This window comes from Yersinia antarctica (assembly GCF_056636475.1).
Genome location: NZ_JBSJQF010000001.1, coordinates 3801863 through 3859533 on the forward strand (window position 1 = coordinate 3801863; position 57671 = coordinate 3859533).

A 57671-nucleotide genomic window follows, 5' to 3' on the forward strand; every position below is an offset into this window, starting at 1 on the left:
GTGTGCACCATAGCGATTTAGTAACGTTATTGGCCGAACAGGGCATCGCACTGCGCGCCGGGCAACATTGCGCACAACCACTCATGGCAGCATTAGGGGTGAGTGGCAGCCTGCGTGCCTCATTCGCACCGTACAATACCGCGAACGATGTTGATATATTGTGTAACGCGATAGCTAAGGCTCTGGAACTATTGCAAGATTAAGAACTAACAGATAATAATTTCGCCCAATAACCACCGGTCTAATTGAGAAGATGATGATTGCCCCACACCCTTTTGGTCACGATATTACTGCTGCTAAACTGCTGGAGACATTCAGCGTTCATAAACAGTGGGAAGATCGTTATCGTCAGTTGATTTTGCTGGCAAAACAGCTTCCGTCATTGCCGGAGCCACTAAAACAGAATGAACTGGAGCTAACTGGATGTGAAAATCGAGTGTGGCTGGGGCATCAACGCCTGCCGGATGGTAGCTTACATTTTTATGGTGATAGCGAAGGCCGCATTGTTCGTGGATTACTGGCGGTTATTTTAACTGCGGTGGAGGGGAAAACCCCACAGCAGGTATTAGCAGAAGACCCATTGGCGCTGTTTGAGCAGTTAGGGCTACGCCAGCAGCTAAGCACCTCGCGCGCCAGCGGTTTACTGGCGCTGGCACAAGGTGTAAAGGCTATCGCCGCCCAATATATAGAGTAGGGGTTATTTCACCTGACGGGCTGCTTTCGCCATCATTTTTTTCAATGCATGGGACACAGCAACAAAACCAAAGGTCGCAGTAACCATGGTTACCGAGCCAAAACCTGAAGTACAGTCCATTTTTTTAGGTCCTTCCGCTGTACTGCGCGAAGCACAAACTGATCCATCAGCCTGGGGATAAACCAGTGGTTCGCTGGAAAAAACACAGTCGATCCCCAGTTTACCTTTGCTGTTTTTCACCACATTAAAGTCACTTTTCAACCTTTCACGTAGCTTAGCCGCCAGCGGATCCTGAATAGTTTTTGCCAGATCGACTACCTCAATACGTGTTGGATCGAACTGCCCACCTGCACCACCGGTGGTGACTACTGGGATTTTATAGCGGCGACAATAAGAGAGTAGTGCCGCCTTAGGCCGTACACTATCAATTGCATCAATGACATAGCTAAAATTGTTATTTAAAAGCTCCGCGACATTATCCGCAGTAATAAAATCATCAATACACGTCACGCGGCATTCAGGATTGATAGCCAGAATACGTTCCGCCATCACTTCGGTTTTAGCTTGGCCGACATTGTGCCGTAAGGCATGGATCTGACGATTAGTATTGGTTACGCAAACATCATCCATATCAATCAACGTAATCGCGCCGATACCAGTGCGCGCCAGCGCTTCCGCTGCCCAAGAGCCGACACCGCCAATACCAATGACACAGATATGCGCCTGCGAAAACAGTTCCAGCGCCTGCTGACCATATAGACGCGCTATGCCACCAAACCGCTGTTGGTAAGCTTCGGAAAAGGCTATGTTCATCAATGTGTTACCTTAATTGCTTCGAAATGACGTTAATAATATCGATGATATGAAGACAAAAGCGGCCAATTGGCCGCCTGATAAAGAGTGAAACCGACCGTATACCGGCAATTGCAGGTAATAAGGAAGCTTACTGACCCTGATTATTTACCAGTAATGATGAACCATTACCCGCTGGCGCGACTGTTTTGCCACCTTGATAAGCGGTAAATAGCGGTCCGCTGCTTTGGGCATTTTTCAGTACCCAAACCCGACCATAATGATTGTAGTACCCAGCAGCCTGCCCAGCTTCATGGCCAATCCCCTGATAGATATCAAAATGCTGACCTTTAATCGCACCACCAACATCCAATGCCACCATCAGGCGCATCTGATATTGACCCGTGAATTTGCCCTGATTATCCAGCAAAGGCACTTCAGCTAGTAATGTGGTGCCTGGCGGAATCAAGGAACGATCAGATGCAACTGACGCTTTGGCAATCAATGGAACCGCACTGGCCCCTTTCACCGGCGCGTACATTTCTGGTTTAAAGAACACAAAGGACGGATTCTGCTCTAAAAGCTCTCTGACCTCAGCTTCACTATGGGTTTCAGCCCAGTGGCGGATGGCTTGCATCGACATATCTGCTTTAGCGACTTCGCCACGATCAATCAGCACTTTGCCAATACTACGGTAAGCATGGCCATTTTTACCTGCATAACCGAAGAAGGTCAGTGGTCGCCCATCGCCATAATCAACATAGCCGCTGCCCTGCACTTCCATCATAAAGTTATCCACCAGCGAATTGGTGTATGCGATAACTAAACTGCGGTTATCCAATGCACCTGCATAGATAGCAGCGCGATCGGGTAAACGGCGCTTTCCTTTAGCAGGCATCCGATAAAGTGGGTGGCGGAATTCACCTTGTGGCGTATAACGGGCCTGAAGCACCGGAGTGTAGTAGCCAGTAAACTGTACGTTACCGAAATTATCGACCCCCTCCATCTGATAGGCATTCAAACCAAATAAACTTAGCTTGCTGGTATCGGCCCCAGCCAACATCCAGTTTTCGACCGCATTGAATGTATTACTATTGCGGTTATAGAGACCCGGTGAAGATTGGTTAATCACTTTCACCTGATCAGAATAATCTTTTGCGTTAACTGGCTTACCTGTTGCATTTGGTTCATTCACCAGTTCCAGTGATTGCTCCAGACGCCCATCCTTATATTGCTGCCCACGATCGGTTGGCCGCGATTGGCACCCCGCCAGAACAGCAATCATTATTCCACTTAGTAGGTATTTGCCCCAACGACTTGTCATTTCACGCCTTCTTTTACTCATTTTATCTACTGGCGAACGATAACAAACGCCTATAGATAAAGGAATCGGCAGGTGGAAAAAAATCCTCCTGACCCCGTTATGGGGAAAAAGGAAACAGATAGTTGATAAATTAATCGAAAAAACCTATTTACCCTAATTAAGTGGCAAAAATACTTGCAACAGATCTCATCCAGAGTATAGTGCGCTCAATCGGACGCGGGGTGGAGCAGCCTGGTAGCTCGTCGGGCTCATAACCCGAAGGTCGTCGGTTCAAATCCGGCCCCCGCAACCAACCGATACTGGCTACCAGCAGTATCAAATGTCGTTCGATAGTCTTGAAAGTTAAGACGAATTAGGTAGAATAGTAGTGAGAAGCAAATAAAGTGTAGTGACGGACGCGGGGTGGAGCAGCCTGGTAGCTCGTCGGGCTCATAACCCGAAGGTCGTCGGTTCAAATCCGGCCCCCGCAACCAATTACACGACTAAGTAGTAAGATAGAAAATAGTATTAAGACGGACGCGGGGTGGAGCAGCCTGGTAGCTCGTCGGGCTCATAACCCGAAGGTCGTCGGTTCAAATCCGGCCCCCGCAACCAATTCTTAATCATTTTCATATCAACATCAGACACCCTCAAGGGTGTTTTTTTGTTTCTGGCTTTATACCCGTCATATTTCAAACCGCATGTGTGTTGGTTGCTTTCGTTCACCCGAATAATTGACTAACGTCAACTCAGCGGGATTATCTCAGTTGCCGCCTTCCTGCAACTCGAATTATTTAGGGTATATATCTCAATCAATAACAATGCCCTACGCGTTAAAGTCGGGCCATCGCCCCACCATTAGCAAAATAGGCTTTGATGCCAGCAAAAATAGATTCTGCGACTTGTTGCTGAAAACGGCTGGTACGTAGTTTGCGCTCTTCTTCCAGATTACTGATAAATGCTGTTTCAACCAAAATTGAAGGAATATCAGGTGCTTTCAATACAGCAAACCCCGCCTGATCGACACGGTTCTTATGCAGCGTATTAATCTTCCCCATGCGATTCAGCACTTCTTTACCAAACTTCAGGCTGTCATTAATCGTCGCCGTTTGCAGTAAATCAATCATGGTATGGTCCAGATAGCGATCACCACTTTTGCTAACCCCCCCAATCTGGTCGGCCTCATTCTGTGTCTGGGCCAGGAAACGCGCGGCGGTACTGGTTGCGCCCTTGGTTGATAGCGCAAAAACGGAGGAACCTCTGGCCGCCTGACTGGTAAATGCATCCGCATGAATTGAAATGAATAAATCTGCCCGCAGTTTGCGCGCCTTCGCTACCCGCACTTTCAACGGGATAAAAACATCTTCATTACGGGTCATAAACACCCGCATATTGGCTTCTTTTTGAATTAACGCCCGTAACCGACGGGCAATTTGTAGCACGATGTCTTTTTCACGGGTTTTATTTCTACCAATAGCACCGGGATCTTCTCCGCCGTGACCAGGATCCAGCATGATAACTATCGGTCTATCGCGCCCTGCTTTGCCTGCTTTTGGTGTCTCTGCGGGTAAGCTACGCTCCACGTCGCCTTTATTATAATCTTCCAATAATGCCAACAATGGATCGTCCTCAGCAGAGCTGTTGCCCTGAGCGGGATATAAATCCACTACTAAACGATTTCGAAATTCAGCAAAAGGTTTTAGAGTAAATAGCTGGGGGCTGATGCTCTGCTTCAACTCCAAAACCAAACGGACGGTATTTTTATCAAACTGCCCTACTCGGGCTTGCTTCAGATAAGGGTCACCGGACTGAACCTGATTAGTTATCTGTTTCAGGACGCTATTTAAATGTACCCCTTCAATATCAACCACAATACGATCAGGATTGGTAAGAGCGAACTGACGATACTTCAGCGGAGTATTGGATTCCAGCGTGACTCGGGTATAGGTTGAAGAGGGCCAAACCCGGACTGCAATAATATGTGAGGAAGCAGCAAATCCAACTCGACTAACACTCAGCATCCAGGCGCTCGCAGCACCTTGTAACAGACGACGACGCCCAGGATTATGATTTGAATCTGCCATGTAACTCCAAAGTAACTACCAAAATATGAATAAAAAGCGCACAAAAAAATTTATGTGCAAAAACTTTAACGAATCAATCCCACGCTGTCATTAGAAAAACATTTTTATGTTATTCAATTTATTAATACAGATACGCCATACATATGCATTTGATAGTAATTTGGTGCTTGCCATCTTGGTCAAAAAAGAATAAAAATACAAAAATACCGAATAAAAATTCAAAGAGGGTCTGCCGTGAAGGAACGTAGTACTGAACTGGTCCAGGGATTTCGCCACTCAGTTCCCTATATCAACGCGCACCGTGGCAAGACATTCGTTGTCATGTTGGGTGGCGAGGCGATTGAGCATGAAAACTTCGCGAATATCGTCAATGATATCGGTTTGTTGCATAGCCTTGGGATCAGGTTGGTCGTGGTATACGGTGCGCGCCCACAGATCGACAGCAATTTGGCACAGCATCATTACGAACCTATTTATCACAAGCATACCAGGGTAACAGATGCCCGAACTCTGGAAATGGTGAAACAAGCAGCCGGCCTATTGCAGTTGGATATCACTGCAAGACTATCAATGAGTCTCAATAATACCCCGCTACAAGGCGCGCATATTAATGTAGTCAGTGGCAACTTCATTATTGCTCAGCCGCTGGGGGTGGATGATGGTGTGGATTATTGTCATAGCGGGCGTATTCGTCGTATCGATGAAGAGGCAATTCACCGTCAATTAGATAATGGCGCAATCGTGTTACTAGGCCCGGTTGCTGTATCGGTGACCGGCGAGAGCTTTAATCTCACATCAGAAGAAGTTGCCACCCAGTTAGCTATCAAACTGAAAGCAGAAAAGATGATCGGTTTCTGTTCATCCCAAGGGGTGACTGACAGTGAAGGTGACATTATTTCAGAGCTGTTCCCAAATGATGCTCAAAAACGGATTGAAGATCTGGAACAAGAGGGTGATTACAACTCCGGTACGGTACGCTTCCTACGTGGTGCAGTGAAAGCTTGCCGTAGCGGTGTGCGCCGGAGCCATTTACTGAGTTATCAGGAGGATGGAGCGCTAGTCCAAGAGCTATTCTCCCGCGATGGTATCGGTACACAGATTGTTATGGAGAGTGCTGAACAAGTGCGCCGCGCTACCATCAATGATATTGGTGGCATACTTGAATTGATTCGCCCGCTGGAACAACAAGGCATTCTGGTGCGTCGTTCGCGGGAACAGCTTGAAATGGAAATCGACAAATTCACGATTATTGAACGGGATAATTTGACGATTGCCTGTGCAGCGCTCTATCCGTTCCCTGAAGAACAAATAGGTGAGATGGCCTGCGTGGCAGTACATCCTGACTATCGCAGCTCTTCTCGGGGAGAAATGCTATTAAAGCGCGTTGCTAATCAAGCGCGACAGATGGGGCTTAAAAAATTGTTTGTACTCACCACCCGCAGTATTCACTGGTTCCAAGAACGCGGTTTTACACCTGCCGAAGTAGAGGTTTTACCGATTCAGAAGCAGGAACTGTATAACTATCAGCGGCGCTCAAAGATTCTGTTGGCTGATTTGTAGCCGTATTGATTATAAATATTGCGACCAAATGCTTTATCAGGGTTTTATTTAATTTATTCCCAACATAATTAGCGTTATAGGGAGGCCGCAAGCAGCGGCCCCCCTTGCCAGACCAAGGGATGGTCCGTGTAACGTGTTCCTTGTGGCTTCAAGCAGCAGCGTATAACTCACGTCAATGCATTCAAACGATCCACTAACCCACTCAGACGAAGAGTCGGTGTGCGTATCGCATTGCCCAATATCGTATCGCTACAATACAGAGTTAAACGCTGGCGGGCGCGAGTGATCGCGGTATAAACCAATTCGCGCGTTAATACCGGCATAAAAGTATTCGGTAATACCAGGGCGGTATGTTCAAACTCTGATCCTTGCGACTTATGAACTGTCATGGCATAAGCCGTTTCATGGCTGGGAAGACGGCTGGGTTGCACCGATTTTATGTTGCCATCCGGCAACTGGAAATGCACCCGTAGCTCTCCTTCATCGTCATATAACGCGATACCAATATCGCCATTAAAGAGACCTAACGCACTGTCATTAAGCCCAATCATCACCGGCCGACCGGCATACCAACGCCCAGATGGGCCAGGTGCGCGCTCAATTAACCTCTTGCGATGCAACAACTGCTCAATCCGTTCATTCAAGCCACTGACACCAAATGGCCCACTTCGCAATGCACACAACAATTGATAACGACCAAATGCCGCCAGCACATCCACAGCATGCGCACCTGTAGCTGCCAATTGGAGGTAATGCTGATAGCCCGCAACGCAATCCTCCAGCAACCGTTGGTAGTCATCTGAATCCGTCAGAGAAAAATGTTCAACATCTGAATAGGCCCCCTTTAATACTGATAATGCATCCCGATACTTGCCTGCATTAACCGCTAAAGCGAGCTGCCCGATACCCGATTTCTCATCAAACCGATAGCTCTTACGCAATAAACACAGGCTATCACGCACATTGACCGTATCCGTAGAGACTGATCCAATCGGTATATTTCCGGCCAATGTGCATCCTGTCAGCCGTGCTAACTGTTCTGCACGAGCCTTGCTATAACCCAACTCAGCAAAGCGACAAATATCCCCTAATACCGCCCCGGCCTCAACCGAAGCTAACTGATCTCGGTCCCCGAGGAAAATGACTTGAGCTTTAGCGGGCAAAGCGGCAATTAGCCGCGCCATCATGGGTAAATCCACCATAGACGCTTCATCTACCACCAGCACATCAAGATTTAGTGGATTACCTCGGTGATAACGCAAACGTTGACTGTTTGGTTGAGCACCTAATAAACGGTGCAGAGTGGATGCTTGATCTGGGAATAACTTGCGCTCGGCGTCTGTAAGTGTAAGTTGGCGGATGGCATTCCCCAATGACTCAGTCAGCCGCGCAGCGGCTTTACCCGTTGGGGCAGCAAGCTGGATACGTAAACGCTGCCCTTGGCTAAGCTGTATCAGCGCAGTTAATAGCTTGGCTACTGTGGTGGTTTTCCCCGTTCCCGGCCCACCAGAAATCACCGAGATACGGCGAGTAGCGGCTACTGCGGCGGCCACCTTTTGCCAGTCAATCTCCGTGTCTGATCGACCAAATAGGCGGTCCAGTGTCTCTGTTAATAGGCTTTCGTTAATCCCCCTGGCCTCATTAACGAATAAAGCGGTATTGTCACTGGCAATAAACCGCACCACATCACCCTCGTACTGCCACATCCGTTGGAGATACAAACGTTCATTTTGCAACACCAACGGCGTTGGTAATGAGCCATCACTGACCGCTGGAGAATTATTTAATCCTTGTATCCAACGCGACAGCTCTGGAGCACCAGCAGCCAGCCATAATGCTTGAGATAACCCAACCTGCCGCCCACCAAACAGTTGTTCTGGTTGCAGATAACTTAATGGCAGGCACACATGCCCGGCTCCCGCCTCGGCGCTGAGAATAGCCGCCGCCAATTGCAGCATAGGCTCATCATCCCCTGCAATCATGCGAGAAAATTGAACATCCAGAGGGCGTAGTAAGTGGTCACGAACCGCTTGGTCCAGTAGAACCATCATCTTGATGAATCCTCATCTGCCTGAGCTGTACCACTTTCATGACCTGAAAGTAGAACGACCTCATTGCCACTGAATAAACAATCCATTCCTTCAATCAGCTCCTGTTCAGGGCGACAACTAAAGATACCATTACCCGGATGTTGTTTATCGACACCACGCAAGAAGAGATAAATGACACCCCCGAAGTCCCGTTGATAGTCATAATCGCCCAAGCGATGACGTAAATAACGGTGTAAAGCCAAGGTATAAAGCTGATATTGCAGATCATAACGATGCTCAGCCATCGCTTGGGCCATCAATTGTACGGTATAAGCACTACTGTCTTCTCCCAGCCAGTTAGATTTGTAATCTAATAAGTAATACTTACCCTGCCAGCAGAAAACCAAGTCAATAAAGCCCTTAAGCATCCCTCTGACTTGCTGAAAATCTAACACCGGACACTGACGTGAGAGCGGGTCATAATGCTTGATTAAGGCATCTAATTGATTAGCGCGTAACAAAGTATCGATAGGCAAATAAAACTGTAGTTCCGCCTGCTTACTCTCCGGCGTCAATCCCGCCAGAGTTACGCCCGCATCGTTAAGGGGGACTTGCATAATGTCACTTAGCCATTGATACAACATTGGCGACCATTGTTCACCAAAGCCCTGTTGCTGTAGTTGCTGCGCCAGCCAGTCTGGCTCAATAGGTTGGCTAAAATCTAATGGCTCAAGTAAATCATGCAGGAAAGTCCCCGGTGCCGCCCCCCGCGGGAAGGTATGGGGCGTTAAATCAGCTGCGGTGATGAGTGCCTGCTCACCGACGGCATCACTATCTAGCCGTGGCAATAGCTCCTGTAAAGGGAGATTCAGAACCTGCGATTTGGCACCATGCTGCTGTAGGCCGGAATAACTGGTAACCCGCCAAAAGTCGTGCATTTGTCGGTTAAACTGGCGCGCGGCGAGTTCTGGCAAAACTTCAGGCCGTGGCTGCCAAGCTGTAGCGTCAGGACGTTCCGCCAGTGAGACCGAAATATCACCGCCCGAAAATGTGGTTAGCTCCGCCAACTTATCCGCCAGATATTGCGCGTCGCCAGCTTGTCCATGTTGAACCAAATAGCCTAAAGCGCTAAGGTGCATGTCGCTTTCGCCCTGTTTTTTCCGCCCGCCTTTAATCAGCGGCGCAATACCGATACTGCAATGATAAACCGCGCGGGTCAGCGCAACGTAGAGTAACCGTAAGTCTTCTGCCAACCGCTCTTCTTCCGCCAAAGCCTGGCTCTCTTCATCAGCATTCAGATCAAGCAGAGCCTCAAAGCTATGACGATCGTGATATAGCACGTCCTGCTGCTGACGGAAATTGCCGACAAAAGGGAGCCAAACCAACGGATACTCCAACCCTTTTGATTTATGAATTGTAATCACCTGAACCAAATGGCGATCACTTTCCAAACGCAATTGTTGATTATCTGACTGATGATTTGGTTGTGCTATTTGTTGTGCCAGCCAACGGATTAGTGCGTGCTCACTATCAAGCTGTGATGCGGCCTCTTGTAATAACTCTCCCAAATGCAGTAAGTCTGTCAGCCGACGCTCCCCACCAGGGGTCGCCAACAAGTTTTCAGCTAAATGACGCTGTGCCATTATTTCTCGCAGCATAGGAAGCACACCACGGCGCTGCCAATGTTGGCGATAGCCATCGAATTCATCGACCAGAGAATCCCAAGCCCGTTCATCGTGATTCAATGCATCCAGCATCTGTGCATCCAACCCTAGCATCCCGGTAGCCATCGCACTGCGTAAGGCTCTTTCCTGCTCAGGGGCCAATGCAGCTTGCAATAACCACAATAGATCTTTGGCTTCTGCAGTATCAAAAACACTGTCGCGATTGGATAAGTAAACCGATGGAATAGCTAAGGCACTCAGTGCATCTCGAACCAGCGCAGCCTCTGCCCGGCTACGAACCAAAATAGTAATATCAGATGCCTGAACCGGCCTTGAGCCTGTCGTTGTCACTAATTGCGCCAGCCCATTCTGCCCATCCACCAGCCAGTCACGGATTTGACTGGCGCACTGCCTGGCCATCAATTGCTGGTATTCACTAACCCCAACCCCTTCACCCGGTTGCAGCCAAAAAGAGATGGCTGGCTGTTTTTTCCCTTTAATTTCAAAAGATAGACAGCTATTTTTTTCAGCCGCCGCCACCTTGACAAAAGGGATTTGTTCAAACAGAAAGGGAACCTCAACCGAACTAAAAAGCCTGTTTACTGATTGAACCATCGGGAAAGAGGAACGCCAATTGGTCTCTAACGTGTAGTGGGCACTTACTTCTGAACGAGCACGAATATAGGTAAAGATATCTGCGCCACGGAAAGCATAAATAGCCTGTTTAGGGTCGCCAATCAGTAATAAACCACACTCACCTTGGTTACCATAAAGCGTGTGGAAAATACGGTATTGCTGAGGATCGGTATCCTGAAACTCATCAATCATTGCAACTGGATAACGGGTACGAATAGATTGAGCTAACAACTCACCACCTGGCTGCTGTAATGCCACATCCAATTTACTGAGCAAGTCATCAAAACCCAATTCTGCCCGCTGCCGTTTCTCCTGCTGGACGGAAGTTCGTATCTCGCTAATTGCGCGGGCTAAAATCAAATCTCTTAGTGTCAAAGGTTGTTCGAAGATGCGGTCTATCGCACTGAACACCGAGTGTTGGGGGATCGCACCTTTTTTGGTTTTCTCAGATAATATCGATTGGCGAAACTTTTCTAGCTCTTTAGGTAACTGATAATCACCGGTTTCCTGCTCTGCCCATATAGCGACCTTTTCTAGCCAGTTAGGTAAATATCGGCTGCTATAGCTGCGCTTATCAACGCCAGATGCACTAATTAAAGCTTCCAACTCATGAGCCACCGCACGCCATTGCGCTTTGACAGCATCAATTTGCACAACTATTTGCTGATGCCGGCTGAGTATCGTTTCATCATCACCTGGTGCTTGCCGAAATTTTGGTGTTTCACCTTGTAAATAAGCAGCAAGGTCTTTGAGCAATGCCTCCGGCCCGCTCCATTCCTGGCTGACTGCGCGTGCAACAGCCAACGGAAGCGGATAGCAATGACGCCGCCAAAAATCGGCACAGGCCTGTCTGCGTAAGGGCTGTTCATCCTGAACCAATGTTTGTTCAAACAAGATGCCAGATTCAAAAGCATTGTTCGTCAGCATTCTCTGACAAAAACCGTGAATAGTATAAATTGCGGCTTCATCCATCTGACGCTCAGCAGTAAGTAACTGTGCTGCGGCCTCGCCCAGATCACTAATTTCAGTTAATAAAGCCTTATGCATTAGGTCATCACTGACTCCCCGTACGCAAGCAATACGCAACCCATGGATATTGTCGCGAATTCGCCCCCTCAACTCTTCAGTTGCCGCCTCAGTAAAGGTCACCACCAGGATTTCCTCTACTTTCAGGGGACGACTGAATGCTGCCTCCCCTCCCAAACCAAGCAGCAATCGCAGATAAAGAACCCCAATGGTAAAGGTCTTACCAGTACCGGCAGAGGCTTCAATCAGCCTCTCACCGTATAAGGGGAGCGTCAGCGGCTCCAGCCGCTGGGGAGTCATTGATGTCATGGAGCTAATACCTTCTGCGGCAGGGTAGCCTGCAAGGCAGATGTTGTCGGATAGGTCGTCCATCCTTTAAGCACCGCATATCCGCCAGCCGTTTGCCCCTGACCTTTAACTTGAGAAAGCAGTGCCAGACCTTGCGGTTTAATAACCGCTTGCTGGAAGAAATCAGCTAATACAGTGCTATTAAGTTGCTTCACCTGAGCAATCATTTTTTCGCGACTATCAAACGCAAAATTATTACGATTGAAATCATTACTGTAACGACTAGCCTCTTCATCCAGAGTTTGTGGTCGTTGCAGTAATTGGTTAATTAGCCCTTGTTTATATTGTTCAAAATCAGCAGGTTTCATTTCACGCAGGCGCTTTTCTGCCTGTGGATAGAAGGCAAGATAGCGTTGATAAAGGTAATCAGGTTGCTTGCTGTTACTTTGCAGCAAGAACCCCAAGCCCCACTGTCGGCCAACCGACATCGGGAAGGCAAATACTGCATAGCCGAGTTGCTCTTCGGTTCGTAATTGATCATAGAACCACGGTTGAACAATTTGCCCCAGCAAAGCACTACGCGCCATACCATCAATTTCCGTATAGCCGGTTGGAACATAGACTGCCGCCAGCGCAGCATCAGAACTGCTGCCAAGCCGCTCCATATTGGCCAGTTGTGCCTTATCAACAACAACATCCTCGCCGGTCCACCAAGTAGTTCCCGTCAAAGCCAATTGTTTTTTCAACGATTCCGCCAGAGTGGTAACTTGCTGGGTAGTCATATTACCCACTGCCAATACTTCCAGCGCAGATTGCTTCAGCAAGCTATCACGATAAGTCAGCACATCTTGCACGCTGATAGTATCAAGCAATTTGCGCCGTTCGCTGCGTTCAGAATAAGGAACATGAGACAGCAATTTCGCTGGCTGAATCGCCAGTTCATAAGCTTTGCCTTTCTCAGCCACGTCCAACTGCTCGCGATACCAAGATTTAGCCTGCACTAATTGATCTTCTGTTGGCGTAAAACTGGAATAACCTTCAACCAGCGTGGTTAGCAATTGTGGCATCCGCTGTGTGAAGCCATTAGCACTGACATATAAACCGTTGTTAGGGGCGGTTGAGAAGCTGATTCCGCCGATCGAAGCCTGATAGCTCAGTTCATCCAGTGAAAGGCCGGCCAGATAATCAGTCAGGGCGAATAGTACCTGATGGCGGGCGGTATCCAACGCATGAGGATTGCGGAAAGCCAGCGCGATATCGGCTTTCGGTTCATCAGCAAAATACTGACTTGGCATGTAAAACACCCGTAACCCCGGTTGTTCCGCAACATTCTGTGGCCGGGTGATATTTTTATCTGCTTTGATCAGCGTAAAGTCATCTGGGATATAGGGGTTAAGTGCCGGTAGGCTCAGAGTGATATTCTCCCCAAGTTGTTGCCAGTCTTTCATCTCTTGTGGGCTAATTTTATTGACCTGATAAGGGGCATCAACAAAATAGGCCACTTTATTGTGAGGCTCTTCAGGGCTGACAAACCAGATCCGCGCATTCTCTGGCGTCATTTCAGCCAACCGGGCAGCAATGGCCTTGGGATCATAATGATCCGCCAGATAGGGCGCATCAAGCACATGTGCGACAGGTACTCGCAACATCATATCCACCAGCCACTCGATGTAATCCATATCTCGCGTGATTGAGGGATAACGGAAATCCAGATTTAAAACATGGGCTATCTCATCGAAATAGCTCTGTTTAATGCCGTCTTTTTGCAACATTTTGATGTAATCAAAGATAGCGGCCACCACGACGTCACGTTTGGCCAAACCTTTATCCGTAAGTGATACCGAAATAGAGAACACCCCACCATTACGGTCTACCATTGGATCGGCACCGGCATTAATAGCATCTGCCAGCCCCTGTTTTTGTAGCCAGTCGGACAACGTATCTTTACTGCGATTACCAATCAAATAGCTAACATAGGTATCTGTTTTGCTGCGAAATTCTTCGCTATTGTTCTCAATGCGAAAGTCTATTTTTAACTGTTTACGCGGTTGGGCTGGAACATAATGAATAATAATACCGGTTTGGTCCGGTGTTACAGCAGGTACCGTAATTGGAGGGACTTTTGCCTCCCGATTCGGAATCCGGCCAAAGGTATCAGCCGCTAATTGTGCCAACTGCTCCAGAGACTGATTGCTATACAGCACCCCCACCATCAAATTGGCAGAATAGTAACGATGATAAAAACTCAGCAGCTCATCATGTAATTTGCCATCAGGCTTGTCTTTCAGCGTATCAAGATTACCCCCCGAAAAACGCGCACTAGGGTGTGCTGGATTAAGCGTTTCAGCATTAACCTGCGCCATGCGCATCCCATCGCGCGAGCGGGCCATCGTCAATTCAGCATTGACCGCATTACGTTCACGATCAGCATTGATAGGGTCTAACAAAGGCTGTGCAATAGCATCGGCTAAACGCTCAACTGCCGGAGCTAATGCATCATTTTCAATTTCAAAATAAAAAGCGGTTCGATAAGAAGCCGTACTCGCATTATGGCTACCGCCATGCTTTTTCAGAAACTCGGCAAAACTGCCTGGTTCAGGAAAACGCGTAGAACCCATCAATAACATGTGTTCCAGATAATGAGCTAAACCCAACTGGTTATTGGGATCTTCCAATGATCCGACAGGCAACGCCAGTGCTGCCAAGGATTTAGGTGCTTGCGCATCAGAAACTAGCAATACCGTCATACCATTAGGCAACTTTATTGCCTGGTATTTACGCAGGTCATGTTCACTTTTGTGAATGGCTTCTGCCAGAGGTTGCCACGCAGGCGCAGCAGCCCAACTGAGAGGTGCCAGCAAACCTAATAAGAAAAATATACCCATGATGCGAGCAAACTGTTTATGCATTCCGTTTCTCCCCTAACCCCTTAAAAATTACCGCTTAAAGCCGCAGCCAACTTTCTGGTATTGATATGTATGAAAGCCTGGTTTGGCCATCAGCAGTTCTCACGCCTTATTATGGCGGGCAATCGGTAATAAATAACGTTCCGTTTCATGTAATATCTTGTCGAGATGTGGATTATCCATCAGGCGGAACACCCTTTGCACATAGCTATCCTCACCTTCACCTGCAACTCGCTGATCACCCTGCCAAACTTGTAAAAGTTTCATGCGGGCTTTAGTTTGTGTTTCTTCATCCCACAAAATCTGACCTGACTCGCGTTCAAAGCACTGGCTCAGCCATGCCCAACCATTTTTGCTCAGCAATAACAGTGGTTCACACATTCCTTGCTGATACCCACTGATTAACTGTTGTAAATAGTGATGAGCCTCATCACGGCCCAAAGAATCATAGCGCCATGCAGTTCCTTTGCGACCATACATCCGGCTTTGCCCATCACCTCCACCAGCACAATAGACCAGATGTTCAATCCATAATAAAAGCCCGTCTATCGCCGTTAATGCCGCGGGACGCCAACGAATTAATCCATCTTCCTGAACCTGATGAATCCAACCTGTAAGGGTGATGTCACCCAATTCGATATTTAGCTCAATGCTATGATGCTCAAGGCGCTCGCTACGAATCTGTTCAGCTAATGGCACCATTTCCTCTTGCTGGCTTTCCCAATAAAGCTCACCGAACGATCCATAAGGCAGGCTACCGGCCGCTCGAGCTCGGGTAAACACGCTATTGATGTCTCCCTCATCTATCAATGCATTCAGTAACTGAGTATTAAACTGATAGCGGTTGAGGTTATCTAAAGTAAATGGCTCTTCATCAGGTAATTCTGTTTCTTCAATAACAAAATTCACTCCTAGCCGGAGTTGGAAGAATGCCCTCACAGGGTGGCGATAGAAGCGGATTAACTCATCCAATGTAATTTCAGATAAAGGTTCAGGCGATAATGGCTGATTAAACTCTGGATGCGGTCGCCCTTTGGACTCAGCAGAGGGTAGCCATTCAGCAGCGTAACTCTGTAACTCGCTATGCTGAATAAAATTTTCTGCCGCAAACGGCATCCGCGCATGCCAGCAGAGTAAGTGCTGAATCACCCGCTGAGCGCTCTCATCAGCATTGAGCATTTCGTCACCCGGTAAATGATAACTTTGTGAGATATATTCAATCAGTTCACTGACCAACACTGATGGATAACGCTTACTGTTATCCTGGATAGAGCGCCCGATATAGCTGATATAGAGCTGTTGCTGAGCCGAAAGTAGCGCTTCGAGGAACAGATAGCGGTCATCGTCACGGCGGCTACGGTCACCACGGCGAACCTGCTTTGCCATCAAATCAAATCCCAGCGGCGGCAGCGTTCGTGGGTAAACGCCATCGTTCATCCCCAATAAGCAAACAACTTTAAATGGGATCGAGCGCATAGGCATTAGAGTACAGAAGTTGATTGGCCCGGCAAGGAAACGCTGGCTGATGCGCTCATTATCCAAGCGCGAAGCCAGTTCATCCCGTAACAGATTAAGTGGCACCACATCGGGATATTGGGCAGCAATACCATAGCTGATAACCTTCTGCCACTGTTGTTCAATCAGCACCAACACCGCTTCAGTGTCATTATCGGGTTCAAAGAAGGTATCCAATAATTGGCGGCACAGGGGTAACCATTCGCTGAGTGCTCGGGGTTCACTTAATTGCTGCCGCCATTGGCTTAGTTGCATCAACATATCTGCCAATTGCCCAGCGAGTTCAGCAGCTAAGCCACTCGACTCATCATATGGCAGAACACCCTGCCAATCTCCGGCGGTGCTATCCATGGCATAACCCAGCAACATGCGGGTGATACCAAAGTGCCAGGTATGCTGACCCGTCGCGGGTAAGGAGAGTTCCCGTACATTGTCATCATCCAGCCCCCAACGAATACCCGATTCCCCCACCCATTGCCGTAAGCGGCGCAAGCCATCTTCAGTAATACCAAACTTACTGGCTAAAGCAGGTACCTCCAACAGCGCCAACACTTGTTCAGAGGTGAAACGGCTTTGGGGGAGATCAAGTAAGGTAATAAAAGCCTGTAGCGCCGGATGGGCCTGACTGGCTTTACGGTCAGAAATCGCAAACGGCAGATAGCGCTCCCCTGTCGCATTACCAAATGTGGCCTGAATATAAGGGGTATAGCTGTCAATATCGGCAACCATCACAATGACATCGCGTGGAGTAAGTTCAGGATTAGTTGAGAATAAATTCAATAGGTTATCTTGCAAAACCTCAACTTCTCGCTGAGGACTATGGCAAACATGCAGGCTAAGAGATCGATCACTGAGATCTAATCGACGCTTTTGGTCGCTACGCGCTAAGGATTCCGCCGTGATGCCAATAATTGCGTGGTCTTCCAGCTCCAACATATCGTGCTGAATACCATGTAGTAGATTGTCAGGGTCAATATCAACAAAAGCGTGGACCTCTTGAATATCATCAACCTGAGATAATAAATACATATGATCCCGCCCGAGCCGCCCCCACGAGGCTAATAATGGGTTACTGAGTTCTTGTTCACCATTCGCATTAAAGAGCTGTTCAGCCTGCTCTGGCTGGCGGAACAGATTGACTTCAATTGATTCGCGATAATGTCTACGTTTGCGGCTTTGCAATTTAGCCAAAAAAGCATAATCCTGAATATCGCCCCAAAAATAGCGGCAAGGATTCGTAAACATCAGATGAATATCAATATGTTTACCCAGCGCTTGTAGAGCTTGTAAATAGATAGGAGGTAATGCCGATATGCCGCAAATAAATACCCGCTTGGGTAACCCAACGGGGCAGACATTCGCTTCAAGCAGGGTGCGGATAAACCGCTGGTAGAGATTGGCACGGTGCCATTCGGGCTGTTCCAATTGGCGGGTATAATTGGTCAGTTCCACCCACAACTTGGCTTGCCACAGTTGAGCATCGTCCAGATTGTCAATGAGTTGGCCCCGTTCCCAACTGGCAAGCCATTCAGGACGATACACTAAATATTGGTCGAAAAGGTCAGCAACCCGTGCTGCAAGTTGATGGATTTTGCGCTTATCATTATCGTCACTTAAATAGCGTTTCATGGGAGAAAATACCGGGCTTTCCAGTAAATCTGGCAGCAACCACATAAGTTTCCATGTCATGGCGTCTTTGCTAAATGCGCTTTCTTTTGGGATTCCGGGCAAAACACGGGTAAACATATCCCAGATAAAGGTTGCGGGCAGCGGAAACTCAATATTAGCTGCAATACTAAATTGTTGTGCCAGTTGCATTTGTAACCATTGTGCCATTCCTGGGCTTTGAACTAGCACCACTTCTTGCTGGAAAGGGTTATCCAACGGCTCTCGTTCTATCAGCGCAGTCGTTAGCGCTTTGAGTAAATCTAATTGATTAGAATGATAAACCGTGAACATGATTACTCCCTTAAGGCACTATGGAAAATAGCCATAAGTGATTAAACCAGTTTATTATCACTTGTGGGTAAATCCTGAGGCTTAATACTCTAACTTGATAATGAATGAGCGCAATAGGTTATCTCTATTATAAGACCGATATAGTCGCTCATCTGTATACCTCGGCGGTTCATCAATCAGGGTCCCCTTGTTTGCCGCCTCAGCAACGTCGTATCTATGGGGGATAACTATGCCGTTAGCCACTTCCATTCGTAGAGCAAAACCAACGGGTTAACTCTGCTGACAGGTTTTTCCGTACCGCAAGAGTGAAATTAAGCTCGGCGCATTCCCCTTCAATTCGGCTAATGGACTGACGATATAACCAGTTAGGTTTCATTCCCGATATGAATCCCCTATCAGGTCTAGCCTCCCCTGCACTGTCAATATGTTGATGAAGCAGAAACCAAGCCTGACGCTGTTGCCACACAGAAGAGAAACTCTGTAAAAGAGTCTGATGGTATTGCAACAACCCCAGTAACGAGACAGAGAAAAACAGTGCCGCAATTAAGGCTTCAGGCAGGCTAAACCCTCGTTGGTTGCGAGGATCGCATTGGTCACTCCGTTTCATCAACAAGCACCTATTGCAGCATTTTAGTAATCGCAAAACTGTGCATCCTTATCAGGACAGAAATCCAACCAGCCATGAGCTGCCTTAACCAGTTGATAGTGACCCACAGACCCTTTGCCAATATTCAGCATGACCCGTTGATATAGCATCAAGGGTGGCTGTGAACCGAGGAGGTAACTCTCCCCTCTGAGAATAAAAAAACCGCTTAGTGATGCTGGTTTAACACAGGCCTTTAAGCCATATTGCTGCTGCTGAATGCAATACCATGTTGAACCTGTCCGCCATGGCAAACTGAACGACCAATCCTGACGTATCCCCCAGTTCAGTGATGATGTTGCCTGATTAAAAGCACGTAAATAGTGCTGTTCTTCAGATGTAATCTGTTGAATATTATCCAATTGACGGTGTAGTGCTGACAGCAGAAATAAACCAAGAGCGAAAAGTGTAGCGACGGCTGCCAATGTACTGGTCCCCCGTTGATGATTCAGCTTCATAGATTGTTCCCGCGTATCGTATAAGTAAGCTGATGATGGATTACCTGATTACCTGTTTTTTGCCCCGCTAATTGCACCCGATAAACCTGATTTGATGTTTGCTGAGGTAACCGACTAATAGAAAAATGGGTTATCGTTATCTCTTGTGGATCAAGCAGCTTTTCCCACCCACTGCCAGCGCAATTCAGTTCACCACGTTGGCCCTCTAATGCTTTATTACGCAGGCGGTAGCCAAAGTATTCGGACTCCTGATGTTTCTCCCCTTCCCATCGACCATTTCGATTGAGATCGTAAGCAACTATCAGACACGAATTTGTCGCTTCTGCGGGATAATGATGGGTTGTAACCGCTTTTCCCTGACACTCGCCATGGCAAAATCCTGCACGCCGCAGATCTTTTTCTAGCACAACCATAACCTGACTCAGTGCCAACTCCAGATAATAGCGCTGCTGCAAAATTGATATTTGTTTGCGTAGCTTAGGGAAAACCTCTGCGGCACCAAGCATAATCAAACTACCAATGCTCAATGCCAACATCATTTCCGGTAGCGTAAAACCTGTTATACGTTTCCGCCCAGAACAGGCCGATGCTGGCATACTTTTGACCATTATTAGCATATATGAATACCTGACATTGGCTGGCCCTCACTACACAGTCTTAAGCGCCCTCGACTGGAAATAACTAACCGGATAGACCCTGCCGGGTTACTGAGCATGATATTTCCTGCCTGTGCCGTATTCCTCACACCAAAGAAGCCCATCTCTTTTTGCAATGAAGTCGCAATAGCGACATCTGGGTAAGGTGGAATAAACACGCCGTCGGTAAGTGCCGAACAGCGAGCCGTAGGTTTATCACCACTTCCCAGGCACCCCTGGCCATTCTGCTGTATCCACAGCAATTCTGTGTCATTGCGACGATTAGCCTGTGCTTGTAAGTGTGTTAAGAAGGCGAGTAACTGACGAGCACTGTCTGCGAGCCGTTCCCGCTGCCGGTAATGATGCCAACTTTGCGCCCCCCAAAGTGCTGTTATACCCACTAATACAATCACCAGCAGCAATTCAATCAGGCTGATACCTTTTTGTTTTTTAAGAGAATTCCTACGAGCCAGGTAAGTTTTCGTTAATCTTATATTGGTGTCCATGGCGTAAGTTTACGTGGCTGAAATTTGAGGTCGAGTGACGAATTATCAGGGCTGGAAACGGTGCGCAAAATTTTATCTACGACGACATAAATGCAGAAAAGAGTGCGGCGCAGCTCGCATTTTTATTGCAGGAAGGATGCTGGTAGCAAAGAAAAGGGTTTGACGAAAATATACCCAATAGCTTTCCAGATGCAGGGAGGCAACAAGCAGAGGCCAGAGCTAGATATGGGAATGGACCGAGTAAACAGGAGCAGCCCCCTGAAACTTGAAAGGTGACGGGTATAAAACCGGAGCCATTGCGGCTCCGGTCTAAAGATTAGATAGCAATCGGCGCTTTAATTCCTGGGTGAGGATCGTACCCCTCAATTTCAAAATCCTCAAAACGGTAATCAAACAAAGAGTCAGGTTTCCGTTTGATAATCAGTTTCGGCAATGCACGTGGCTCACGGCTTAATTGCAGATTTGTCTGCTCAATATGGTTGCTGTACAAGTGTGTATCCCCCCCTGTCCAGACAAAATCACCCACTTCCAAATCGCATTGCTGCGCCATCATATGTACCAGTAAAGCATAGCTGGCAATGTTAAATGGCAAGCCGAGGAATACATCACAAGAACGCTGATACAGTTGACAAGAAAGCTTGCCATCTGCCACGTAGAACTGGAAGAAAGCATGGCACGGCGCCAGTGCCATTTGCTCCAGTTCACCCACATTCCATGCTGAGACGATGATACGGCGTGAATCGGGATCCTGCTTAAGCTGTTTTACCACGTTGCTGAGTTGGTCAATCTTACGACCATCTGCAGCCCCCCAAGCCCGCCATTGCTTGCCGTAAACCGGGCCAAGGTCGCCGTTTTCGTCAGCCCATTCATCCCAGATTGAGACATTATTTTCCTTCAAATAGCCAATATTAGTATCACCATTGAGGAACCATAACAGCTCATGGATGATGGAGCGCAAATGGCAGCGCTTAGTGGTTACCAGTGGGAAACCGTCTTGTAAATTGAAACGCATCTGATGCCCGAAAATCGACACAGTACCGGTACCGGTACGGTCAGCTTTTGGAGTGCCTTCTTCCAGCACTTTTTTCATCAAATCCAGATACTGTTTCATGTTACCTCACGAAAGTTGTTGCGCAGGACGGCGATACGCCCAAATCATCATAATGATACCGGCCAGAATCATAGGTACAGAGAGTATCTGCCCCATGCTGATCACGCCATCGAACAAGCCGAGTTGAGCATCTGGCTGGCGGAAACACTCCACAATAATACGGAACGCACCATAACCAATCAGGAATAGGCCAGAAACACTGCCCATAGGACGCGGCTTACGGATAAATAGGTTCAGGATGATAAATAACACCACCCCTTCAAGAATCATTTCATACAGTTGCGAAGGATGACGCGGCAGTACACCGTATTGATTGAATATCGCCTGCCATTTCGCCGGGTCAGCAGCAACGATGGCGATATCTTCGCCACGAGAGGTTGGGAATAACATCGCCCACGGGGTATCGGTAGTCACACGGCCCCACAACTCGCCGTTGATAAAATTACCGAGCCGGCCCGCGCCTAAACCAAATGGAATAAGGGGAGCAATAAAGTCAGCGACCTGGAAGAAATTGCGTTTAGTGCGGCGGGCAAACCACAACATCACGCAGATGACACCAATCAAACCGCCATGGAATGACATACCGCCATCCCATACCTTAAACAGGTACAGTGGATTATCGAGGAACATCGGCAGGTTATAAAACAGCACATAACCGACACGGCCACCGACAAATACCCCGAGGAACCCCGCATACAGCAGGTTTTCGACTTCTTCTTTGGTCCAGCCACTACCCGGTTTATTTGCCCGACGAACCGCCAACCACATGGCGAAGACAAAACCCACCAGATACATTAAACCGTACCAATGAAGGGAAACCGGGCCAATGGAAAAAATGACCGGATCAAATTTAGGAAACGCCAGATAGCTATTGCTCATCTATCACCACGAAATGTCTCATATTTTGAGAAAATTAATGTACTTGCCCGGTTAGGGCTACAGGTTGCGCATAATAGCATAGGCTTAGGCCGGTCTGGGCTGCACCAAACAGAAAAGTTCTGTAAACAGCGCAACCCCAGAAAGTGAATGTCACTCGCAAACAAACCAAAAAGCCTTGGAATAGTCGCCAGTGACTGGCACTAACAACGCTATAGCGCCAAGAGCCAACGGGATACGCTTACTTCCCGCCGCGGATCAAGCCGCCTAAGCCCCTGCGTTCCATAAACGCGGCTGTTAAATGACGCACATCAGTGGTCATTTGGGCGCTCAATACTCGTTCGGCCAATGCTGCCGCATCTGCTAAATCGATATTGCGCAGCAGGTATTTAATTCGTGCCACACTGCGACCGTTCATACTGAGATTGCGATAACCCAGCCCGACCAGCAACAATGCGCCCATCGGGTCACCCGCCATTTCACCACAAAGGCTCACCTGCAAACCCGCTTGTGTCGCCTGCGTCAAAATATGGCTAAGCACCTGTAGCATCGCCGGATGCAGGCTGTCATACAGCGACGCAACGCGAGTATTATTGCGATCTACTGCCAGCAAATATTGGGTCAGATCATTGGTGCCAACTGAGATAAAATCTACTCGCGACTTGAGGTAGGGCAGCATAAAGATCATCGCGGGTACTTCTATCATTACCCCCAATTTAGGCTGTGGCAATTTATAGCCCAAGACTTCTTGAACCTCACGCCCAGCACGATCGATCAGGCGTTTAGCTTCATCGACTTCTTCCAGGCTGGTAATCATTGGCAATAGAATACCCAAATTACCGGTTCCGGCATTGGCACGCAGCATCGCTCGAACCTGGATCAAGAAGATCTCTGGCTGATCGAGCGTTACACGGATCCCGCGCCAACCCAGGCATGGGTTTTCTTCGCTGATGGGCATGTAGGGCAACTGTTTATCGGCACCGATATCCAAGGTACGTAACGTGACGGGTTTGTTGGGATAAAGCTGTAACATGCCTTGATATTGCGCAACTTGTTCCTCTTCCGATGGGAAGCCGCTTTGCAACATAAAAGGGATTTCAGTGCGGTATAGACCAACACCATCAACCCGCCCACCCAGCAATTGCTCATGTTCCGGGCTAAGACCCGCATTCAGCATCACCTGAATCCGCTCACCACTTTTCAGGGCCGCAGGTTGTTCGACATCGTCTTCAGCCAGCTTGCTGAGCTCAATCTCTTCAGTAACCAGCCGCTGATACTCTTTGACCAGTACCGGTTCGGGATCAACCAGCACCTCACCACGGTAGCCATCAACAATCAATAGCCGCTGGTTCAGCAAAGCAGGCTGGATATCAGCGCCCATCACCGTTGGGATGCCCATGGCGCGCACTAAAATCGCGGCATGCGAGTTAGCGGCACCATCACGCACCACCACCCCCGCCAGACGATCTTGTGGCACCTCGGCTAATAGAGTGGCGGTTAACTCATCGGCAACCAGGATAAAACGCTCAGGCCATTGGCTGGCCCCAGAGGTGCTATCATCGAGGTGGAACAACAAGCGCTGACCTAATGCCCGCAGGTCACTGGCTCGCTCACGCATATAGGTGTCTTGCAGGCTGGCAAATTGGGCGGCAAATTGTTCAACCACTTGTTTAACGGCCCATTCAGCCACCGAACCGGCGTCAATTTGCGCGAAAAGCTCACGCTTCAGGCGAGCATCATTTAACAGGTGCGAATAGAGATCGAAAATTGCCGCGCTCTCTTTTTGTGAGCTGGCAGCAAAACGCTTACTGAAGCGACGGAATTCTGCCGCAGCCTCTTCCAATGCCTGAGTCAGGCGTTCACGCTCCTGAACAGTATCGAGCGTTGAGGCCTCATAAACCAAATCAAGGGACGGTTGTGAAGTATCCTGCCAACCTTCCGCCACTGCCACGCCAGGAGCCGCCGCCAGCGCGCGGATTCGTGTTTGACGATATTGGCCAAAAATCGCATTCAGTTGCGATTGGGAGAGGATCCCCGCCAGTTGTGTGGCCAGCGTAACCATGAACGACTCTTCGCTCTCATCAAACTGGCGATGCTCGCGCTGCTGTACCACCAATACACCCAGCAACTGTCGACGATAAATAATAGGTACCCCGAGAAACGCCCGGAAGCGATCCTCTTTAACTTGTGGTACATATTTAAAACTGGGATGACTCTGAGCATCGGCCAGGTTAATGGGTTCGGCCAAACGCCCCACCAGCCCGACGATACCTTCGTCAAAAGCCAGCGTAATGGTGCGACCACGGGGCTTTTTCAAACCCCGTGTCGCCATCAGGTAGTAACAACGGCGGTCATTATCTGCCAGATATATCGAGCAGACTTCCGTGTCCATCGCCAGACAGGTTTCATTGACCAACAGCTCTAACGCATCCGTCAGGCTGGTTGCCATCGCCACTTTCTCAACTATTTCTCGCAAACGCATGAGCATGATCGGCTTAACTTAACCTCTTTTACGGCGATAAGCGGGCGGTACCCGTGGTGGAATAACCTCCTGCACAGGCATTACGGTTGCAGCAAATTCTTTCATCACACGACGATAAACATCACGTTTAAAAGAGACCACCTGACGCACCGGATACCAATAACTGACCCAGCGCCAGCCATCAAACTCCGGGGTACTGCTACGTTGCATGTTGATATCGGCTTCATTACACATTAACTGTAGTAGAAACCATCGTTGTTTTTGGCCGATGCACACCGGCTTTGTATCCCAACGCACCAAACGCTTTGGTAATTTGTAACGTAACCAGTTACGGGTTGAAGCCAGAATTCGGACATCCTTTTTGTTAAGTCCTACCTCTTCAAAAAGTTCGCGATACATTGCCTGCTCTGGTGTTTCACCGGGGTTTATTCCCCCTTGTGGGAACTGCCAAGAGTGCTGACCGTAACGCCTGGCCCACAACACTTCTCCCTGCCGATTACAAATTACGATACCCACGTTCGGGCGGTAGCCATCATCATCGATCACCGGACTACCTCGATAAGCTTAAAACTCAAAGATGCTCTGATTGTTTCACACTAGCAACAGGCGGTAAACCACTGCTTATCAGCCAGCTAAACCTGATAACTCGGGGATAACTCACAGATATAAGCAAAGTTATGAACACCCTCAGGGCTACGCACGACATTTTATTCACTTTTTCTGTGGATATAGGTGTGTAGAACTCTAGGGAAAAGTAGGTACAACTCATTTTAACGCAATTATACGACAAAAATATCTAAAAAAATAAATGATTAATTTCAACAAAATAACAGGTTTCCCACAGGTTTTCACGGCAGTAATATGTGATCTATCTCCGTTTTGGATCTGTAGCTGGCTAAAGATCCATCAATGTAGTTTTTATCCACAGATAATGCGTCAAAGTTATGCAAAAAAGAGTAAAACTCGCAAAAAAAGACGTCGTCAAGGCTGTAAATTGAACCAGTGATCGGGATTTATTGGGGTTATCCCATAAATCTGTGGATAAATAGGTGTAAGATCCTGTTCATTATCGCTGTCAGTAGGTGCACAAGATAATTAGAATAAAAGTATTTCATCCATGAGAGGAAAGAAAACTTCCGTTAAATCATGCTATTATTCATTCCATCCACAATGCATAACAATACATCTAGCGTCACTTTTAATTCAGCTTGTTTTTTAACCGACTTTAGCAGGTTTATCCCCATGTCTGTTTATTCACTGCCACCGGCACCACCCACTGATGAACATCAACTTTTTCAACGTGCTCAAGCTTTGTCAGGTTTTACCCTTGGCGAATTGGCAGCGCGTGCTCAATGGGTTATTCCGGCGGACTTAAAGCGGGTAAAAGGTTGGGTTGGTATGTTGCTGGAGTTTTATTTGGGGGCCAGTGCTGGCAGTAAACCTGAACAGGACTTTGCCGACATCGGCATTGAGCTGAAAACCATACCTATCAGCGCTCAGGGCAAACCATTGGAGACCACCTTTGTTTGTGTCGCCCCCCTGACCGGCAACAGTGGCATCACTTGGGAAAGCAGTCATGTGCGGCATAAACTGGCCCGAGTATTGTGGGTACCCGTAGAAGGAGAGCGGCAGATCCCGCTCGCGGAACGTAGAGTCGGCGCGCCTTTATTATGGAGCCCGAATGCGCAAGAAGAAGAACTACTGCGGCGTGACTGGGAAGAGTTAATGGACCTTATCGTTCTTGGCAAAGTAGAAACCATCACCGCTCGCCACGGTGAGGTACTCCAATTGCGCCCGAAGGCCGCCAATAGCCGTGCGTTAACTGAAGCCATCGGTGAAAAAGGGCAACCGATCATGACACTACCCCGTGGTTTTTATCTGAAAAAGACCTTTACTGGCCCGATGCTGGCCCGTCATTTCTTGTTGTAACCAGTGCGCTAGACTCCCTACTACAACACCAATTACTTTGACTCTGTTCCGATTAATAAATAAAAGCGTATAATTGTATTTTTGTGTTTCCGTAAGGTGTATAGGCGCAATGTTTGAATGGGTTGCCGATCCAAATGCCTGGTTGGCGCTAGGCACGCTGACTATCCTGGAGATTGTTCTTGGGATAGACAATATTATTTTCCTCTCTTTGGTGGTCGCAAAATTACCTAAAGCGCAACAAAACAGAGCCCGCCGTATTGGCTTGGCTGGGGCCATGTTAATGCGTCTCGCATTACTTGCTTCTATTGCCTGGGTTATCCGCCTGACCGAACCTCTGTTTACAGTGGCAGGCCACGGTGTCTCTATGCGGGACTTGATCCTGTTGTTAGGGGGGCTGTTCCTTATCTGGAAAGCCAGCAAGGAAATTCATGAAACCATTGAGGGGAGCGATACTGAACACACCAGTAATGTCAGCTCTTTCTTTGCGGCTATCGTGCAAATTATGCTGTTGGATATCATCTTTAGTCTGGATTCAGTGATAACAGCAGTTGGGCTGTCAGATCATCTGTTTATTATGATGGCTGCCGTGGTTATTTCTGTCGGCGTGATGATGTTTGCTGCCAGACCAATTGGTGAGTTTGTTAATCGCCATCCATCAGTCAAAATGCTGGCGCTCTCTTTCCTGATATTGGTCGGCTTCACGCTGATGTTGGAAAGTTTCCAGATCCACATTCCAAAAGGCTACATTTACTTCGCTATGTTCTTCTCAATGGGGGTTGAAACCCTGAATTTGATGCGCGGAAAAAAGAGTAAGCCAACTGATAAAAAAACATCTACTCAATAGATTTAAAGGTGCGAGAAGGCTGCTTGCAATAGAGAGGCCCAAGGATGGGCCGAGCAATACACTTGCAAGATAGCGGGTTCAACACCTTCCAGGAGCAGTTCACGGCCCCGTTTCCCACTTTTTTCTGTACTTTTCCCTTACACGCTTCCCCCAACTGCGGTGCTTCGATATAGTCGAATAAGGCAAGTTTTACTTATACCCAAAAAATTGGTGTTTCAGTAAGGCCAAACGAACACATCCTGAAGCAGTTATTCAAATAGAAAATTCGGGTGCGTGGGCGTAGCTAACGACGCTGCAATACCAACTACCAAAGGTATGGCCTGATAATTTCAGACATTAAGGAAGGTCGGCAATGCAATATCATCGTATCCCCCACAGTTCATTAGAAGTCAGCCTGCTGGGTCTGGGCACCATGACATTTGGTGAACAAAATAGTGAAGCCGATGCCCATGCGCAACTGGATTACGCCGTTGCGGCCGGTATTAACTTGATCGATACCGCAGAAATGTACCCAGTGCCCCCAAGGCCAGAAACCCAAGGGTTAACTGAGCAATACATTGGTAACTGGATAAAAGCACGCGGTGAGCGTGACAAAATCATTTTAGCCAGTAAAGTCTCCGGGCCATCACGCGGCAGCGATCAACCGATTCGCCCCAATATGGCACTGGACCGGAAAAATATCCGCATCGCGTTGGAAGATAGCCTTAGACGCCTCAATACTGATTATCTCGATATTTATCAGTTACATTGGCCACAACGTGAAACCAACTGTTTTGGTAAATTGAATTATCGCTACAGCGAACATACTGCAGTGGTCACCTTGCTTGAAACACTGGAAGCCCTGAACGAGCAGGTGCGGGCAGGGAAAATCCGTTATATCGGTGTATCAAATGAGACCCCATGGGGGGTGATGCGCTATCTGCAACTGGCAGAAAAACATGATTTACCGCGTATTGTCTCAATACAGAACCCCTACAGCCTGCTTAACCGCAGCTTTGAAGTTGGTTTGGCCGAGATAAGCCAACATGAAGGCATTGAGCTATTGGCTTATTCCAGCCTGGCCTTCGGCACCCTGAGCGGCAAATACCTTAATGGCGCAAAACCTACCGGCGCACGGAATACATTGTTCAGCCGTTTTACACGTTATACCGGGCCACAATCCGAGTTAGCGGTAGCGGAATATGTGGCACTGGCAAAACGTCATGGGCTGGACCCCGCACAGATGGCGCTGGCTTTCGTTCGCCAGCAACCGTTTGTGGCCAGTACACTGTTAGGTGCAACCACTCTGGAACAACTGAAAAGTAATATTGATAGCCAGAATGTCGTTCTGGAGCAGGAGGTGCTTAATGCATTGGAAGAAATCCACACCCGCTTTACCTTCCCTGCACCTTAAATTCAGTTGAGTTCAAATAGCAAAAAGGCCGCTAATGCGGCCTTAGACTACTGACAATAAATAATGCCGCACTCGGCGGCATTGATATTGACTATTATTCCATCACTTAGCCGCTTTACGGCGCAGTTGCTGCCACTGCCAGCCCCATAGCAACGCAATCGCCAGCGCGAAGAGCACACCGAAACCAACGCCAACCGCGACGACCGGCGCGCCCAGCTTTACTACCACCGAGTACAGCCCCAGCATCAACAACATTGCGGTATTCTCACCCAGATTTTGCACTGCAATGGCATTCCCGGCGCCCACACTTTGTTTGCCGCGCTCTTGTAACAAGGCATTGAGCGGTACGACAAAGAAACCGCCTAAGATCCCGATAATAATCAACAGTAAATAGGCCATTGGCATACTGTGTTGCAGTGAGAATACCGCCACCACCACACCAATTAATACCCCCGCCGGTAAACAGCGTTTTACTGTTTTAAGTGTCACGAAACGTGCCGCAGCACCCGCGCCAATCACAATCCCAATCGCCACCATGGCATTTAACAGCGTCGGGGTGGCGTTATCGGCAATCCCCAATGCTACCGGCACCCATAGCACCAGCAGGAAGCGCAACGTGACCCCTGCGCCCCAGAACAGGCTGGTCCCCGCCAGTGAGAAGCGAGTTTCGCCATCCCGCCACAGAATGCGGCATGCGGCAAAAAAACTGCCGGTCATGGCCCGTGGCCGCCATGAGCTGCCGGTTCGGGCAGCAGCCAGATGTGGGATAAATAGATTAGCCACCACCGCAATGGCATACACCAGCGCACAGACACTCAATGCCGCGATCAGATGCCAATCAGCCAGCACCCCACCGGCGACTGAACCGAGTAAAATAGCCGCAATAGTTGATGCCTCCATCATACCGTTGGCTTTAACCAACTGCTCGCCGGAAGTGATTTCTCCCAAGATGCCATATTTAGCTGGTGAATAAGCCGCGGCCCCGACTCCAACCAGGCTGTAACCAAGAAATGGATTCAGACCAAAACAGATAACTAATGCACCAGCCAACTTCAGGCCATTCGCGACCATCATCACACGCCCTTTGGCAAAGCTATCAGCCACTTGCCCGACAAACGGAGCCAGGATGATATAAGTGGCCACAAAGGCCATTTGCAAGATAGGCTGGCTCCAGTCGGGATATAACTGCTGCTTAATTAATGCCAAGGTGGCAAAAAGCAGTGCATTATCACCAAAAGCTGAGAAAAACTGAGCGCCAAGTACAGCGATCATTCCTCTGGAGAGCAAAGGCTTATCTGACAATGCTTGCTGACTCATTCGCTCATCTCCGCATCTTGTGCCATTTTAGTTAACGTAACAAAGTCAGGTTTACCACTCCCCAGTAGGGGTAATGCTTTCACCACTCTGATATCACGTGGAACTGCCAGTTCTGGCACCCCACCCTCACGTGCGGCTTTAATCAGCCGTTCGCGGGTAATTTCACTGTCAGTGGTAAACAGCACCAGTGCTTCTCCTTTGGCGCTGTCGGTTTTAGCCGCTGCGGCATGTTGCCCCTCGGGCGAGATACTTAATGCCAGTTGTTCGACACTCTCCAGTGATACCATTTCACCAGCTAATTTGGCAAAACGCTTCACCCGCCCGCGAATGGCGCAGAACCCCCGCTCATCGAGGGTGACAATATCACCGGTATCGTACCAACCCTCCTCACGCTCACCCTGAGCATTCTCCGCCGCCGGTTGTTCCAACACCCCCGGATGCTCTACGCGCAGATAACCGCGCATAATATTGGGGCCGCGCAATTGCAAACGCCCACCTTGCTCGATTCCCGGCACAGTTATCAAGCGCGCCTCCATACCAGGAAGAATGCGCCCAACGGTATTCACTTTCGCTGCCATCGGCACGTTAATCGCCACTACCGGCGCACATTCGGTGACGCCATACCCTTCCAGAATACGAATACCGAATTTGTCCTGCCAAATCTGTTTGGTGCTATCAGCCAGTTTTTCAGCCCCAGCCACCACATAACGCAACCGAGCAAAATCATAAGGATGAGCAAAGCGAGCATAGTTGCCCAAGAAAGTTGACGTGCCAAACAGCACGGTGCAGTTACGGTCATACACCAATTCTGGCACCACCCGATAATGCAGCGGGCTGGGATAAAGGAATACTCGGCTACCGGTCATCAGCGGAGTGAATAACCCCACCGTCAGGCCGAAAGCATGGAACAGCGGCAGCGAAGACATAAAGCGATCACGCGGGGTGAAATCAGCAATGGTGCGGATCTGCTCAACGTTAGCCAATATACTTGCATGAGAATGTACTACGCCTTTTGGGTTCCCCTCCGAGCCGGAAGTGAACAAAATCAGTGCGCTATCATCCGCCTGTTGTGGCAACATCGCCCGGCGCGGACAACATAAATGGAATAAAATCCACAATTTGTCGGTCAGCGTAACCGTGTCTTTTAAATCTTCCAGATAGACCCAATTTGCCTCAGTAACCTGTTCGGGCAAATGTGTCAGTTTGCCTTTTTCCAAAAACTGGCGCGAGGTGACGATGGTTTTCAACGACGCCGCAGTAATTGCACTCTTCAACCCTTTGGCACCCGAAGTGTAATTAAGCATTGCCGGAATACGGCCACGCAGAGAAGCACCAAAGATCGCCGCCGCAGTAATCGTCGCATTCGGTAATAACATCCCAACATGCTCGCCCTGCGCGGTGAAGCGTTGCAGGATACGGCTGACACCGAGGATTTTTTTCAGTAGCGTTTGATAACTGTCTTCTTTAAATGAAACATCCTCAATACAGGGTTTAAAACGCCCATAACGAGTTTGTGCCGATAACAACGCTTCAAACAGCGTTTCCCGTGGCACGATAGCCATACGCGCGGCCATCATAATGGCGTGTAAGTGTTCACCCGCCAACACCCGACGGTCACGGGCACGCGGCGCTTGCGGCATGGGTAACGTGGTCGCAGGCAAAACATGAATGCTGATTTTTGGGAACCAGCGGAGTTTGAGCACATCACCCAAACGCCCAAAATGAGTAAATTCTGGCCCTTCCAAACGGATTGGGACGACCGTAGCGCCTGATTTGGCGGCAATAAATGCAGCACCATCATAGATTTTCATCAATGAGCCGGTCACGGTAATACGCCCTTCAGGGAACACCACGACTGGCCTGCCTTGTTCCACCATCCTGACCAAATGTTTGATAGCCATTGGCTTGGTAGGATCAAGTGCGACAAAATCGATATAAGGTTTTAGCCAGCGCATATACCAGCTCTCAGAAACACTGGTATAGACCGCAAAAACCGGCTTGATCGGCAGAAATAATGCGAGCAAAGCCCCATCAAGGAAAGAGACATGATTCGGCGTAATTATCAGTTTTTGATGGGTAAACTGATCCGTCACACCATCAATGGTGACACGAAATAATCGACGAAAAAGAGCACGCAATAAGCGATAACCCATGTTTATTTCCCTATAAGACAATGAATATGAAAAAGAGAGAATACTATAATAGTGGCTAAAATATTGCTAAGAGGGGGCTGATAATCGCAACAGCAGGAAGAAATAAAAAAAAACCTACGCATCTGCGTAGGTTGGTGCAAATAAAAAACTGGCTTTTAACACACAGCGTATGTTGATTACTCACCAATTAATACCTCTGGGATGAACACTGTATCCGTTTCAGTGAAGCCACAGCCAGCAAGCAATCGCAACATTTACGTGCAAAGTGTAACCAGTAGTGAACATTGTCAGAAAGACGAAATAGGTTTGTAATTCATTGAGGTGCATTGCCAAAATAATGGGTGCTGCCGCTATCCCACCGGCAACACCCTAAGCCTGGCTAAGATAAAATTAGTACCGCGCCACCTCAACCAGACAACTCATTGCATTCGGGCCTTGAGTTAAACGCGAGGTACCAATGTCTAGCGTCAGAACGTTGGGGTTACCTGATTGTTCAACTTTATGCTGCTTGCCGCCGAAACCGGGATCAAACCAGGCCCCTGTTGCCATTAACACTACCCCTTGAGTAACACCATCAGTAATACGCACTCCCGCCAGACAATGACCCCGTAAGTTGCTGACCTGAACCTGACTGCCCTCAGTAATGTCACGTTTGGCTGCATCTTGTGGGTGCATATACAGCGTTTCACGGCCGGCAGTTTTATTCCCTTGCGCCAATGGTGCAGGATCAAGTTGGCTATGCAGACGATCCTCGGGTTGAATAGAGATCAGATGCAGCGGCCACTGCTCAGCTTGTGGTGCCCCTAACCACTCAACCGGTGGTTGCCACTCGGCATGAGGCGCAAAATCCTCATAGTGATAGCTGGCGATTTTCTCACTGAACAGCTCAATTTTGCCACTTGGCGTTTGCAGCGGATTAGTCTGTGGGTTTTCGCGAAAAGCATCAAAGAACACGAACTCCTTTGGCGGAGCAGGTAAATCAACATGGCCCCGTTGCCAGAAAGATTCAAAATCAGGCCATTCCACCCCGTGTGGCTGTTGTGCCACTCCGCACTCCTGGTAGATATGCCGAATCCAGGCCATTTCATCTCTATTTTCGGTAAATTCACTGCGATAACCCAGTCGTTCGGCCAGATCAGCGAAAATATCAAAATCGTTACGGGCCTGATGTTGTGGCGCAATCGCCTGATGCATCGCCAATACATAGCGATCCCGTGACGAGCCACCAATATCATTACGTTCCAGCGAACTGGTCACTGGCAGCACGATATCGGCCATTTTAGCCGCAGGTGTCCACCAGATATCCTGCACAATCACGGTGTCCGGCTTTTGCCACCCCTCCACCAGCCGATTCAATTGCTGATGATGGTGGAATGGATTGCCGCCAGCCCAATGCACTAAATGAATATCGGGGTAGGTATGGGTTTCCCCTTGGAACTGATACGGCTGCCCCGGTTGCAGCAACATGTCACAAATGCGGGCCACTGGAATAGCCAATCCAGAGGGGTTCTTACCCACTGGCATGCTTGGCCCCGGCGTGTCTATCCGCGGGTTACCCACACCGTTCATCGATCCATGACCAAATGAGAAGCCACCGCCGGGCAGCCCCACTTGCCCCAGCATGGCTGATAAGGCAATCACCATCCAGTAAGGTTGCTCACCACGGTGCGCGCGCTGTACTGAATAGGAACAGGTCATAAAGCTGCGAACACCGATAAGTTGCTGGGCTAACAGGGTAATTCTTGGTGCGGGAATACCGGTAATCTCGCTGGCCCACTCAGGGGTTTTAGCAATACCGTCATTCACCCCACGAATGTAATCAGCTAATTGCTCATAGCCCACGCAATGAGTAGCCAGAAAAGCCTCATCCTGCCCGTCAACACGTTGGATTTCATAAGCCAGCGCCAGCATCAGTGCTACATCTGTATTGGGACGAATCGGTATCCATTCGGCATTCACAAATGCCGGGCAATCATCCCGCATCGGGCTGATGTTAATCACTGGCGTGCCTTTTTGTGCCAGTTTTTCCAACCAGGGTTTTAATGAATGTTCCGCCGAGCCACCGGAAGAGACCTGAGCGTTTTTCAGTGCCAACCCGCCGAACGCAATAAACAGTTCACAATGCTCAACCACACTCGGCCATGATGTCACCCTGCCGGTCAACGGGCTAAAAGTACCAATCACATAAGGCAGAAAAAACTGTGCCGAGCCCCAACTGTAGTTGCCCAGTTGATCAACCCCGCCGCCGCCGCTGAAATAGAAACGCCGGACTAATGAACGCGCGTGATGTAAACGCCCGGCAGAAGACCAACCATAGGAGCCGGTAAATATCCCTGACGGGCCATAACGGTCCCTGACCCGGCGATTCTCTTGCGCCACTAAATCCAGCGCGACATCCCACTCCACCTCAACAAAGTCTTCCCGACCACGCAAAGTTCGATCACTTTTCTCTCGCTGCTGTAACCACGATCGGCGTATCGCCGGTTTGCGAATACGTTTATCGGAATAAACCATGGGTGTAATGGATTCCAACAACCGAGAAGGGTTGGGATCATTGGCAAATGGCTCGCAACGGATCAGTTTGCCATCTTCAACAACAGCGGTAAAAGCGCCCCAGTGGGCAAGCTGGGGGTAACGGATGATGGACATGGCTATCTCAGGCAATTAAATAGATCATAAAAATAACATTCAGCGGGCAGTAAGACCAAAGCACAATTTAGACTAAACATAATCGTTTTGTACTAACCGTTTCATTTGATGCGCTGGGTTAACCAAGGCAGGTCAAATCGAAACCTGTGGCTTGCGAAAACCACAGGTAATCGTGCTAATTGCTGTTTCTGTGATTTTTTCTCACCAAGTTGCGATCTTCCCCCCTTGCGGGCAACACCGTTTTCCGCAAAACTGAGGGATGTAAGCGATTACCCTGAAAATCTCTGGAAGAAAAATGGCCACTATTAAGGATGTTGCCAAGCTGGCGGGTGTTTCCGTCGCGACGGTATCTCGTGTTATCAATAATTCTCCCAAGGCCAGTGAGACATCACGTATGGCGGTCTGTAACGCCATGGAACAACTGCAATATCACCCAAACGCCAATGCGCGGGCACTGGCCCAGCAATCAACTGAAACGGTAGGCATGATTGTTTCTGATGTGTCAGATCCATTCTTTGGATCGATGGTCAAAGCTGTCGAACAAGTAGCCTATGCCACCGGAAATTTCTTGCTGATTGGTAACGGTTACCATGACGAAGAGAAAGAGCGTCAGGCCATCGAACAACTGATTCGCCATCGTTGTGCCGCCCTGGTGGTTCATGCCAAAAAACTGTCCGATGAAGAATTGACATCATTAATGGAACAGATCCCCGGTATGGTGTTGATTAACCGCACATTACCGGGTTTCGAAACCCGCTGTGTCGCATTAGATGACCGTTATGGTGCCTGGTTGGCAACCCGCCATCTGATTCAGCAAGGGCATAAACGCATCGCTATTATTTGCTCTAATCACCAAATTTCCGATGCCATTGATCGCCTACAAGGCTATTTGGACGCACTAAAAGAGTTTGAGATTCCGGTTGATGACCGCTTAATATCCTACGGTACGCCAGATGAGATTGGCGGCGAACAGGCCATGACCGACCTGCTCGGCCGTGGTAGACACTTCACGGCAGTTACCTGTTATAACGACTCCATGGCTGCTGGCGCATTGTCTGTTCTCAGCGACAACAGCATCGAAGTGCCGCAAGAGATCTCACTGATTGGTTTTGATGATGTATTAATTTCTCGTTATCTGCGCCCCCGGCTGACCACCATCCGCTACCCGGTCGTTGCGATGGCGACACAGGCCGCAGAATTGGCGCTGGCGCTGGCCAACCATACCCCGTTGCCAGAAATCACCAATATGTTCAGCCCAACGCTGGTCCGCCGCCATTCTGTCGCCAGCCCGCAAACGCCCGCAGATGACTGAGAACTGTCGATAACAAAGAGCTGCAACCCGCCTGCGCTATGCTAAACTGCCGCGATATCCGGCAGTTATGCCACAAAAATCGCCCACTACGCCGCACCCAACGAGAGTGCCACGCACGGCAGTTATCGTGTTATGACACGGGCCGACTGGGGCAATAGCTACCCAGCCAAGAGGTTTACGATTGATGATTACCATGTTGGATGTCTCTTTGCGCGCCGGTGTTTCCAAGGCCACTGTCTCCCGGGTATTAAACGGCACCGGGCAGGTGAAGGAAAGCACCCGTGAGGCGGTGTTTAAGGCGATGGACGAACTGGGTTACCGCCCTAATTTTCTAGCACAATCACTGGCCAACAGAAGCTCCAACAGCATCGGGTTAGTGGTTTCGAACTTTGAAGGCCCCTACTTTGGCCGTTTACTCCAGCAGGCTGCGAAACTGATTGAAGCCAGTGGTAAGCATTTGATCGTGACAGATGGCCACGATACGCCACAAGGCGAACAGCAGGCAGTTCAGTTACTGGCTGACCGTTGCTGTGATGCCATTATTCTTTACACTCGCTCAATGTCTGAAGTTGATTTAATGCAATTGCTTGCCAACGTTGCCGCCCCCTTGATGGTTATTAATCGTGATTTACCCCAAGCCCGTGAGCGCTGTGTGTTCTTCGAACAGCAACAAGCTGCATTTAATGCGGTTAATTATCTGATACAGCAAGGGCATCGTGATATTGCCTATATTACCGGGCCAATCACCACCTCCACGGCCCAATCCCGCCTTGCCGGTTATCAGCAAGCGCTGGAGGCGCACGGAATCGCGCTGAATGAAGATCTGATTATCCATGGAGATAGTGGCGTACCTGACGGTTATCAAGGATGTCAGGCGCTATTGGCACGCGATATTAGCTTCAGCGCGCTGTTTATCTACAATGATGATATGACTATCGGGGCGATGAAAGCCCTTAATCAGGCGGGGAAAAAGCTACCACAAGATGTTTCGTTATTTGGTTTTGATGACGAACCTACCGCACCTTACCTGCAACCGGCACTCTCAACTGTGTATCTGCCGATTGATGCGATGATTGAAGCCGCCATTACTCAGGCGTTGAAGCTGATTGCGGGCAAACCGGTGCTACCGCTGCCCCCTTTCATCGGTGAGTTAAAATTACGTGATTCGGTGGTACCAGGGCCCTATTACCGCTGAGGACGTTTGTATCAAATGCAAATAGGATCAAATGCAGGTAACCGATAGCCTTGAGTTATGTCTCTGGCTATCGGCTGAGGACTTTTTTGTATAAGCTAATTCAACCTATCCTTTTGATAACAAAGTCGTTAAATCTGCTCTAATGCAATAAGTTCTTCAATGGTTTGCCGACGGCGAATTAAGCGTGGCTGCCCCTGTTCGAACAGCACTTCCGGCAATAATGGGCGGCTGTTGTAGTTCGAAGACATCGACGCACCATAAGCCCCGGTATCGTGGAATACCAAATAATCACCAATTTTAGCGGCTGGCAATGCGCGGGTTTCCAATCCACCACCCGCTTCCTGGGTGAATACATCACCTGACTCGCACAGCGGGCCGCCAACTACCGTATCACTCAACGGTGCCGATGTGAGGTCGCGCTCATCAGCAGGCAGCAACGAAATATGGTGATAACTGCCATACATTGCTGGCCGCATCAAATCGTTAAATCCGGCATCCACCAACACATAGTGGCGACGGCCCATATTTTTAACAGCCCGCACCTGCGCCACCAAAACACCTGACTCTGCCACCAGAAAGCGGCCTGGCTCAATTTCCAGACTAACCGGATGACCGAGATGGGCAGCAATTTGCTCTCTGGCTTTATTCCATAAGCCATAATAATGTTCGGTATCAATCTCATCATCACCAAATTGATAAGGGATCGATAACCCACCACCGGCAGAGATAGCGCTGATATCCTGCCCCAGTGCAATCACCTGCTGAACCATGGCATCACAAACTTGCTCCAGATGTTGATAATCAACACCAGAACCAATATGCATATGAACACCCACCAGCGTTAAACCATATTTTTTAATTTTCTCAATAGCTTGTGGTAAATCTTGATGCCAGATACCGTGTTTGCTGTTCTCACCGCCAGTATTGGTTTTTTGGCTATGACCATGGCCAAAACCCGGATTTATCCGCAACCAAACGGGGTGCCCTGGGGCATGTTGCCCCAGTTGATCTAGCATGTCGATTGAACCGGCATTGACCGGAATGTTTAATTCAGTCACCCGTAATAACGTGGCCTGATCCAGCAGATCTGCGGTAAATACGATCTCGGCCGGTTCCTGCCCCGGCTGGAAGCCAGCATGTATCGCACGTTCTATCTCACCCAACGAGACTGAATCGACTTTGACACCCTGCTCACGCATCAAACCGAGAATATGAATATTCGAACAGGCTTTCTGGGCAAAACGAATAACATCAAAGTTTCGTAATTGGTTGATTCGTTTAACAATAATCTCACCATCATACGCCCACACCGGGCAGCCAAATTGCTCAGGCAGAGCCAGCAGATTGTGGGCAGTCAGTGCCGAAGTGGTGTCATAAAGTGTGCGCGGCATAGGTTTTTCCTAATAATTGTTCATCAATATGTTGGGCGAAAAAAATGATTTCGCTGATACCTCATTATTAGCAACTGAATACCTGTTAGGAAAATATCTATTTACCGTGAGTCTATTCATTTATGATATGGCTTTCAGTAAACCGTCGCCACTTCAGGAGTGTTGTGATGCCCACCATTTCCCTACGACAAATCGAGATTTTTCATGGTGTCATGACCACCGGTAACCTGACTGAAGCCGCCTTATTACTCCAGACATCCCAACCCACCGTTAGCCGTGAACTGGCCCGCTTTGAGCAATTAGTCCAATTAACACTCTTCGAGCGTGTACGTGGCCGCCTCTATCCCACAGTACAAGGCTTGCGGCTATTTGAAGAGGTACAACGCTCTTATTACGGTCTTGATCGCATCCGACAAGCTGCTGAGGGTATTCGTCAATTCCAACAGGCGCAGCTTTCTATTGCCTGCCTACCGGTCTTTTCTCAATCGCTGCTACCCGCCGTGTGCAAACCCTTTATTGATCGCTACCCGGAAGTCAGTCTGAGCATCATCCCGCAGGAATCGCCCCTACTGGAAGAGTGGCTTTCAGCCCAGCGTCATGACCTTGGTCTGACAGAAAACACCCAGACTCCTGCCGGTACGTTGCGCCATCCTCTGATGACCGTGAATGAGATTTGCGTATTGCCCAGTGACCATCCGTTGCGGGATAAATCACTACTGACACCACAAGACTTCCAGGGTGAAAACTTTATCAGCTTGTCCGTTACCGACAGTTATCGCCAATTATTGGATAAACTATTTATTGAACAAAGCGTTAGCCGAAGGTTAGTGCTGGAAACCCACAGTGCTGCATCGGTCTGCGCCATGGTACGGGAAGGGGTGGGGGTATCGATTGTCAATCCACTCACGGCATTAGACTATATTAGCAAAGGGGGCGCTGAAGGTGTGTGCGTGCGGCCATTCAGCGTCGAAATCCCTTTTACTATCAGTTTGATACAACCGAAACATCGCCCATCATCTACTTTGGTAGATACGTTTATCGAGCATTTAAAGCAGCAGGCCATCACTTTCCAGCAGCGCCTAACCCAAGTGATTACCCAACAATATTAAGTTTTCGCAACGGGCCTAAACAGCTTTCACCTTACCGGCCCGCGCCCGGGAGAAGGTAAACAGACACAGTAGCAGCCCCATCACCGCCAGTGCTGCGGCGGCAAAGGGCACTGCGGTTAAACCTAACCCACGAGCAATCACCACACCACCAACCCATGCCCCTAAAGCATTGCCGACATTAAAGGCGGCAATATTCAGGGTCGACACCAGATTAGGTGCTTTTTTACCATAGGTAACCACATTGATTTGTAGTGCAGGTACTGCTGAGAAAGCTGCCGCTGACCATAGAAACAGCGTCACTTCTGCTGCCAATAATGAATAGCTGGTCCAACTGAACAAGGCAGAAAACAGCGCGATTAACAGGAAAGTCATCGTCAGACTGACGGAAAGGTGCCAATCGGCCAGCCGCCCCCCGACAATATTGCCCAATGTCAGACCAACCCCCATCAGCAACAATGTCCAACTGACACCATGTTCCGAAACCTGCGTCACTTCTGTCAGAATGGGGGCGATGTAAGTAAAGAGAGCAAACATAGCGGCGGCAAAAAAGACCGTCATCAATAAAGATAGCCAGATTCCCCCTCCACGCAATGCGGCTATCTCTTTACGCAGTTCGGTCGGGGCCTCCTCCTGAGAAGAAGGTAATTTGCTGTAAAGGGCGGCCAGTGAGAATAAACCGATGACTGAAACCACCCAGAATGTTGAGCGCCAACCGAAGGCCTGCCCCAGCGCGGTCCCTAGGGGCACGCCCAACACATTGGCCAGCGTCAGGCCAGTAAACATCAGTGCCACCGCCGAAGCTCGTCGATTCGGCGCCACCAGATTGGCGGCAACCACGGCACCAATCCCAAAGAAAGCACCATGACACAGCGCCGTTATCACTCTGGCCAGCATCAGGAAATCATAGTTGTATGCCAGAGCACACATCAGGTTACCGATAATAAAGATCACCATTAATAGTAATAATGTCTTTTTACGTGGCAACTTTGCGGTCAGAACTGCCATGATAGGTGCGCCAATTGCCACTCCCAGCGCATAACCACTGATTAACCAACCGGCAGTTGGAATCGAGATATGTAAGTCACCCGCCACCTGAGGTAGCAGCCCCATAATGACAAATTCGGTGGTACCAATAGCAAAAGCACTCAGTGCCAATGCCAGCAGCGCAACAGGCATAATACCAGCTCCCAGTCAGACAATATCAGCTCGCAGTAGATAGCGGGCAAAACAAATTGTTGCCGATAATGGTTAATTAACCGGCACCATGTAGTGAGTCACAGAAGAGGCGAAACCGTGAGCATCGCCAAAAACGCAGTAATAACCTTATAAATTATAATTGTTTATTTTCTTAACTAACTAAATAGAAATAGCATGAGTTGAGGAATACTGACTAGTAGTGAACAAGGTTATAAATAGCGGAGTAACTAAAAAGGCAGCATTTGCTACGTATAATGCTATGAAATAAAAGTAATTTATAGGCATCACCGATCACAAAAATATGTTTGAGAATGTAACTCACCGCTATAGCGTCAAGAAAGCAGAGTTAAGCCAATGGGGATTGGTTGCAAACCACTCCACGAGAAAATCTAACATTGTCCTTAATGTTGCTGGCATGTGCCGCCGTGAAGTATAGATACCGTAAATACCCATTGCTTGCGGCTGATAACCCGGTAATAAGCTGACCAAATCGCCTCGGGCGATATAGGGGGCGGCAGAATAACTGGGTTGCAGAGTAATCCCGGCCCCGTCCAACGCACCACTTAGCAAAACTACTGACTCATTGGCACTCAAATTGCCACTGACTGCAACGGCTGATTTTTCGCCCTGTAAATCAAAATGCCACAAACTTTTGCCAAAATATGAGTATGTCAGGCAGTTATGTACTGCCAAATCATAGGGTATTTTGGGTATTCCGTTGGCTGACAGGTAGGCCGGAGAGGCACAGACAACGGAATGGCACATGGAAAGTGGCCGTGCAATTAAATTCGGGTCTAACTCATTGGTTATACGCAATGCTAAATCAATGCGTTCTTCTACCAGATTGACTGCCCGGTTATTGATTTGTAAATCAACCGCGACCTGGGGATAACGGCGTAAATAGTCAGTGACAGCAATCACCAAAGCACTCTGCCCAAGAGACTGAGAACAACTGATTCGCAATAAACCGCGCAATTCATCACTGCCTTGCCCTGCAATCACATCCATCTCTTGGGCAAACTCAAGCATACGTCGGCAACGTTCAAGGGTGGTTTCGCCAGCATGGGTCAGGCTCAGTTTTCGTGTTGTCCGATGTAACAGCCGCGCCCCCGCCCACTGCTCCATCTCAGCCAGATAGCGTGTCACCATCGCCCGTGACATCTCTAATGCTTCGGCGGCAGCAATCATACTGCCACGCTCGACAATCGCGACAAAAACCTCAGCAGCAGTGATCCTATCCATTATTAGCTCGATTTAAGCAACAAACAGTTGCTCATTATCAGGTTTTTCTATCGAACGATGCAATCTATTATCTAACCCATACCCCAGTCATCCTCAGGAAAACCGATATGTTTAACAAAACGCTATTACAAATGACCTTTGCCGGCCTGGCAACCTTCGCAGCCGTAGCAAACGCAAGTGCTGTCGAACAACTCAAAATGGAAGTCTATAATCCAGACGAAAAGAGCATCTTCCCAGTCTCTTCTGAGATTATCAGCGGCAAAACCGAAGTGGTTCTGATTGATGCGCAATTTCAGCGCAATGACGCCGAAGCACTGGTGAAGAAAATCCAGCAAAGTGGCAAAAAACTGACCACCATTTATATCAGCCAAGCCGATCCTGATTTCTATTTCGGTCTGGATGTCATCACAAAAGCATTCCCACAAGCCAAGGTACTAGCCACACCCCAGACCATTGAAGAAATAGAAGCGACCAAAGACGGCAAAATGGCCTATTGGGGATCGATTCTAAAAGAAAATGCGCCTACCCGGATAATTGTTCCGCAAGCACTACAGGGCAAGAGTTTCACTATCGATGGGCAAAACATTGATGTTGAAGGGCTAGACGGCCCATCACCTGAAAAGACATTTGTCTGGATCCCATCCTTGAAAGCTGTTGTTGGCGGTGTCGCTGTCTCCGGTAATATCCATTTATGGGTCGCGGATACTCAAACCGCAGAATCACGCCAGCACTGGCTAACAACATTGGAAAAGATTAAAGCACTCAAACCAGTGACCGTGGTTCCTGGGCATTATCTCGATAACGCGCCACAAACATTGGCATCAGTGACCTTTACTCAGAACTATTTAACCACACTGAATACAGAGATTCCTAAGGCGAAGGATTCCGCAGCACTGATTGCGGCGATGAAAAAACACTATCCAGAGTTGAAAGATGAATCTAGCTTGGAGTTAAGTGCTAAGGTACTGAAAAACGAGATGAAATGGCCGCAATAAGCGGCGCTTAAAATGAATCAGTACGGCATTACCCTGTCATCAACCAAAGTGCCAGAAGGCGGTAACTTGAATGGTGACGGGGACTAAGAGGAGAACATAATGACCCCGCTAACTTTACATTACATTTTCGACCCTTTATGCGGTTGGTGCTATGGCGCAGCGCCATTGGTGCAAGCCGCACAAAGCATTCCTGATCTGACACAGGTACTGCACGGTGGTGGGATGATGTCTGGACCGAATCGTCGCCAGATAGATAGCCAATGGCGTGGTTATGTGATGCCTCATGACAAACGTATTGCCGAACTCACCGGACAAACGTTTGGTAAGGCTTATTTTAATCACTTGCTGAATGATACTTCAGCGATTATGGATTCCACGCCACCTATTGCCGCCATTTTAGCGGCTGAACAATTGGCCGGACAAGGCGCGGATATGCTCCATCACATCCAGCAAGCTCATTACGTAGAGGGCCGCCGTATCGCCGACACCTCAGTATTAATTGAACTTGCCACTGATATTGGGTTAAGCCGGACAGCATTTATCAACGCATTCAGTTCCGCCCAGACAGCATCGACTCAGCATATTGCTGATAGTCGCGCCTTACTGGCGAGGGTGCATGGACACGGCTTCCCAACCTTTGTGCTACAAGATAGGCAGGGAAAACTGTCCGCCCTACCCGCAAATGAATATTACGGTGATCCAATTGGATGGACCAAGATGCTGAAAAGCATGCTGGTGCACTAAAAGTTGGCAGGGGCCGCTTCATAACAACCTTGAGCCGACCGCCCAGTAGTCGGTAAACAAAAACGAGCAACAGATTGATTGAGCTGGAATGCTTGTTTTTGTAATACCTCCGATGCACCGGTGGATTGCTGGGCTAACTCAGCATTCAATTTTGTCACTTCATTAATCATCCCCACTTGTGTGGTTATCCCCTCAATACCTTGACTCTGATCGTGTGATGCAGCAGATATTTCCGCCATCAAATCAGTCACCTTTTTAACTGCATCAATAATAGCCCGTAAGTTATCACCTGACCGCGCTACCAAACCGCTCCCTGTGGAGATAGAGCTGGATGAATTATGAATAAGCCGCTTAATATTCAGCGCGGAATTGCCACTTTGATGTGCCAACAAGCCAACCTCTCGTGCTACAACGGAGAAACCGCGCCCATGCTCACCGGCGTGCGCTGCTTCAATGGCAGCATTTAATGCTAAAATATTGGTCTGAAAAGCCACCGATTCGATGAGCGTAATAATTGCCGTTATTTCCTGCGAACCGGCAGAAATATCAGCCATTGATACCACGACGCTAGACATCATTTCCCCGCCTTCACGGGCGATAACGCCGGTTTCATTAGCCAGAAGATTGGCTTGATCGGCACTCATCGTGTTCTGTTTTACCCGGGTAGTGAGCTGATACATGCTTTGTGTTGTTGCGGCCAGTGATTGTGCTTGCGACTGTGTTTGCTCAGCAAGACGATGGCTATCTGCGGCGATTTGATTAACACCTGTCAGGATGATTTCTGCACCTGCGCGAACCTGACTCACCAAGACAATTAAGCCTTGTTGCATTTGGCATATGCTATCAGCCAATTGACGAGCCTCGCGGCTGGTAAACGATGAATATGTAATCTGGCGTGATAAATCACCGGCGGCAATAATGTTAATATGGGAAATAAGGTCATTAAGTGGCCGGATAATTAAGCGTGTAACACCGAGCCAAACCGAAAAGGCAAGGCACAGCAATACCGCCAATGCTGTAATAACCCCCTGCTTTGCTGACGATAAGGACGATAATAGCTGGCTATCCATTACAGCCCGATTACTCTCACTTTGCTGCAAATAGTGGTAATACTTTTCGGTAAAATCACTTTGAAAGCCTTGTATCGGGACTTCAAAAAACCGATCAATATTACTGTTCTTTGACAACCCCTGCCCAAGCTCAGTCAAACCTTGATATAACTGCTGATAACTTTCCTTTAATGCAATGAATTCTGGTCGTTTATCGTGAACAGAAAGAAGTAATAACTCACGATAATTTTGCTGTGACTGCTGCATAGATTGCAGTGCTTCATTCAAAAGACTATGCCAGCTCCCCTCAGAACCGGTCTCTTTGTCCTCCATATAATAGATACCGGCCCGATTGAATTTGTCGCTAGCAATTAATAGCTCCATTCTGGCGCGATCCATCAACACTTCTTGCTGATGGCTATAGTGCGTTTTTTCAACATTAACGGTGGTACTATCCAATATATGAGATAAATACCCGATGGAAAATAACTGCAATAAGGAGAAAAGGCTAATAACGAGTATTAGACCAAACAATATACCGATTTTTCCATCGGAGATTGGGCCTAATCCTTTAACATGCGAGAGAAGCCTTATAACAAACAACCTGATGTGATATAACATTATTTTTACACCGACGATAATTAATATACCAACATTACTCGCCAAACATTACAAGTATATTTCAGGAGATTACATCATGTATCACTGCGTGTTAATAAGCGAAAATTATGAATAGGATGCCCCTGGGATTGTTCAATCAAAATAGTATTTTCATCTAATTTATAGAAAACAGGGTAACTTATTGCATAGGGTGTATTAAGGAAATCATATAAACAATTATCGTCATTATTATATATTGATAGAGATAACACATCACCGATAAAAACTCCTTTACTCGCATCAACCACACGAAAGACAATATTACGCCGTGCTTTCAAATCATGATTTTCACCATACACATCGGCAGATGAGTTTATCTCTCTTCCCATAATATTAACTCTGGAGTAAACATGATAAGTGTTAGGTGAATGATTAAAACAATAGTTAACCTCCCAATAGCCTTCAATCTCTTTCATTGGGTGAATATAAGAATATATACGCCCAGCGCCATACCCTAGCCCTATTGATATAAAAACACTAAAGATCAAAATAAATATTATTTTCGCTCGCATATCAGCTCCCCAGTTTGATATTTACAAGCAATATACTCCCCCTGTTTTGTTTTCTTTAAGTAAACGTAGGGTGCCTTGCGGTATGTGGATAAGAAAACTTCATCTAGCGTGTTATCCAAACCTATCAATATAGGCATGATTGTAGGATGTAATATCTTAATTGTATGGGAATTTAATGTCACATATAACGAAGTAAAAAAACAACTTATAAACACTGCCAGTAAAACAACTTTATAACGAAAACCAACGCCGGATAAAATATATTTATTATTTTTAACAACATCAAGATAATCTACTCCTCCCCCACCACCTCTTTCTTTTTCTTTTTCTTTTTCTTTTTCTTTTTCTTTTTCTTTTTCTTTTTCTTTTTCTTTTTCTTTACTTGAAATAAAAATCGGTTTAATACCAATGCAATATCCTTTTTTGGGGATAGTCGTCACTAATTCATGTGCTTTATCATCTAATGCATTACGCAAGTTACTAATTGTTTGTGTTAGTGTGTTATCTGTTACATAGCTACCTCCCCATATCTCCTTCTCAATATCATCGCGGGTGAGAGAGTCTGGATAATTATGGCATAATAAAAATAACACTTCAGACTCTTTATTCCTCATTTTTATGAAAGAACCCCCTTTATTGATTATTCTCTTTTGTGGAGTAAAGAGAATATCTCCAATCATTATTTCATCCATTTCCTTCCCCACATGGTAGTCATCACTAAATAAAATAGCAGAAATAGTGTTACCTGACAGTCTCCTTCAAACATTAATAAAGTTAAATTCATTAGTTTTAAGCGAAAAATGATAGAGAACATAAGAATCAATAGCAAAGGTGAAAGTCTATCAATAAATATTGATAACCAACAAAAAATATCCACCATGAAAATTACATTTTTGAGATATTATTAGTAACAATGAAAAATCAAGAAGGTGAATGATCATAATGAAACTCAGGGTGATTTTATTTTTCACACCAATTATTTTTGGATGCCAAACACACAAAAATGAAAATTTAACTCAAAAAGTAAAAATAGAACAATTAACTGCATTAACGGCTGGGATGCGTTATCTAAAAGAAATATGTGGTATGGAAAAGTTACCAAGTGAAGAGAAAATAGTGAATAGTGCCATAACTATGATGAATTCTGATAACTCTCTCAGTTTACAACAGAGTAGTCATTCGCGGTCAGAACTAACAGAGGTAAGATATGAAAAATTAAAAAATGACGGTATGAATAACGATTACAAATGTAAAGAGTTGAGCGAAATATTAAATAAATTCATTATTAAAATAAGCTAATAACCTCCCCTAGAAATAGATGAGCCACACTAGCCAGACAAATATAAGGGCCAAAGGCGATGTGTTTTACTTTCTTCTTTGACAAGAGAGAAATCACCATAGAGATAATGATACCTAAACTAGAGGATAACAATATCAACATGGGTATTGCTGATACACCAAACCAAGCTCCCATAGCTGCCATTAATTTAAAATCACCATATCCCACGCCAATTCCCAAACGAAATGCAACAAAGTGACCCACCGGTCAGGTACGGATAAAATAGCCGTATTGACCCTGTCGGAGACCCTGTTGCATGAAGGGAAAACATTTGACTCAGCATGAGCGCTTTTACATCGAAAAACGAAAAGCTGAAGGCGTTAATCAGTCCTGCATTGCCAGAGAGCTCGGCGTCTCTCGCTCTACCCTGAGCCGGGAGCTCAGACGTAATACGGACCCCGCCTTCAACGGACTTTACTCCTCCAGACGCGCTGATGCCTTAGCCAGACAACGGCGGGGCGCCACCTCGGCACACAATGCCTGTTTCCCTCTGGGCCAGCAGACACAAGACTTTCTCCGGCAGGCGCTGGCTGTACATACCTCCCCTGAGGTTATCTGTGGGAGACTGAAAATCCAGTTTGATATCGCCGTCAGCAAAAATACCCTCTACCGCTATATCCGTTCGGACAGACAGGCTGGCGGTAAGCTTTACCTTCAGCTCCCTCACCGGGGTAAACGCTATCGCTATGATACGGGTGAGCCCGGACGCACGCCCATCCCGGACAGGGTTGGCATTGAGCACAGGCCTGCTGAGGCTGAACTCAAACAGGTTCCCGGGCATGTTGAAATCGATACGATTTTTGGCAAAGACCAGAAGTCATTCCTGCTGACGGTCGTGGACAAAGCCACAAAGCAGGTCATTATCCGTAAACTCCCCAATAAGTGCGCTGAGAGCGTCGTGGAAGCGTTCAGGGACATCGTGGCGAATACTTTCTGCGAGTTTAAAACCCTGACGGCAGATAACGGACCCGAGTTTGCGAAACATAAGGACATCACTCAGGTAACGGGCGCAAAGGTTTACTTTGCCCGGCCTTATCATTCCTGGGAGCGGGGGTTGAATGAGCATACCAACGGTCTGATACGGCGGTTTTATCCGAAAGGAACCGATTTTAATGGCGTCAGCGATGAAGATATTGCGAGACTGGAGCACATCCTCAACACTCGGGGGCGCAAATCTCTGGAATACAGCTCACCGAATGAGGTATTTTTAGAGTATCTACTCGCTGCATAACGCATGATGGTTTGTTGCGTTTCGTTCGGGAATGGGGCAAATCATCATTGGAATTAGTATACTTTGGCCTAAGTATTGAACCAGTATAGATATTATATTTGTTATTTTCGCAACAATCACGGTTAATAAAACCAGAGATATATTCCATAATATTATTTATTTCTTCTTTTCCTCCCCCTGAATTAATTAACATGTTTTTAAAAACCGTCCTGGCATAAGATTCCACTGTATTATTGCATGACTTATATTTAATAGAGTAAATATTTAAGCAGTTAGTTCTATCAACCAAATTATAATATATATCATTCTCGTTTATTTTAATGGTTTTGGGATGGGTCAAACTGTGACCTAACTCATCACCTATATATTTAGAATTTAATAGAGGCCCAATGATTCTGTTTAACATCTCACCTTCAATTTCTAATAATATCCATTTCTGTGACTTTCTTATTTCACTTATCTTAAATAGATTATATAAATCAGACCAGTGATAAAGTGACGTGAAAGCCATTGCGCTAATCAATAATAGAATAGATAATACTAGCAATAGTGCAGCACCATGCTGTGTCTCTAAACTATCCACAATTATAAAACTCCACTATTCAATAAAATAATAACTCGTCTTACCATGCCAATACCGTCCAATTCTATGGTAAATTCAACGGCGTGAGGTAAGACAACGTCGCTCCGCCACTCATTTAGCCATTTTCTTTCATGATATATCTGCATTCTAAATGCTGAGACTCCATCTATAGCATCTAAAATCTTGTATTCCGGATCTGCTATGCAACCAATTTTAGTATAAGATAATTTTTGTAAAACTTTATTTTTCAACCTATAGCCTATACTTTCTGGCATATAGTCAAAATCGTATTTTAAATTATCATTATTATTTAGTAAAAAATAAACCCCAAAATCATCACTTCCCAAAAGCCCCTTCCCTATTTGGAAGGAAACGCCTTGGTAATCATTTGAAATAAAATTTTGATATGTTATCGCGTGAGATATATCATCTTGAAGTTTTTCTATTACTTGGTATATTCTATATAATACTTTTGCCTTACTACTCGCGGCGGCACTTCCTTTCGCAATAACAATAACAGCCTGATAGATAGTTAAACTCATCATGGTAAAAATAATAACAGCAAGTAGTACCTCTAACAATGTAAAGCCATAAGATAAACGTTTAGTCATTAGTAATCCGGTGTCTTTGCACTATATAATTAGGATGTTCGTTATTTTCCTGACTACGAATTTCAACGATAACTTCATGATATCCTTTACTATGATTATATACTTCCTTCGTTTGCCAATACCAAAATTGGTTAAGCATAAAATGACGTCCCTTCGCCAAATCTCCGCTTTGTGTAACATTCATTATTTTAATTTCAGCTAAAACGTTATCTGCAACCCAAGAAGATGCCATCTTATCTTCTAACGCTTTGGTCCAAATTAATTGTTCACTAATATTTTTCATAATGCTGATACCCGCAATAGCAAAAATAGCTAATGAGATCATAACCTCTAACAATGTAAAACCTGTATAATATCGCAAGTAATTACCTATGCGTTGTCGGGACTCAAGTTACTACGTATATCTGTTTTAATTATGATGATACACTCCAGTTGCCAATATCATCTTCACTACCTATTTCTCTATCCGGTCCTGCAGAAAATATATCTATCTCTCCATTCTTTCCGGGATTACTCATTTGGTAAGCGTTTCCCCACGGATCTTGCGGTAATCGCCGAATATAACCATATTGAGGATAAATTCTCGGGATGGGTACCTCTGTTGGTTTGACAACCAATGAATGAATACCTTGTAACTCTGTAGGGTAATGGCCATTATCCAACTTATACATGTCCAATGCATTTTCTAAAGCAACAATATCGCTTAATGTCTTTTGCCGGTCAGCTCGGTTTTTATTAGACATCAGACTGGGTATCGTTAAGCTAGCCAAAACACCCAAAATCATGATAACCACCATAATTTCCAGCAATGTAAATCCATCCGATTTCGTCTCCTTCATCATCCATCCTCGATATATATTATGAAATTAGGCTGTTAATCTGCAATATTGGTTGAAATATTGACAAAACAATAAAAAAGATAAATGCAGCCATGAAAATCATTATTGCTGGCTCTAGTATTGTTATAAATATATTTATCTTAACCATCAGTTCATCTTCTTGGACAGCAGTCACTTTTTCCAACATAACATCCAATGTCCCAGTTCGTTCACCTGATGCAATCATATGTATTATCATAGGTGAGAATACTCGGCTAATAGTTAAAGAAGACGATAGACTACTGCCTTCGTTAATTAACTTAGCGGTGCTTTTTAACTGTGATTTAATATATTCATTTGTCAATGCAGAGTTGCTTATTTTTATTGCCTGGATTAAATCAACGTTATTGCCGTTTAAAATAGTTAATGTTCTTAAATAACGGGATATGTTCAACCTAATAATCACCTCTCCAACCAGAGGGATCTTCAAATAATAATATTCAAAGAGTTTATTTACCTTCTTTATTTTCAATATTCTATTAATTACAATTAACACAGAAGAAATTAACATTAAAATAGTCAATATGTTATTTTTTATCACGTTGCTAACTGTCATGAGAACTTGTGTAGAAAAAGGCAATGCATTACTCTCTAAGTAAAACTGCTCTACTATATTAGGGACAACTACCGATAAAAGGATAATAATCACACTGAGAGACATTAAAATTAGAATAATCGGATATATAAGTGTTTGTCCAAGTTTTCGTTTCACTTTCTGCGCTTGTTCTATATGGTCTGCAAGTCGAGACAACACCATACCTAAATGCCCCGATAGTTCACCAGCAGTGATCATTGACCTATATAATGGATTAAAAACATTTGAAAAATTTGAAAGTGAATCTGAAAATGAATAGCCTTCTATAATCTTCATCCTTATGTCATATATTATACTATTCATTACATTCATTTTATTTTGCTTCTCGATAATTGCCAATACTTCGTCTAATGGTATTGCTGCATTCACTAATGTCGACATTTGTCGAGTAACTAACACAAGATCATCATTATTAACAGTGTTAAAGTACTTCATTACTCTTGTAAAATAATTTAATTTTATGATATTAATCTTTAATAAATACCATCTTCTTTGATAGATAATATTCCTGGCAGCCAACATACTTTCGGCATCAATATTACCTTTTATTTTCACTCCGTCATTATTGATAGCGACATATTTAAATACAGGCATGCTTGTCCTCTAAGCTTATCCTGACCACTTCTTCAATTGTTGTTAAGCCAGCCATAACTTTATCCACCCCATCTTGTTCAATGCTGCGTATAGTTTGCTGCGCCAACTGGACAAGATCATGCTCACTATAGCCTTTATAAATACCTTCCCGTAAGCGATTATCAACAACTAAGAGCTCATGCAAAGCTATTCGCCCGCGATAACCGGCCGCATTACATTTGTCGCAACCTATCGCACGATGCGTATTTCCTGCTATGGTCATTCCATAATTTATGCCCAAGCTGTTTAGTTGCTCCGGCATAAATGTATACTCTTGCCGACACTCGATACATAGTCGGCGCACCAAACGTTGAGATAATACTGCCAATAATGAGCTTGATAGCATAAAGGGTTCGATCCCCATATCTCTCAGCCTGGTTACAGCACCAACAGCACTGTTAGCATGTAACGTTGATAAAACTAAATGGCCGGTTAAAGAGGCTTGTACTGCTATTTGTGCAGTTTCCACATCTCGTATTTCACCAATAAGAATAACATCAGGGTCCTGTCGCAGTATTGCTCTTAGGCTTCGAGAGAAAGTCATGCCAATTTTTGAATGAACCTGTGTCTGAGATATACCATCAATATCAAACTCGATGGGATCCTCGACAGTCATAATGTTCCTTTCACCTGAATCTATTCCCATTAGAGCTGCATAGAGTGTAGTACTTTTGCCTGCACCCGTAGGGCCAACAATCAATATAATACCATGAGGCTTGAGCACCAGTTTTTTCATCAAGCCATAGTTTTTTGCTGACATATCTAAAGATTGTAAGTCCAACTTAATACTGCTTTTGTCCAGTAAGCGCATAACTACGCGCTCACCATGATTTGACGGTAGAACAGACACGCGAACATCTAAAACTCGCCCGGCCAAGTTCAGTGCAATACGTCCATCTTGGGGAATACGCTTCTCTGCAATATCTAATTTCGCCATAACTTTAATCCGAGAAACTAATAATAGTGCTACACTGTGTTTCAGTTCTAATATATTTTTTAATACTCCATCAATACGAAATCTGATAGCCAGTTTTTTTTCGAAAGATTCTATATGGATATCTGACGCTAAATTTTTAATTGCTTCTGTTAAAATGGTATTGATTAGTCTTATTACTGGAGCCTCATTATCTGAGTCCAATAGGTCTTCACTGTCAGACAATTCACTAGCAAATGAATAAATCGCGATCTCATCACTTATTGCATTCATTATTTTATGTGACTGCATTGAACTATTTTGATACGTGGCCGTCAGAGTATTATTAAACTCATCATCAGTAACAAAATCAAGGCCCATAGGTTGATAGGCGACTCTATTCCCTTCAAGTATTGCCTCAAGCGAAGCTGAATGGCGGCATATAATTTGATATCCATTTTCTACTGGGAGTAAGATAACACCATTATCTTTAGACCAATTCAATGTTAATGGTACTAACTTCTTCTCATCTTGGTTCATAACTCAATCCCTACGTCACGGTAAAATGCCCTTATATCCTTTTTAAGTTTATTGAAATCATCATGATTTCTTTTTTCTCCCCCCCTCTCCTTATAATACTTTAGAGCACTATTTATAAAAGGCTTATTTGTATTCCCATGATTATATTCAGTGTATTTCTCTGCGGTCACCAAGTTATAGTCATTTGTTTCCCTGAGTATTGTTGGCTTAATGAATAAGATAAGGTTACTTTTTTCAATTTTCTCTTTTTTCTGCCTAAAAAAACCACCAATAAAAGGAATATCCCCCAAGATAGGAACTTTATTTACTGTTTTATTTATCTTTTTATCTAATAGCCCACCCACAACAACCGTCTCACCACTTTTTACCAGAACTGCATTATTAACGACTCTCTTGTTAAAAATAGAGCCTAAATTATTAGCAGTGACGTCAGAACCGTCAGCAATACTTGATACCTCCTGTCGGATTTCAAGAAGAACCGAATCACCTTTGTTTATCTGTGGTTTCACTTTCAACATGACACCAACATTTTGCCTTGAGATTGAGTTATAGACCCTATCTGTAGATGTTGTTTGTGTCGATGTCAGTACAGGAACCTCTTGACCTACATTAAACTCAGCCTCCATATTATCCAACGTGACAATACTCGGTGTTGCCAGAATATTATTATTTGAATTAGTTGCCAGGGTAGTAAATAAACCACTCCAGTTACCTTTATAAAAGCCTGCAGTTAATCCTGTAATTGCCATGGGCAGTAGACCGTCACTATTATTTCTTGTCCTTCCTGAGTTTGGGATAAAGTTGACCCCACCAGAAAATTTATTTTCCCATTGTATGCCAAGGTTTAATCCCTCTCCATTTTGGGTCTCAACTATGATGGCCTCGACCAAGACTTGAGCTCGTCTGATATCTAACTTTTCGATAACCAAGTCTAACTCTCTCATCATTTTCGGTTCAGGTGTAATGACCAAAGCATTTGTTTGATCATATGCCTTGATGGCAATATTTCCACTCTGTTTCTTGCCTGTCGAGTTTGTTTTTTTGTTACTGAGAAAACCTTGGCTAATGCCAGTTAGCACCTCCAAAAGTTTCGATGCTTGAGCATATTTCATATATATAACTTTTGTGTTTCCATAACTATTCTGTTGATGGTCAAGCTCCTTTATCATTTTAATGGCTTTTTTTCTGATATGGCTATCACCACTCACCAATACAGAGTTAGTCCTATCATCAGCAATCATTCTTCCTAAATTGAATGGCTCTTGTTTGTTGGAAGTTGTTTGATTTATGATTTCATTGACTAGTTTAGTCACATCAACAGCATTAGCATGTTTCAATTTATAGTATTCAACATCTATATCTCCGGCTTGGTCGAATGTATTGATTATCGAGTACAAGCGGTTTACTACAGCAGCGCGTCCCGTAATTAATATAGTATTTGATGGCTCATAGTGAATAATATTACCAGATTCAGAATTATCATTTAATTGGCGCAATAGTGGGGCAAGACTCTTGGCAGAGATATGTTTAAGTGGGAATATTCTATTGATAAGTTCATCCCCATAAGTTTCCCCCGATTCTCTTAGTGTAGGAACAACTGAACCTTTAGCTCGTTTTGATGGTATTACCTTCAAGATATTATTAGGCATTTCCACTACGGTATATCCGTAAACATCGAGTACATTAAGAAAGAATTGATAGTATTTATCTTGATCTAATAGTTCATAACTACGGACGCTAACCAAACCTTGAACTTTAGGATCTATTATTATAGTTTTATTGATATTCTTGCTTACTGTATTAATAAACTCTTTTATATCTGCATCTTTGAACAGCGCAGAGAAACTTTCACTATTTACACCTAGTGGTAAGAAAACTAGCACTATAGTTATTTTTGATAGTGTCAGTGATGTGATTTTAATAAAATAACAAAATATACGACCATATGCCAAGAAGACATTATTGATATGCATTCACACTCCCCTTACATTTTAATTCAGGGCGTACTCACTCCAATATAACCAGTGAATAATAAACCTCATCATCACTAATAATTACTTTATCCTTAAGTATTTTTACAATAATAACACTATTAGTACCGGCTACTCTATCATGAGTAAAGTAGGTTTCTTGTGCCACGCCAGAGTCTATTATGGCGATAGATTTTGACTCGTCTGCATGTTCGAGTATACCAACCAGTTTCAGCCTCCCCATATACAAAGGAGCATTAGCTATATCGTTAGTAACATTGTTTTTTTGTATGTTATCTTTAATGCCCTTGCTAAATAACTTTAACCTTTTGATCTCTTTTATCATTATTTCTTTATTTTTTACCTTATCATTCTCACCATTGTAACCTTTATATAATATTGGAACTGGCATTTCATTTTGACTTGACACTGCATTAATAAGCATTCCTAGGAAATATAAAATAAGTAAGATTAAGAGCACATCTAGCAAATTTATTTTATTACTAAACAGAGTTTGGCTGGGTGTTATAACTATCTTCTTAAAAAATGATAACACCCTAACCTCTCATTTATAATGAGGAAAACACAGATGTGACAAGTCTATTTTAGTAGCCAATAAACCTATCATTCATTTTGTTTGATACCATATTTTTTAATATCCCTGCATCTAATCTAAGACCGTATCTGTTTATGGTTTTAACAATGCCATCAGGTATCCCTGCACTTTTTAAATGTGCTCTAAACTTATGTATTAATTGATGATAATTATTATCTGAAATACTTTTATGATTTTCATACCATACTACTTTTATGATATCTTGTTTACGGTTGACATCACTAAATAAACACATTACCAATCTCTTTTGTTTTTCATTAATATCAATTGTTAGCTTTTTAGTATGAAAATGAATCTTGTTCATACAGCAATCCAGTGATATCTCTTTTTCATAATCAATCACTCCTTTCCCATTGACATCAATAAATTTACTGCCAGAGACAACAGAGACTGTATCGACATACATAAATAACCCCTCAAATACATTCACTCGGTTAATAAAGACCAATCACATACAACATTGATGTGATAAGAAAACAAGTGATTATTATTACTTTTGTTTAATGAATAAAACAAATTAAATTATATATTATATTAAACGATAATTTAATACATATATATAATTCTTAACGAATAAAGTCACCAGATAATAATTGATCAAGTCAATAATTAGACAAAAACCATTAATCATGAAAATGCATTATTCATAGTAATAAGATAATACAGCATCATGATGGTATCATTCTTATTGAAAATGTTTGAAACTTGTTTTATTCATCCCAAAAGAAACATGCAACCACAGAGGTTAAAATACAATAAAGGCGAAAAACTTCAAGAGATAAATACCATTTAACAATATGAAAGCAAGTTATTTACTTAAAAACAAAATTATAACAATTATATGCTTTGCCTTTACAAATATTCATATACTTATTTTATGCACCCGCGATTCAATTTAAAAAA

Annotated in this window: 45 protein-coding genes, 3 tRNA genes and 1 pseudogene (1 of these 49 cut by a window edge); 16 read left to right on the forward strand and 33 right to left on the reverse strand. The window is 45.9% G+C overall.

Annotated elements, in window-relative coordinates; all coding sequences use genetic code 11:
- On the forward strand, positions 1-203 hold the 3' end of the coding sequence (csdA, locus tag ACWJJO_RS17665; RefSeq protein ID WP_193784868.1) for a cysteine desulfurase CsdA. 1003 nt of this gene lie to the left of the window's left edge; only the last 203 of its 1206 coding nucleotides appear in the window; its start codon lies beyond the left edge, outside the window; its stop codon occupies positions 201-203.
- A gap of 50 nt (positions 204-253) precedes the next feature.
- Entirely contained in the window at positions 254-694 is a 441-nt protein-coding gene (csdE, locus tag ACWJJO_RS17670) for a cysteine desulfurase sulfur acceptor subunit CsdE (protein WP_083162892.1), read from the forward strand.
- Between the two features lie 3 nt (positions 695-697).
- Here the strand turns inward: csdE and tcdA are convergent, their stop codons facing one another.
- Together tcdA and mltA are read right to left on the reverse strand one after the other, a co-directional pair.
- Positions 698-1507, reverse strand: a complete 810-nt coding sequence (gene tcdA / locus ACWJJO_RS17675; protein ID WP_481091306.1) for a tRNA cyclic N6-threonylcarbamoyladenosine(37) synthase TcdA — start codon at positions 1505-1507, stop codon at positions 698-700.
- A gap of 130 nt (positions 1508-1637) precedes the next feature.
- A complete protein-coding gene (mltA, locus tag ACWJJO_RS17680) occupies positions 1638-2810 on the reverse strand; it encodes a murein transglycosylase A (protein ID WP_083162888.1) in 1173 nt (390 codons plus the stop codon).
- A 215-nt stretch (positions 2811-3025) separates the two neighbouring features.
- Here mltA and ACWJJO_RS17685 point away from each other — a divergent pair.
- The 3 genes from ACWJJO_RS17685 to ACWJJO_RS17695 all read left to right on the forward strand — a co-directional run bounded on the left by ACWJJO_RS17685 (position 3026) and on the right by ACWJJO_RS17695 (position 3404).
- A tRNA-Met gene (locus tag ACWJJO_RS17685) sits at positions 3026-3102 on the forward strand.
- Between the two features lie 104 nt (positions 3103-3206).
- Positions 3207-3283 (forward strand) — tRNA-Met (locus ACWJJO_RS17690).
- 44 nt (positions 3284-3327) lie between these two features.
- Positions 3328-3404 (forward strand) — tRNA-Met (locus ACWJJO_RS17695).
- A 218-nt stretch (positions 3405-3622) separates the two neighbouring features.
- Here the strand turns inward: ACWJJO_RS17695 and amiC are convergent.
- Positions 3623-4873, reverse strand: a complete 1251-nt coding sequence (amiC, locus tag ACWJJO_RS17700) for an N-acetylmuramoyl-L-alanine amidase AmiC (RefSeq protein ID WP_372559781.1) — start codon at positions 4871-4873, stop codon at positions 3623-3625.
- A gap of 234 nt (positions 4874-5107) precedes the next feature.
- Here amiC and argA point away from each other — a divergent pair, with 234 nt between their 5' ends.
- Positions 5108-6433, forward strand: coding sequence for an amino-acid N-acetyltransferase (argA, locus tag ACWJJO_RS17705; protein WP_083162886.1), 1326 nt, complete (start codon positions 5108-5110; stop codon positions 6431-6433).
- A 167-nt stretch (positions 6434-6600) separates the two neighbouring features.
- Here argA and recD read toward each other — a convergent pair whose 3' ends face one another.
- From recD to rppH, 12 genes are all read right to left on the reverse strand, one after another.
- Entirely contained in the window at positions 6601-8481 is a 1881-nt protein-coding gene (gene recD, locus ACWJJO_RS17710; protein WP_481091605.1) for an exodeoxyribonuclease V subunit alpha, read from the reverse strand.
- Positions 8481-12098 carry an exodeoxyribonuclease V subunit beta gene (recB, locus tag ACWJJO_RS17715; protein ID WP_481091606.1) on the reverse strand — a complete coding sequence of 1206 codons (3618 nt, stop codon included), beginning with the start codon at positions 12096-12098 and terminating at the stop codon, positions 8481-8483. The genes recD and recB overlap by 1 nt, the downstream gene beginning before the upstream one ends.
- Positions 12095-14986, reverse strand: a complete 2892-nt coding sequence (gene ptrA, locus ACWJJO_RS17720; protein ID WP_372569542.1) for a pitrilysin — start codon at positions 14984-14986, stop codon at positions 12095-12097. Before ptrA ends, recB begins: the two co-directional genes overlap by 4 nt.
- A 99-nt stretch (positions 14987-15085) precedes the next feature.
- Positions 15086-18457, reverse strand: coding sequence for an exodeoxyribonuclease V subunit gamma (gene recC, locus ACWJJO_RS17725; protein ID WP_481091307.1), 3372 nt, complete (start codon positions 18455-18457; stop codon positions 15086-15088).
- A 235-nt stretch (positions 18458-18692) separates the two neighbouring features.
- A complete protein-coding gene (locus ACWJJO_RS17730) occupies positions 18693-19064 on the reverse strand; it encodes a prepilin-type N-terminal cleavage/methylation domain-containing protein (RefSeq protein ID WP_481091308.1) in 372 nt (123 codons plus the stop codon).
- A 23-nt stretch (positions 19065-19087) separates the two neighbouring features.
- Positions 19088-19558: a YgdB family protein gene (locus ACWJJO_RS17735; RefSeq protein WP_083162874.1), complete on the reverse strand. Its 471-nt coding sequence runs from the start codon at positions 19556-19558 to the stop codon at positions 19088-19090.
- A complete protein-coding gene (locus tag ACWJJO_RS17740) occupies positions 19555-20175 on the reverse strand; it encodes a prepilin peptidase-dependent protein (RefSeq protein ID WP_481091309.1) in 621 nt (206 codons plus the stop codon). The genes ACWJJO_RS17735 and ACWJJO_RS17740 overlap by 4 nt, the downstream gene beginning before the upstream one ends.
- Positions 20169-20699 carry a prepilin peptidase-dependent protein gene (locus ACWJJO_RS17745; RefSeq protein WP_481091310.1) on the reverse strand — a complete coding sequence of 177 codons (531 nt, stop codon included), beginning with the start codon at positions 20697-20699 and terminating at the stop codon, positions 20169-20171. The genes ACWJJO_RS17740 and ACWJJO_RS17745 overlap by 7 nt, the downstream gene beginning before the upstream one ends.
- Positions 20700-21015: 316 nt before the next feature.
- Entirely contained in the window at positions 21016-21810 is a 795-nt protein-coding gene (gene thyA, locus ACWJJO_RS17750; protein ID WP_083162868.1) for a thymidylate synthase, read from the reverse strand.
- A 6-nt stretch (positions 21811-21816) separates the two neighbouring features.
- Complete coding sequence (gene lgt / locus ACWJJO_RS17755; protein WP_083162866.1) at positions 21817-22689, reverse strand: prolipoprotein diacylglyceryl transferase; 873 nt, start codon at positions 22687-22689, stop codon at positions 21817-21819.
- A 238-nt stretch (positions 22690-22927) separates the two neighbouring features.
- On the reverse strand, positions 22928-25174 hold the full coding sequence (ptsP, locus tag ACWJJO_RS17760) for a phosphoenolpyruvate--protein phosphotransferase (protein ID WP_083162864.1): 2247 nt from the start codon (positions 25172-25174) through the stop codon (positions 22928-22930).
- 12 nt (positions 25175-25186) lie between these two features.
- Positions 25187-25714, reverse strand: coding sequence for an RNA pyrophosphohydrolase (gene rppH, locus ACWJJO_RS17765; protein WP_083162862.1), 528 nt, complete (start codon positions 25712-25714; stop codon positions 25187-25189).
- Positions 25715-26410: 696 nt separating this feature from the next.
- Here rppH and mutH point away from each other — a divergent pair.
- From mutH to ACWJJO_RS17780, 3 genes are all read left to right on the forward strand, one after another.
- Positions 26411-27097 (forward strand): DNA mismatch repair endonuclease MutH, encoded by a 687-nt coding sequence (mutH, locus tag ACWJJO_RS17770; RefSeq protein WP_050073625.1) that lies wholly within the window; start codon positions 26411-26413, stop codon positions 27095-27097.
- A 109-nt stretch (positions 27098-27206) separates the two neighbouring features.
- The gene (locus ACWJJO_RS17775) at positions 27207-27941 is read left to right on the forward strand and encodes a TerC family protein (protein WP_083162858.1); all 735 of its coding nucleotides are present in this window, start codon (positions 27207-27209) and stop codon (positions 27939-27941) included.
- Between the two features lie 352 nt (positions 27942-28293).
- Positions 28294-29334 carry an NADP(H)-dependent aldo-keto reductase gene (locus ACWJJO_RS17780; protein WP_372559792.1) on the forward strand — a complete coding sequence of 347 codons (1041 nt, stop codon included), beginning with the start codon at positions 28294-28296 and terminating at the stop codon, positions 29332-29334.
- Between the two features lie 102 nt (positions 29335-29436).
- Here ACWJJO_RS17780 and lplT read toward each other — a convergent pair whose 3' ends face one another.
- The 3 genes from lplT to ACWJJO_RS17795 form a co-directional block, all read right to left on the reverse strand.
- Complete coding sequence (lplT, locus tag ACWJJO_RS17785) at positions 29437-30651, reverse strand: lysophospholipid transporter LplT (RefSeq protein ID WP_442820568.1); 1215 nt, start codon at positions 30649-30651, stop codon at positions 29437-29439.
- Positions 30648-32804, reverse strand: a complete 2157-nt coding sequence (gene aas, locus ACWJJO_RS17790) for a bifunctional acyl-ACP--phospholipid O-acyltransferase/long-chain-fatty-acid--ACP ligase (RefSeq protein WP_481091311.1) — start codon at positions 32802-32804, stop codon at positions 30648-30650. The genes lplT and aas overlap by 4 nt, the downstream gene beginning before the upstream one ends.
- 390 nt (positions 32805-33194) lie before the next feature.
- Positions 33195-35453 (reverse strand): molybdopterin guanine dinucleotide-containing S/N-oxide reductase, encoded by a 2259-nt coding sequence (locus ACWJJO_RS17795; RefSeq protein ID WP_083162850.1) that lies wholly within the window; start codon positions 35451-35453, stop codon positions 33195-33197.
- 295 nt (positions 35454-35748) lie between these two features.
- Here ACWJJO_RS17795 and galR point away from each other — a divergent pair, with 295 nt between their 5' ends.
- Both galR and ACWJJO_RS17805 read left to right on the forward strand, forming a co-directional pair.
- Positions 35749-36765: an HTH-type transcriptional regulator GalR gene (gene galR, locus ACWJJO_RS17800; protein WP_083162848.1), complete on the forward strand. Its 1017-nt coding sequence runs from the start codon at positions 35749-35751 to the stop codon at positions 36763-36765.
- Between the two features lie 184 nt (positions 36766-36949).
- The gene (locus tag ACWJJO_RS17805) at positions 36950-37960 is read left to right on the forward strand and encodes a LacI family DNA-binding transcriptional regulator (protein WP_372569558.1); all 1011 of its coding nucleotides are present in this window, start codon (positions 36950-36952) and stop codon (positions 37958-37960) included.
- Between the two features lie 128 nt (positions 37961-38088).
- Here the strand turns inward: ACWJJO_RS17805 and lysA are convergent, their stop codons facing one another.
- A complete protein-coding gene (gene lysA, locus ACWJJO_RS17810) occupies positions 38089-39351 on the reverse strand; it encodes a diaminopimelate decarboxylase (protein WP_481091312.1) in 1263 nt (420 codons plus the stop codon).
- 167 nt (positions 39352-39518) lie between these two features.
- On the opposite strand from lysA, the gene ACWJJO_RS17815 reads away from it, so the two are divergent.
- Positions 39519-40460: a LysR family transcriptional regulator gene (locus ACWJJO_RS17815; RefSeq protein ID WP_083162840.1), complete on the forward strand. Its 942-nt coding sequence runs from the start codon at positions 39519-39521 to the stop codon at positions 40458-40460.
- A gap of 15 nt (positions 40461-40475) precedes the next feature.
- Here the strand turns inward: ACWJJO_RS17815 and ACWJJO_RS17820 are convergent, their stop codons facing one another.
- A complete protein-coding gene (locus tag ACWJJO_RS17820; RefSeq protein WP_083162838.1) occupies positions 40476-41636 on the reverse strand; it encodes an MFS transporter in 1161 nt (386 codons plus the stop codon).
- A 345-nt stretch (positions 41637-41981) separates the two neighbouring features.
- Positions 41982-42899 (reverse strand): LysR family transcriptional regulator, encoded by a 918-nt coding sequence (locus ACWJJO_RS17825; RefSeq protein WP_442820567.1) that lies wholly within the window; start codon positions 42897-42899, stop codon positions 41982-41984.
- 107 nt (positions 42900-43006) lie between these two features.
- On the opposite strand from ACWJJO_RS17825, the gene ACWJJO_RS17830 reads away from it, so the two are divergent.
- Positions 43007-43894, forward strand: coding sequence for an MBL fold metallo-hydrolase (locus tag ACWJJO_RS17830; protein ID WP_481091313.1), 888 nt, complete (start codon positions 43007-43009; stop codon positions 43892-43894).
- Positions 43895-43993: 99 nt separating this feature from the next.
- Positions 43994-44638, forward strand: a complete 645-nt coding sequence (locus tag ACWJJO_RS17835) for a DsbA family protein (protein WP_481091314.1) — start codon at positions 43994-43996, stop codon at positions 44636-44638.
- Here ACWJJO_RS17835 and ACWJJO_RS17840 read toward each other — a convergent pair.
- From ACWJJO_RS17840 to ACWJJO_RS17850, 3 genes are all read right to left on the reverse strand, one after another.
- Entirely contained in the window at positions 44635-46308 is a 1674-nt protein-coding gene (locus ACWJJO_RS17840; protein WP_083162830.1) for a methyl-accepting chemotaxis protein, read from the reverse strand. The two genes, ACWJJO_RS17835 and ACWJJO_RS17840, sit on opposite strands and share 4 nt — an antisense overlap.
- Positions 46309-46382: 74 nt before the next feature.
- Positions 46383-46859 (reverse strand): hypothetical protein, encoded by a 477-nt coding sequence (locus ACWJJO_RS17845; protein ID WP_083162827.1) that lies wholly within the window; start codon positions 46857-46859, stop codon positions 46383-46385.
- Entirely contained in the window at positions 46844-47551 is a 708-nt protein-coding gene (locus ACWJJO_RS17850; protein ID WP_481091315.1) for a winged helix-turn-helix domain-containing protein, read from the reverse strand. The genes ACWJJO_RS17845 and ACWJJO_RS17850 overlap by 16 nt, the downstream gene beginning before the upstream one ends.
- Before the next feature lie 250 nt (positions 47552-47801).
- On the opposite strand from ACWJJO_RS17850, the gene gspS reads away from it, so the two are divergent.
- Positions 47802-48158 (forward strand): type II secretion system pilot lipoprotein GspS, encoded by a 357-nt coding sequence (gene gspS, locus ACWJJO_RS17855; protein ID WP_193784788.1) that lies wholly within the window; start codon positions 47802-47804, stop codon positions 48156-48158.
- Here the strand turns inward: gspS and ACWJJO_RS17860 are convergent.
- Positions 48145-48393: pseudogene (locus ACWJJO_RS17860) on the reverse strand (prepilin peptidase); the annotation flags it as partial. The gene gspS and the pseudogene ACWJJO_RS17860 overlap by 14 nt on opposite strands.
- A 61-nt stretch (positions 48394-48454) precedes the next feature.
- On the opposite strand from ACWJJO_RS17860, the gene ACWJJO_RS17865 reads away from it, so the two are divergent.
- The gene (locus ACWJJO_RS17865) at positions 48455-49429 is read left to right on the forward strand and encodes an IS30 family transposase (protein ID WP_481090511.1); all 975 of its coding nucleotides are present in this window, start codon (positions 48455-48457) and stop codon (positions 49427-49429) included.
- Positions 49430-50014: 585 nt separating this feature from the next.
- Here the strand turns inward: ACWJJO_RS17865 and gspJ are convergent.
- Genes gspJ through ACWJJO_RS17905 form a run of 8 tightly spaced genes read right to left on the reverse strand, consistent with a single transcriptional unit; the run spans position 50015 to position 57174 of the window.
- Positions 50015-50623, reverse strand: coding sequence for a type II secretion system minor pseudopilin GspJ (gene gspJ, locus ACWJJO_RS17870; protein WP_442847578.1), 609 nt, complete (start codon positions 50621-50623; stop codon positions 50015-50017).
- Complete coding sequence (gene gspI / locus ACWJJO_RS17875) at positions 50616-50984, reverse strand: type II secretion system minor pseudopilin GspI (protein WP_420074067.1); 369 nt, start codon at positions 50982-50984, stop codon at positions 50616-50618. Before gspI ends, gspJ begins: the two co-directional genes overlap by 8 nt.
- Positions 50985-51036: 52 nt before the next feature.
- Entirely contained in the window at positions 51037-51462 is a 426-nt protein-coding gene (gene gspG, locus ACWJJO_RS17880) for a type II secretion system major pseudopilin GspG (RefSeq protein WP_083162807.1), read from the reverse strand.
- Between the two features lie 19 nt (positions 51463-51481).
- Positions 51482-52690, reverse strand: coding sequence for a type II secretion system F family protein (locus tag ACWJJO_RS17885; RefSeq protein ID WP_442820556.1), 1209 nt, complete (start codon positions 52688-52690; stop codon positions 51482-51484).
- On the reverse strand, positions 52677-54182 hold the full coding sequence (gene gspE, locus ACWJJO_RS17890; RefSeq protein WP_481091316.1) for a type II secretion system ATPase GspE: 1506 nt from the start codon (positions 54180-54182) through the stop codon (positions 52677-52679). Before gspE ends, ACWJJO_RS17885 begins: the two co-directional genes overlap by 14 nt.
- The gene (gene gspD / locus ACWJJO_RS17895) at positions 54179-56155 is read right to left on the reverse strand and encodes a type II secretion system secretin GspD (protein ID WP_481091317.1); all 1977 of its coding nucleotides are present in this window, start codon (positions 56153-56155) and stop codon (positions 54179-54181) included. Before gspD ends, gspE begins: the two co-directional genes overlap by 4 nt.
- A gap of 34 nt (positions 56156-56189) precedes the next feature.
- Positions 56190-56708 carry a type II secretion system protein N gene (locus tag ACWJJO_RS17900; RefSeq protein ID WP_481091318.1) on the reverse strand — a complete coding sequence of 173 codons (519 nt, stop codon included), beginning with the start codon at positions 56706-56708 and terminating at the stop codon, positions 56190-56192.
- A gap of 49 nt (positions 56709-56757) precedes the next feature.
- On the reverse strand, positions 56758-57174 hold the full coding sequence (locus ACWJJO_RS17905) for a winged helix-turn-helix domain-containing protein (RefSeq protein ID WP_083162799.1): 417 nt from the start codon (positions 57172-57174) through the stop codon (positions 56758-56760).
- Positions 57175-57671: the final 497 nt, after the last annotated feature.

What these genes read in the sequence shown, in the direction of transcription:
- csdE (WP_083162892.1), top strand. Translation starts at nt 254, where the DNA reads ATGATGATTGCCCCACACCCTTTTGGTCACGATATTACTGCTGCTAAA.
- tcdA (WP_481091306.1), bottom strand. Translation starts at nt 1,507, where the DNA reads ATGAACATAGCCTTTTCCGAAGCTTACCAACAGCGGTTTGGTGGCATA.
- mltA (WP_083162888.1), bottom strand. Translation starts at nt 2,810, where the DNA reads ATGACAAGTCGTTGGGGCAAATACCTACTAAGTGGAATAATGATTGCT.
- amiC (WP_372559781.1), bottom strand. Translation starts at nt 4,873, where the DNA reads ATGGCAGATTCAAATCATAATCCTGGGCGTCGTCGTCTGTTACAAGGT.
- recD (WP_481091605.1), bottom strand. Translation starts at nt 8,481, where the DNA reads ATGGTTCTACTGGACCAAGCGGTTCGTGACCACTTACTACGCCCTCTG.
- recB (WP_481091606.1), bottom strand. Translation starts at nt 12,098, where the DNA reads ATGACATCAATGACTCCCCAGCGGCTGGAGCCGCTGACGCTCCCCTTA.
- ptrA (WP_372569542.1), bottom strand. Translation starts at nt 14,986, where the DNA reads ATGCATAAACAGTTTGCTCGCATCATGGGTATATTTTTCTTATTAGGT.
- recC (WP_481091307.1), bottom strand. Translation starts at nt 18,457, where the DNA reads ATGTTCACGGTTTATCATTCTAATCAATTAGATTTACTCAAAGCGCTA.
- ACWJJO_RS17730 (WP_481091308.1), bottom strand. Translation starts at nt 19,064, where the DNA reads ATGAAACGGAGTGACCAATGCGATCCTCGCAACCAACGAGGGTTTAGC.
- ACWJJO_RS17735 (WP_083162874.1), bottom strand. Translation starts at nt 19,558, where the DNA reads ATGAAGCTGAATCATCAACGGGGGACCAGTACATTGGCAGCCGTCGCT.
- ACWJJO_RS17740 (WP_481091309.1), bottom strand. Translation starts at nt 20,175, where the DNA reads ATGCTAATAATGGTCAAAAGTATGCCAGCATCGGCCTGTTCTGGGCGG.
- ACWJJO_RS17745 (WP_481091310.1), bottom strand. Translation starts at nt 20,699, where the DNA reads ATGGACACCAATATAAGATTAACGAAAACTTACCTGGCTCGTAGGAAT.
- thyA (WP_083162868.1), bottom strand. Translation starts at nt 21,810, where the DNA reads ATGAAACAGTATCTGGATTTGATGAAAAAAGTGCTGGAAGAAGGCACT.
- lgt (WP_083162866.1), bottom strand. Translation starts at nt 22,689, where the DNA reads ATGAGCAATAGCTATCTGGCGTTTCCTAAATTTGATCCGGTCATTTTT.
- ptsP (WP_083162864.1), bottom strand. Translation starts at nt 25,174, where the DNA reads ATGCTCATGCGTTTGCGAGAAATAGTTGAGAAAGTGGCGATGGCAACC.
- mutH (WP_050073625.1), top strand. Translation starts at nt 26,411, where the DNA reads ATGTCTGTTTATTCACTGCCACCGGCACCACCCACTGATGAACATCAA.
- ACWJJO_RS17775 (WP_083162858.1), top strand. Translation starts at nt 27,207, where the DNA reads ATGTTTGAATGGGTTGCCGATCCAAATGCCTGGTTGGCGCTAGGCACG.
- ACWJJO_RS17780 (WP_372559792.1), top strand. Translation starts at nt 28,294, where the DNA reads ATGCAATATCATCGTATCCCCCACAGTTCATTAGAAGTCAGCCTGCTG.
- lplT (WP_442820568.1), bottom strand. Translation starts at nt 30,651, where the DNA reads ATGAGTCAGCAAGCATTGTCAGATAAGCCTTTGCTCTCCAGAGGAATG.
- aas (WP_481091311.1), bottom strand. Translation starts at nt 32,804, where the DNA reads ATGGGTTATCGCTTATTGCGTGCTCTTTTTCGTCGATTATTTCGTGTC.
- ACWJJO_RS17795 (WP_083162850.1), bottom strand. Translation starts at nt 35,453, where the DNA reads ATGTCCATCATCCGTTACCCCCAGCTTGCCCACTGGGGCGCTTTTACC.
- galR (WP_083162848.1), top strand. Translation starts at nt 35,749, where the DNA reads ATGGCCACTATTAAGGATGTTGCCAAGCTGGCGGGTGTTTCCGTCGCG.
- ACWJJO_RS17805 (WP_372569558.1), top strand. Translation starts at nt 36,950, where the DNA reads ATGATTACCATGTTGGATGTCTCTTTGCGCGCCGGTGTTTCCAAGGCC.
- lysA (WP_481091312.1), bottom strand. Translation starts at nt 39,351, where the DNA reads ATGCCGCGCACACTTTATGACACCACTTCGGCACTGACTGCCCACAAT.
- ACWJJO_RS17815 (WP_083162840.1), top strand. Translation starts at nt 39,519, where the DNA reads ATGCCCACCATTTCCCTACGACAAATCGAGATTTTTCATGGTGTCATG.
- ACWJJO_RS17820 (WP_083162838.1), bottom strand. Translation starts at nt 41,636, where the DNA reads ATGCCTGTTGCGCTGCTGGCATTGGCACTGAGTGCTTTTGCTATTGGT.
- ACWJJO_RS17825 (WP_442820567.1), bottom strand. Translation starts at nt 42,899, where the DNA reads ATGGATAGGATCACTGCTGCTGAGGTTTTTGTCGCGATTGTCGAGCGT.
- ACWJJO_RS17830 (WP_481091313.1), top strand. Translation starts at nt 43,007, where the DNA reads ATGTTTAACAAAACGCTATTACAAATGACCTTTGCCGGCCTGGCAACC.
- ACWJJO_RS17835 (WP_481091314.1), top strand. Translation starts at nt 43,994, where the DNA reads ATGACCCCGCTAACTTTACATTACATTTTCGACCCTTTATGCGGTTGG.
- ACWJJO_RS17840 (WP_083162830.1), bottom strand. Translation starts at nt 46,308, where the DNA reads ATGTTATATCACATCAGGTTGTTTGTTATAAGGCTTCTCTCGCATGTT.
- ACWJJO_RS17845 (WP_083162827.1), bottom strand. Translation starts at nt 46,859, where the DNA reads ATGCGAGCGAAAATAATATTTATTTTGATCTTTAGTGTTTTTATATCA.
- ACWJJO_RS17850 (WP_481091315.1), bottom strand. Translation starts at nt 47,551, where the DNA reads ATGGATGAAATAATGATTGGAGATATTCTCTTTACTCCACAAAAGAGA.
- gspS (WP_193784788.1), top strand. Translation starts at nt 47,802, where the DNA reads ATGAAACTCAGGGTGATTTTATTTTTCACACCAATTATTTTTGGATGC.
- ACWJJO_RS17865 (WP_481090511.1), top strand. Translation starts at nt 48,455, where the DNA reads ATGAAGGGAAAACATTTGACTCAGCATGAGCGCTTTTACATCGAAAAA.
- gspJ (WP_442847578.1), bottom strand. Translation starts at nt 50,623, where the DNA reads ATGACTAAACGTTTATCTTATGGCTTTACATTGTTAGAGGTACTACTT.
- gspG (WP_083162807.1), bottom strand. Translation starts at nt 51,462, where the DNA reads ATGAAGGAGACGAAATCGGATGGATTTACATTGCTGGAAATTATGGTG.
- ACWJJO_RS17885 (WP_442820556.1), bottom strand. Translation starts at nt 52,690, where the DNA reads ATGCCTGTATTTAAATATGTCGCTATCAATAATGACGGAGTGAAAATA.
- gspE (WP_481091316.1), bottom strand. Translation starts at nt 54,182, where the DNA reads ATGAACCAAGATGAGAAGAAGTTAGTACCATTAACATTGAATTGGTCT.
- gspD (WP_481091317.1), bottom strand. Translation starts at nt 56,155, where the DNA reads ATGCATATCAATAATGTCTTCTTGGCATATGGTCGTATATTTTGTTAT.
- ACWJJO_RS17905 (WP_083162799.1), bottom strand. Translation starts at nt 57,174, where the DNA reads ATGTATGTCGATACAGTCTCTGTTGTCTCTGGCAGTAAATTTATTGAT.